At 33.1% G+C, this 57,671-nt stretch carries 48 protein-coding genes and 1 tRNA gene (1 of these 49 running past the window's edge); 21 read left to right on the forward strand and 28 right to left on the reverse strand.

Annotated features, from left to right (window positions below):
• From ATO12_RS06840 to ATO12_RS06870, 7 genes are all read right to left on the reverse strand, one after another.
• The coding region (locus ATO12_RS06840; protein ID WP_034240584.1) for a hypothetical protein at positions 1 to 2,067 on the reverse strand (2,067 nt) is incomplete at its 3' end.
• Between the two features lie 94 nt (positions 2,068 to 2,161).
• The gene (locus ATO12_RS06845) at positions 2,162 to 3,325 is read right to left on the reverse strand and encodes an ABC transporter substrate-binding protein (RefSeq protein ID WP_034240588.1); all 1,164 of its coding nucleotides are present in this window, start codon (positions 3,323 to 3,325) and stop codon (positions 2,162 to 2,164) included.
• An 89-nt stretch (positions 3,326 to 3,414) separates the two neighbouring features.
• Positions 3,415 to 4,008, reverse strand: coding sequence for a phage tail protein (locus ATO12_RS06850; RefSeq protein ID WP_034240591.1), 594 nt, complete (start codon positions 4,006 to 4,008; stop codon positions 3,415 to 3,417).
• Between the two features lie 487 nt (positions 4,009 to 4,495).
• On the reverse strand, positions 4,496 to 4,933 hold the full coding sequence (locus tag ATO12_RS06855) for a retropepsin-like aspartic protease (RefSeq protein ID WP_034240593.1): 438 nt from the start codon (positions 4,931 to 4,933) through the stop codon (positions 4,496 to 4,498).
• Positions 4,930 to 7,536, reverse strand: a complete 2,607-nt coding sequence (locus ATO12_RS06860) for a CHAT domain-containing protein (RefSeq protein ID WP_034240596.1) — start codon at positions 7,534 to 7,536, stop codon at positions 4,930 to 4,932. The genes ATO12_RS06855 and ATO12_RS06860 overlap by 4 nt, the downstream gene beginning before the upstream one ends.
• Positions 7,517 to 9,514 carry a PKD domain-containing protein gene (locus ATO12_RS06865; RefSeq protein ID WP_034240599.1) on the reverse strand — a complete coding sequence of 666 codons (1,998 nt, stop codon included), beginning with the start codon at positions 9,512 to 9,514 and terminating at the stop codon, positions 7,517 to 7,519. Before ATO12_RS06865 ends, ATO12_RS06860 begins: the two co-directional genes overlap by 20 nt.
• A 149-nt stretch (positions 9,515 to 9,663) precedes the next feature.
• Entirely contained in the window at positions 9,664 to 10,701 is a 1,038-nt protein-coding gene (locus ATO12_RS06870) for a hypothetical protein (protein WP_034240602.1), read from the reverse strand.
• Between the two features lie 105 nt (positions 10,702 to 10,806).
• On the opposite strand from ATO12_RS06870, the gene ATO12_RS06875 reads away from it, so the two are divergent.
• From ATO12_RS06875 to ATO12_RS06920, 10 genes are all read left to right on the forward strand, one after another.
• On the forward strand, positions 10,807 to 11,394 hold the full coding sequence (locus ATO12_RS06875; protein ID WP_034240605.1) for an RNA polymerase sigma factor: 588 nt from the start codon (positions 10,807 to 10,809) through the stop codon (positions 11,392 to 11,394).
• Positions 11,391 to 12,128 (forward strand): tetratricopeptide repeat protein, encoded by a 738-nt coding sequence (locus tag ATO12_RS06880; RefSeq protein ID WP_034240607.1) that lies wholly within the window; start codon positions 11,391 to 11,393, stop codon positions 12,126 to 12,128. The genes ATO12_RS06875 and ATO12_RS06880 overlap by 4 nt, the downstream gene beginning before the upstream one ends.
• Positions 12,129 to 12,306: 178 nt before the next feature.
• Entirely contained in the window at positions 12,307 to 13,095 is a 789-nt protein-coding gene (locus tag ATO12_RS06885; RefSeq protein ID WP_034240610.1) for a TatD family hydrolase, read from the forward strand.
• A 39-nt stretch (positions 13,096 to 13,134) separates the two neighbouring features.
• Positions 13,135 to 14,169 (forward strand): asparaginase, encoded by a 1,035-nt coding sequence (locus ATO12_RS06890; protein WP_034240613.1) that lies wholly within the window; start codon positions 13,135 to 13,137, stop codon positions 14,167 to 14,169.
• Positions 14,170 to 14,238: 69 nt separating this feature from the next.
• Positions 14,239 to 14,326, forward strand: a tRNA-Ser gene (locus tag ATO12_RS06895).
• Positions 14,327 to 14,408: 82 nt separating this feature from the next.
• On the forward strand, positions 14,409 to 15,215 hold the full coding sequence (locus ATO12_RS06900; RefSeq protein ID WP_034240615.1) for a MotA/TolQ/ExbB proton channel family protein: 807 nt from the start codon (positions 14,409 to 14,411) through the stop codon (positions 15,213 to 15,215).
• Between the two features lie 102 nt (positions 15,216 to 15,317).
• Positions 15,318 to 15,812: a hypothetical protein gene (locus ATO12_RS06905; protein WP_034240618.1), complete on the forward strand. Its 495-nt coding sequence runs from the start codon at positions 15,318 to 15,320 to the stop codon at positions 15,810 to 15,812.
• Between the two features lie 6 nt (positions 15,813 to 15,818).
• Complete coding sequence (locus ATO12_RS06910) at positions 15,819 to 16,427, forward strand: ExbD/TolR family protein (protein WP_034240621.1); 609 nt, start codon at positions 15,819 to 15,821, stop codon at positions 16,425 to 16,427.
• Positions 16,428 to 16,450: 23 nt separating this feature from the next.
• Positions 16,451 to 16,933 carry an ExbD/TolR family protein gene (locus tag ATO12_RS06915; RefSeq protein WP_034240623.1) on the forward strand — a complete coding sequence of 161 codons (483 nt, stop codon included), beginning with the start codon at positions 16,451 to 16,453 and terminating at the stop codon, positions 16,931 to 16,933.
• A gap of 286 nt (positions 16,934 to 17,219) precedes the next feature.
• On the forward strand, positions 17,220 to 17,927 hold the full coding sequence (locus tag ATO12_RS06920) for a porin family protein (protein ID WP_034240625.1): 708 nt from the start codon (positions 17,220 to 17,222) through the stop codon (positions 17,925 to 17,927).
• Here ATO12_RS06920 and ATO12_RS06925 read toward each other — a convergent pair.
• The 11 genes from ATO12_RS06925 to ATO12_RS06975 form a co-directional block, all read right to left on the reverse strand.
• Positions 17,922 to 18,527: a hypothetical protein gene (locus tag ATO12_RS06925; protein WP_024772278.1), complete on the reverse strand. Its 606-nt coding sequence runs from the start codon at positions 18,525 to 18,527 to the stop codon at positions 17,922 to 17,924. The two genes, ATO12_RS06920 and ATO12_RS06925, sit on opposite strands and share 6 nt — an antisense overlap.
• Positions 18,527 to 19,987: an RNA polymerase factor sigma-54 gene (gene rpoN, locus ATO12_RS06930; protein WP_034240631.1), complete on the reverse strand. Its 1,461-nt coding sequence runs from the start codon at positions 19,985 to 19,987 to the stop codon at positions 18,527 to 18,529. The genes ATO12_RS06925 and rpoN overlap by 1 nt, the downstream gene beginning before the upstream one ends.
• Positions 19,988 to 20,318: 331 nt before the next feature.
• A complete protein-coding gene (locus tag ATO12_RS06935) occupies positions 20,319 to 20,960 on the reverse strand; it encodes a response regulator transcription factor (RefSeq protein ID WP_025666916.1) in 642 nt (213 codons plus the stop codon).
• 42 nt (positions 20,961 to 21,002) lie between these two features.
• Positions 21,003 to 21,797 (reverse strand): sensor histidine kinase, encoded by a 795-nt coding sequence (locus tag ATO12_RS06940; RefSeq protein WP_034240635.1) that lies wholly within the window; start codon positions 21,795 to 21,797, stop codon positions 21,003 to 21,005.
• Positions 21,798 to 22,442: 645 nt separating this feature from the next.
• Entirely contained in the window at positions 22,443 to 23,162 is a 720-nt protein-coding gene (locus ATO12_RS06945; protein ID WP_034240638.1) for a hypothetical protein, read from the reverse strand.
• 506 nt (positions 23,163 to 23,668) lie between these two features.
• The gene (locus tag ATO12_RS06950) at positions 23,669 to 24,400 is read right to left on the reverse strand and encodes a hypothetical protein (protein ID WP_034240641.1); all 732 of its coding nucleotides are present in this window, start codon (positions 24,398 to 24,400) and stop codon (positions 23,669 to 23,671) included.
• A 309-nt stretch (positions 24,401 to 24,709) separates the two neighbouring features.
• Positions 24,710 to 25,177: a GNAT family N-acetyltransferase gene (locus ATO12_RS06955; protein ID WP_034240643.1), complete on the reverse strand. Its 468-nt coding sequence runs from the start codon at positions 25,175 to 25,177 to the stop codon at positions 24,710 to 24,712.
• Between the two features lie 15 nt (positions 25,178 to 25,192).
• Complete coding sequence (locus ATO12_RS06960) at positions 25,193 to 25,762, reverse strand: GNAT family N-acetyltransferase (protein WP_051575661.1); 570 nt, start codon at positions 25,760 to 25,762, stop codon at positions 25,193 to 25,195.
• Positions 25,762 to 26,244, reverse strand: coding sequence for a MarR family winged helix-turn-helix transcriptional regulator (locus ATO12_RS06965; protein ID WP_034240645.1), 483 nt, complete (start codon positions 26,242 to 26,244; stop codon positions 25,762 to 25,764). Before ATO12_RS06965 ends, ATO12_RS06960 begins: the two co-directional genes overlap by 1 nt.
• Positions 26,245 to 26,361: 117 nt before the next feature.
• Positions 26,362 to 26,955, reverse strand: a complete 594-nt coding sequence (locus ATO12_RS06970; RefSeq protein ID WP_034240647.1) for a hypothetical protein — start codon at positions 26,953 to 26,955, stop codon at positions 26,362 to 26,364.
• Positions 26,956 to 27,072: 117 nt separating this feature from the next.
• Positions 27,073 to 27,468, reverse strand: a complete 396-nt coding sequence (locus ATO12_RS06975) for a type III secretion system chaperone family protein (protein ID WP_034240648.1) — start codon at positions 27,466 to 27,468, stop codon at positions 27,073 to 27,075.
• 322 nt (positions 27,469 to 27,790) lie between these two features.
• On the opposite strand from ATO12_RS06975, the gene ATO12_RS06980 reads away from it, so the two are divergent.
• The 9 genes from ATO12_RS06980 to ATO12_RS07020 all read left to right on the forward strand — a co-directional run bounded on the left by ATO12_RS06980 (position 27,791) and on the right by ATO12_RS07020 (position 38,768).
• Positions 27,791 to 28,549, forward strand: coding sequence for a helix-turn-helix domain-containing protein (locus tag ATO12_RS06980; RefSeq protein ID WP_034240651.1), 759 nt, complete (start codon positions 27,791 to 27,793; stop codon positions 28,547 to 28,549).
• A 658-nt stretch (positions 28,550 to 29,207) separates the two neighbouring features.
• Complete coding sequence (gene katG, locus ATO12_RS06985; protein ID WP_034240655.1) at positions 29,208 to 31,451, forward strand: catalase/peroxidase HPI; 2,244 nt, start codon at positions 29,208 to 29,210, stop codon at positions 31,449 to 31,451.
• A gap of 192 nt (positions 31,452 to 31,643) precedes the next feature.
• Complete coding sequence (locus ATO12_RS06990) at positions 31,644 to 32,111, forward strand: ankyrin repeat domain-containing protein (RefSeq protein ID WP_034240657.1); 468 nt, start codon at positions 31,644 to 31,646, stop codon at positions 32,109 to 32,111.
• Positions 32,108 to 32,689 (forward strand): hypothetical protein, encoded by a 582-nt coding sequence (locus ATO12_RS06995; protein WP_034240660.1) that lies wholly within the window; start codon positions 32,108 to 32,110, stop codon positions 32,687 to 32,689. Before ATO12_RS06990 ends, ATO12_RS06995 begins: the two co-directional genes overlap by 4 nt.
• Positions 32,690 to 33,274: 585 nt before the next feature.
• The gene (locus tag ATO12_RS07000) at positions 33,275 to 34,027 is read left to right on the forward strand and encodes a matrixin family metalloprotease (RefSeq protein WP_034240663.1); all 753 of its coding nucleotides are present in this window, start codon (positions 33,275 to 33,277) and stop codon (positions 34,025 to 34,027) included.
• Positions 34,028 to 34,375: 348 nt separating this feature from the next.
• Positions 34,376 to 35,827 carry a hypothetical protein gene (locus ATO12_RS07005; RefSeq protein ID WP_051575662.1) on the forward strand — a complete coding sequence of 484 codons (1,452 nt, stop codon included), beginning with the start codon at positions 34,376 to 34,378 and terminating at the stop codon, positions 35,825 to 35,827.
• 108 nt (positions 35,828 to 35,935) lie between these two features.
• Positions 35,936 to 36,937: a sensor histidine kinase gene (locus ATO12_RS24670; protein ID WP_165583347.1), complete on the forward strand. Its 1,002-nt coding sequence runs from the start codon at positions 35,936 to 35,938 to the stop codon at positions 36,935 to 36,937.
• Positions 36,938 to 36,994: 57 nt separating this feature from the next.
• Positions 36,995 to 38,029, forward strand: a complete 1,035-nt coding sequence (locus tag ATO12_RS07015; protein WP_034240671.1) for a histidine kinase — start codon at positions 36,995 to 36,997, stop codon at positions 38,027 to 38,029.
• Entirely contained in the window at positions 38,010 to 38,768 is a 759-nt protein-coding gene (locus ATO12_RS07020; RefSeq protein WP_034240676.1) for a LytR/AlgR family response regulator transcription factor, read from the forward strand. Before ATO12_RS07015 ends, ATO12_RS07020 begins: the two co-directional genes overlap by 20 nt.
• 93 nt (positions 38,769 to 38,861) lie before the next feature.
• On the opposite strand, the gene asnS is transcribed toward ATO12_RS07020, so the two are convergent.
• The 9 genes from asnS to rplM form a co-directional block, all read right to left on the reverse strand.
• A complete protein-coding gene (asnS, locus tag ATO12_RS07025) occupies positions 38,862 to 40,304 on the reverse strand; it encodes an asparagine--tRNA ligase (protein WP_034240684.1) in 1,443 nt (480 codons plus the stop codon).
• Positions 40,305 to 40,911: 607 nt separating this feature from the next.
• On the reverse strand, positions 40,912 to 43,338 hold the full coding sequence (locus ATO12_RS07030) for an efflux RND transporter permease subunit (RefSeq protein WP_034240687.1): 2,427 nt from the start codon (positions 43,336 to 43,338) through the stop codon (positions 40,912 to 40,914).
• 84 nt (positions 43,339 to 43,422) lie between these two features.
• The gene (locus tag ATO12_RS07035; RefSeq protein ID WP_034240689.1) at positions 43,423 to 45,864 is read right to left on the reverse strand and encodes a DUF5686 family protein; all 2,442 of its coding nucleotides are present in this window, start codon (positions 45,862 to 45,864) and stop codon (positions 43,423 to 43,425) included.
• 91 nt (positions 45,865 to 45,955) lie between these two features.
• Positions 45,956 to 46,519 carry a ribosome recycling factor gene (gene frr, locus ATO12_RS07040; protein WP_034240692.1) on the reverse strand — a complete coding sequence of 188 codons (564 nt, stop codon included), beginning with the start codon at positions 46,517 to 46,519 and terminating at the stop codon, positions 45,956 to 45,958.
• A 46-nt stretch (positions 46,520 to 46,565) separates the two neighbouring features.
• Positions 46,566 to 47,273, reverse strand: coding sequence for a UMP kinase (gene pyrH / locus ATO12_RS07045; RefSeq protein WP_025666892.1), 708 nt, complete (start codon positions 47,271 to 47,273; stop codon positions 46,566 to 46,568).
• Positions 47,274 to 47,726: 453 nt separating this feature from the next.
• Positions 47,727 to 48,692, reverse strand: a complete 966-nt coding sequence (gene tsf, locus ATO12_RS07050) for a translation elongation factor Ts (protein ID WP_034240694.1) — start codon at positions 48,690 to 48,692, stop codon at positions 47,727 to 47,729.
• 170 nt (positions 48,693 to 48,862) lie between these two features.
• Positions 48,863 to 49,675, reverse strand: a complete 813-nt coding sequence (gene rpsB, locus ATO12_RS07055) for a 30S ribosomal protein S2 (RefSeq protein WP_034240695.1) — start codon at positions 49,673 to 49,675, stop codon at positions 48,863 to 48,865.
• Between the two features lie 129 nt (positions 49,676 to 49,804).
• Positions 49,805 to 50,191, reverse strand: coding sequence for a 30S ribosomal protein S9 (rpsI, locus tag ATO12_RS07060; RefSeq protein WP_034240698.1), 387 nt, complete (start codon positions 50,189 to 50,191; stop codon positions 49,805 to 49,807).
• Entirely contained in the window at positions 50,191 to 50,646 is a 456-nt protein-coding gene (gene rplM / locus ATO12_RS07065; RefSeq protein ID WP_034240701.1) for a 50S ribosomal protein L13, read from the reverse strand. Before rplM ends, rpsI begins: the two co-directional genes overlap by 1 nt.
• Before the next feature lie 282 nt (positions 50,647 to 50,928).
• Here rplM and ATO12_RS07070 point away from each other — a divergent pair, with 282 nt between their 5' ends.
• Together ATO12_RS07070 and ATO12_RS07075 are read left to right on the forward strand one after the other, a co-directional pair.
• Entirely contained in the window at positions 50,929 to 53,622 is a 2,694-nt protein-coding gene (locus ATO12_RS07070) for a DUF5916 domain-containing protein (protein ID WP_034240703.1), read from the forward strand.
• Between the two features lie 70 nt (positions 53,623 to 53,692).
• Entirely contained in the window at positions 53,693 to 54,898 is a 1,206-nt protein-coding gene (locus ATO12_RS07075; RefSeq protein ID WP_034240706.1) for a serine hydrolase domain-containing protein, read from the forward strand.
• A gap of 40 nt (positions 54,899 to 54,938) precedes the next feature.
• Here ATO12_RS07075 and polA read toward each other — a convergent pair whose 3' ends face one another.
• On the reverse strand, positions 54,939 to 57,671 hold the 3' portion of the coding sequence (gene polA, locus ATO12_RS07080; RefSeq protein WP_117590012.1) for a DNA polymerase I. It continues 99 nt past the right edge of the window; only the last 2,733 of its 2,832 coding nucleotides appear in the window; the start codon falls outside the window, past its right edge — the gene reads right to left on this strand; the stop codon is at positions 54,939 to 54,941.

Genomic DNA, 57,671 nt, shown 5'->3' on the forward strand with positions numbered 1-57,671 from the left:
ACTACTAAAAGTATAATTATAGGTTGCACCTACTTCTGCACTGCTAAATGTATAGCTTACGGCATTATCATTTCCGGCATTGATAGGACTCTGATCTATGGTAACCGAATACCCTGTTGGTGCAACGGTTTCTTTGGTTTCGGTATCTGTTGCGGCACTTCCTGTATTTCCATTTACATCGGTAAGTGTTACACTTAATGTAATGGTTCCATCTCCCAAACCACTTAGGTCTATTCCAGAGATCGTTGCTGTTGCAGAAGCCACAGTTCCTGATCCGGTTACATTGGTTCCTCCTCCAGAGCTACTAAAAGTATAATTATAGGTTGCACCTACTTCTGCACTGCTAAATGTATAGCTTACTGCATTATCGTTTCCGGCATTGATCGGACTTTGATCTATTGCAACCGAATACCCTGTTGGCGCATCGCGATCTACCGTATGGATCTCTCCTGTATTAAATGCTGCTGGTCCAGAATTGGCTAAGTCATCTGCAATGTTAGTAGACCCATTTAGATCTAGACGAATACCTCCTGTGCCGGTGATTGTATTTATAGTCACTGTAACACTTGTTCCTGACGAAGCACTTACGCTAGATACTGTTCCTGAGGCTGTTCCTGAAGTAGTAGTTAGAGAAAAATCATCTGTAGAAATATTATTAGCATTTTCATCAAATGTAACCGTATAAGTTATTGATGTAGCATTGGCTGCAGGAGAGCCATTTAAAGTTATAGATTGTACTACAGGAGGATCGGTATCAGGTACTGGTGCAGAAGTTTCGCCGTAAATTGCCGTACCAATACTACTGTTAGATTCATCTTGATAGATGTAGATTTGTTTTCCGTCATCAATTTTTAGTACTTCCATAGCTTGAATATCACTATTGCCACTATGAATGGTAGCTTGGGAACTTAGTGTGATATTGGTTCCTGTTACTTCTCCTTCTCTTGCATAAATTGGATCGGTACCGCTAGTAGGATTATACATAGCTATAAATTTATCAGAAGAGGAAGAGGCTAGTCGTACTCCTCCGACGGTTGTGATTAATTGCTGGCGTGTTCCATACCCTGTTATTGTTGTCCCGCTAACCGATCCTACCTGTACATAACCGTTTCCATCGTCGTCGTCGTCATAAGCAACTACAAACTTATTGGATGAAATAGCTACTACATCAACTTGTCTGCAATTAGTTTCGAAAATGTTTGCACTACCTAAAGTAATGGTTGATCCACTGACTGATCCTATAACAGCTCCTCCTTCGGAACCAGCAGTGGTTGCCTGATAAACAACTACAAAAGTACTACTAGACAATACATCCAAACCGGTCCAAATTGTTGCGTCTGTTAAAAAAGTTGCTGCTGTTCCAAAGGACAGTGTTGCCCCACTTACGGTAATTATTTTTGCTTTTCCGCGATTACCATCCTCGACATCTCGATAGACTACTATATGACTGGTTGAAGACAAAGCTTCCATCTCTATTGCATCTACATCTCCAGATGCAAAATCAAATGAGCTGCCAAAAGAAATAGAACTACCAGATACGGTACCTATTCTCATTTCTCCTACATCAGAGGCTCCACGTTCATCTTCAAAAGCAACAATAAATTGTGTAGCACTAATAGCTGAAATAGCAGTATGTGTTGCACCTACAGTACTGGCAAATTGTGTGCTACTTCCAAAGCTGATCGTATTTCCAGACAGTGTTCCTACCACAGCCTCTCCAGGTGTACCAGAAGCAGAAGATCTATACGCTATGACAAATTGGGTAGTGCTTAATGCTACTGCAGAGGGTTCTAGAAAAAAATTCGCTCCTGTAAATGTAGTAGCTGTACCGGGGGTAACAGGTGTTGTAGGAGCATAGTAACTTAGCTCGTTTATTTTTTTTGTGATAGCATATGCATCTATAGGGTCAGATCCTAAATTTAATTCTGAAAATAAGCTAGATATATGATGTATAACATAAGAGTCTCCTTCTATAGAGATATTTGGTTTTTTGTTATCTGTAGATGATTCCATAGCGATCCCAAAAAAGCTAAGAACCATCATAGATAAAAGTGTAATTTTTTTCATTATATAAGGGTTTTAAGAGGTGTATTCGAGTTTTCCTTTTTTACTATGTGTCTTTTTATAATTAAGTATGGTCAGTAATTAAAAAAATGACATTTTATATACATAAATATGGGTTCACCCAACCAGAGTCTAATTCTCCTACAATATGATTAGTAATAGGATTATTTTCATTCATTTTTTTGCCAATATCTACGATCGTATTGTAGATTCCAGAGGTATTGGTTTTTATTTTTACAATATCAATATCAGGAGTTATAAAACCTTCTTTAGAATAGAAGTTTTTAAGACCTCGCGGACTTTCAATACTTATTTTTTGTAGTTTTTCTTTTACAACATCCCATTGCCTTTTTTTAAGAGGCCGCAATAGCTCTTTAAATAAAAGTCCGGTTTCGTACCCTTGTAAAGCATAAAGATTAGGAGGTTGTCCAGTGTTTTGTTTGAATTTTTTTACGAATTGTTTATTGATTTTATGTTCTGAGTCTGGATTCCATAGCATGGCTCCATATAGATTTAGTTCGAGGTGTTTTACATCATCTAGCATATCTGGATATATCATGTTTTCTGCAACTAATAAAGGAATATCTTTTGTCCATGATTTTGATTTCCATAGATTTAAAAACTCATTTCCTTGTGGTCCTACAAATAAGGCGTGTACATATGCAGGAGCTTCTTTTCTGATTTTATCAAAGATCGATTCGATATCAAGGTGATGTGGATTATTGGTGTGGTATGGAATAACAGATTGTAAAACAGTATTTCCTCCTGCAGCACTAATACCAGCCTGAAAAGAGGTGTGTAGATGATACCCAGAATTATATATAGGTGTAATGATCAACCCTGGCTGGCGATATTCCTTTTGCGCCCAATATCCTAATGCATATTGACTTTGATATAATTGATGAGAATTAAAAAATACATTTGGACTGTGATAATCAAAACTAGGTAACATTTCTCCCATATCAAAAAAGAATCCCAGGGCATCTTTCCTATTGTCTATAAGCTGAACCAGATCAGGAAGGGAGCGGTAACTAATCATTCCCGAGACGATATCAACATTACTAAAGTTAAGTAATTTCTTTGCGGCTTCAATGACCGAGGATATTCCTCCTGAACCTGCAAATTCTGGAATAAGTTCGATATCCGATCTTCTTCCCGGTTTTTGACCAAGACCAAGGTAAAAACCTGTGGCAAGGTGTGGAAAAAAATTAGGATAAATACTCGAATAAGGGGTTAAAAAGCCAATTTTAATAGGAGTCATAATTCTTCAAGATAGAAGTATGTTGTTTGAAAAAATAGCCCAAACAACATACTTAAATTTATATACAAACTTGATGGTTGTAGTACTACTTAATTTCTAGACGGGAAAAGGCCTTGTATACAAATACAAGGATTTAAGGTTAGGAAAGGCATTCTGTTTTCGTGATATTGACTTCCTCCTGTATTTAAAGTGTCGGCATTACCAGTGATTGCACCTATAGCACCTGCTATGGGCACATTTGGAGCTTCTGAATTATATCCTGAAATTTCAGCTAAATTACTGCTGTCATAAGGAGCTGCTAATGATACGCCACTAGTAGGCGTGTGCGTATCTGCCTGACCACTATTTACGCTCATTTGTACTGTTATATTAAGACCAGAAGCGTCAATTATATGATTGTGCGATGGTATTTGTAATACATTTAAAGTCACTACTTCTTCACCCCCGCGTGACCCTAATCGATAATCAGATAAGCCAGGCCCATTACCAAAACCAATAGGTGCTCGCCCTCTTAAATCGGGTAAACCAAAAGTTGTACGACCATCTCCACCAAAAGTAGTTCCTAGTAATGAAAATAGCGCAGTGTTACTTGATATAGCTAATAAAGCACCAGAACAAAATGCCCAACTTCTGGGAGCAAAATTGCAAGCCCAATACACAATCTGTGAAAGATAAAATTCCATAATTTTAATTTTTTAAGTTAAAGATTCATTAAGATATAATACGATAGCCTCGCTTTTAGTCCTCTGTCTTTTCAAAGAAAACAGAAAGTTAAAAACCAGTCAATACGTATAATTACTTGATTTTGACAGATGTGTTAGCTTAAAATAGCTTAGAAATGATTATTTAAAGTTTGTAATAAATGGGGTAACTCATAAGATTTTTGAGATATAAACTTTTTACCATAAAAGTTTATTTAGGGGTAATTGGGTAATTAATGAGCGTATTTTGCAATTTAGAATATCTAAGTATAAGTTTTGTATACTAAGATGTTGATGTAATAATTACTGAAGGAAACATTTGTATGATGGTAGAATCCGTACCATTGATTAAAAAAATCGATTAATATTAATGTTCAGAACTTAAATTTAGTTAAAAAAAAATAACAAATCTTACTTTTTAGCTGTTTTTTTAGCTGCTGTATCCTAATACTATAGTGGGTAGTTAAACTTATTTCAAATACATACATTTTTTTTCGTAGTCAATAATTGCTTTTCCTTTTTTAAGAATGTCAGCTCCAATAATGCCATCTACAGGTTCTGCATGATGTGCTATTAGTGCTGTATTTACATGGTTAAGATCAAATAAAACAAGGGATATTCTTTTTCTAGACCAGTTTCCGATTTGTATGGTGTTTTTTTGCGAAAGTTGTGTTAGCATATCGGTAGCACCTGCTCCTGCAGCTTTTACATCGCTATCCTGGGCAAAAAGAGAAAATTTATCTACAGCTTCAAATCCAACACAGGAGTTAGAAGCACCTGTATCGACTATAAAATTACCCTCTATACCGTTTAATATTGCTTTAACTTCAAAATGATTTGTCTTTGTAAAAACTAATTTAATTCTGTGATATTCCTTTTGGTTTAAAAATTTTCGAAGTGTACTCATGTTTTATGTTGAAGAAACTTGGGTAAAAGTAGTATAATTAAAATAAATAAGACAATACCTATTTTATACCAAAAATAGCTTAAGGAATAAGAATGTCCGATCTCGCCATAATATACAAATGCCGCCCAATAATAAGGTGATTTCTGAACATTAGAGATGCTTTCTGTATCCAGATAGTCTAGCTTGGCACGATGTATCGCTGTTGCCTTGGGAATAGAAAGATTAAGATTTTGATAAAAGTTTTTCATTACTGTGGCGGTAGTTTTGTCGTTTACTTTCCATAATGAAAAAAGTATGTTTTCTACCCCGGCATAATGAAAACCCCTGCCAATGCTAATAGGACCTTCTCCTTTTGCTAGTCTGCCAACACCGGTTTCGCAAGCACTTAACACTACCAGATTTGCATTAAGTTGTGTTCCATATAATTGATTAACCAAAATATCCTGATCCCAAAATTGTATAGAGGCTGGTCTAGAAAAACTTCCTGATTCTGCATGTGTAGACAAATGAATGATATCATGTTCTTTTGCTAATTCAATAAACCGTTGATAGGACGCCTGTTCGTTTTCTAAAAAATCACCATTAAAATAATGTTGTATAGATTTGCTTTCGATTTTTGAAAATGAAAGTTCTTTATCTGTATTTTCAAAAACAGGAAATACTCCTAAAACCGTTTTTTTCTGAAGATTTTTAGGATTGGATCTCAAATATTTACCAGCTGAAATTTCATAGCTTATTTCAGCAGATCGTATTAAAAAAGACATTTTACTAAAATTCATTGAATTTGTCTTTTTTAATAATAAGGTCTCAAAAGGAATAAAACAAAGAAGACCATCGGGGATGATTAATAATTTTTTAGAGTATCTGGGGATTTTTAATACGTTATAAAGTTCAGCAGCATTTTTTGTGAATTCAGGAATGTTACTAATGATTATTGAAGCGTTGTCGAAATAATGAATATATTTTTTGACAATGCTTTTAAAATATTCAGGATTTTCTATTTTTTTGATTTCAAAAGAATCTTGAGTGATTATAAACTGATATACGTTTCGATTTCCATAAAAATATTCAATCAAAGTGGTGCGATCTTTTTTTAATTTTTTCTGAAGAGCAGGAATAGAAATATTGTTTTGATACCTAAGTAGTTTGGGATATGTATGACGAAGCTTTTTGAGGGTTTCTTTAAGAACAATAGATGTAGTGTCATGAGCTGTAGTCCATTTTTGAATTTGAGCAATATTGGCGCCTTTGCCTTTTAATTTTTCTTTTAAAATTAGAGTCTCATAGGATGTTAATGCTGCATTAAGTCGATTTTTTTTTGAAACCAAAGAGTCACTTTTGTATTGAGATAGTGTTTTTTTAGATATCAGCGCTTCATTTACAATAGGAGATTTAGAATACTCTGCTGCCCGAAATGCTAGTGTATCGTATTGTTCCTCTTTTTTGGTTTGGTGAATAGTAAAAAGAAGATCAATATAAGCTTCTGTTCTGTTCCTGTTTTGGCTATGTTGAATGATGCGAGTGTCCTGAAGCGGATATACGATATTTAATTTTGAATTTACGTCAAAAGCCAAATCAAAGGCAGCTATCGCTAGAAGAGGTTTTTGGGTTTGTTGATACATATAAGCATGAATGTCTAGTGCTTTTAACAGAAGCCTATCTGCAATAAGATGTTCTTTAGACGGTAAATCAGTATTTACAGAATATCCAGGTAGGAGAGAGGTGTATATTTCTTTTAGGTTTTTTTGAATTTCTCCAAACTTGGATTTGGATAATAAAATATCGATATATGCTAATTGCCATTTGACAATAGTTCTTGCCGATGTATTTTTGTTTTTGAGCAATTGAAACCTAGCCTGTGTAATATAATCCTGAGCTTTTTTAAATTCTTTCTTTTCTAAAGCAGTGGCCGCTAGAATTTGATACGCATTTATTTGATTAATATCTATGGAAATTACTTTGTTTGCATAAGTCTTTGCTTTCTCGTAATCACCAGAATCCAGATGGTTTGTGGCTGTATTTGTTAGTAAATTGATGTTGTTGGGGTCAATATTTAACCCTTTTTTGAGTATTTCGAGAGCTTTTGAATAATTTCCTTGATTGTGGTATACAATAGAAAGATTAGTAATTCCCGAGATAATTTTTGAAGTGTTCTTAGCTTGTTCAGCTTGATATAAATAGCTTTTTATAGTGGTTTCTGCCTTGGGTAGGTCTCCAATCTCTGTGTAGATATTACCAAGTGGTTGTAGGCAATTTTCAATGATGTCATAGTCGCTTAATTCATTTTCATAATATGTTTTCCAGGCAGTTTCGTAATGTAAAATAGCTGTTGGTTTGTGGTTGAATTGATTGAGATAATACCCCAAATTGCAGTTTACGATTATCCAGGCCAACTGATCTGCTTTGGTATAAAGCTGATCTTTTTTGGGAGCAATCATTTTACTTAATTGTAGTGCTTCAGAATTCGATGGTTTTTGTAGAAAATGATCTAACTGATTATATAAAAACGTTGAGGTTTTTGTTTTTTGCTGAGCCTGTAGTATTGGGTTTCCAAACCAAAGAGCAGCGATACATAGCAATATTCTAAAACTTCCAAATTCCATAGAATTGAATTTGAGAGTTTGGGCCATCAAAATTATGAACATATCTAACTCCTATACTTGGCCCTATTCGTACCGCTCCAAAATTCATTCCAACAAAAACACCGGTTTGTATATTGGTAAAATCATCTTTGATTTCTTGTGTTTCAGCAACATCAAGTTCGATGTTTCGAATAATTTCTGGGGGAGTTGGGCCATTATTTCTAATAATGGTAAACCCTTCTCCTGTGGTTTCCTGATCATTTTTGCTTGTGATATCCATTTTTAATTGGATTCCTGCTCCCATGGCAAAAAAGTTATTGAAATTATAGCGAAATGATCCGGGAACGACATAAATAGAAATGTTATTAAATGTATTCGCTTCTGAGAATTGAATTAGGCTTTCGGTACCATTTGCATCTATAGAAGTGGTTTCAAAGTTTCGTAGTTCATCATAAGAAGATGCAGATGCCATTAATTCTGCCTGATAGTATCCTCTGTAGGATTTAAAAGGAGATAATGTTGCTCCAACAAAATACTCTTTTTGATTATCTAGTTCGGGAACCATGATATATCCGGCTTTTGCACCAATAGAAATACCGGGCATAAACCGGGTGGTTGCATAGTTAGTAATAATAGGTTCGTTTTTATCAAAATATATAGCGGTACGACTTTTGGTCTTTTTTTTATGAAAGTCTTTGCCAAATTTCATAGAATATTTTACGAACCCTTTGGTCGAGTCTATTTCGGATACATTCTTTTGTTGACTTCCGGGAAGATATATGCGATTAAATTGAAAAATGATCTTGTCTTTTTTTAAAATAGTATCGAGACAGCTGTAATTAACCTCTCTTTCTTTAGGACAAATTGGGCATTCGGGATACATACCATCAATTTTTAATGTAGATTTATCAAACATTTCTGGAGTATCTACGGCTAGTTTTATAGTATTAGCCGGACCTTCTCCGTTGTTTTGAAAACGCACTTTAAATTTGAGGCGTTTAAATCGTACTAACCGATAATTCATTAGCCAACCATTAGAAGACATCTTATTGGGATCATGAGAAGTAACAATTTCCATTTCTGTATCCTTCACGGTGTGATTGTCAAAATTGTCATCAGGAACATAGATACTTCTTAGTGTAACAATAGCACTGGTATCTTTGATCATTTCGGGTGTTGTTTTTAGAGTCCTGAAAATGTTGCGTTCTTCACCAGGTTGCATATCATTAAATGCAATTACCTGATAGTTGCGATACAATGATTTGGACTCTTCTAATGTAAGTGGTAAGTTTTTTCTTTTAGTGGTATCCTGAACAAATAATGTTCTGTTTTGTAGTGTGGTATGGGTTGAAGAAGCTAATAAAGTATGATCATCATTATGAGAGAGCGTTTCAGAAATAATAGGTAGTGGAATAATTTTTTCCCCATGATGTAATCTGGTGTCTTCCAGAATAAAGTTGTCATTTTTAAATTGATTATCATTATAAAACAAGTATAATTTACCACTAGAAACGTAATTATTGGTGTTTTTATAACTTGTTATAAATATCATTTCCTGGTCAGGAATAGGCTCACGATTTCGTTTCAGGATTAAATCATCATCTTCAATAAAAAGGGAGTTTGAGTCTAAAGAAGCCTCATCAGATGTATCATTTACAGTTATTGATTTTGGTCTACTTGTAGGTGGTTTTCCATTATCATAATTATTAGTTGCCCAAAGGTTAGTTTCGTATGTTCCCGAAGCAGCATACCGATGTACGGGCTTTTCTTTAAAACTATAATTGCCATCACCAAACTCCCAATAGTAGGTATAAAAAGCTTTGGGAGCACCAGCAATTTGATTTAAAGGCGGCATTTCTGCTCCATAAACTACTTGATTTCCATTAATTTCATAGGATATAGGTGCGATTCTTGGAATGGTATCGTTAGTTAGTATTATTTGTCCAATACACAGCAATGGAAATAATATAGTGCAGTATAAAATGATGTGGCCCCTCATGATTTGTTATTAGTAGTTACTAAAGATAAGTAAAAAGTTAAATTAGAAATATTAATAAAAATATTCCGAGAGGTTACCTCCCGGAATATATACTGAAATGTGCCGTAACCCCCGCTAACTAATTTACATATTTCAGTATGATTTTTGATTTATGGTAACCCATTTATTAGTGCTATTAATTCGGCTTCGGAAGCAGTAGTGGTAGATCCAATTACTTCTACATGATCTTCGGTTATGGTTGCACCCTGGATAGCATATGTATACTCACCATCCTGAATAGATACAAATATGAAATGTACTTCTAATCCAATAGGGATTAGCCCATAATGTTCAGAGAATAATTCGGTTTCTTCAATATAAGTGTCTAATAATGCCAATGCTGTTGGTTCACCATCATAAGATACATATACGTTACAATTTGTGTTGTCATATCCTTCGGGAACATCTACATAAATAACAGTTTTTGGTCTTGGATCGTTATACCAACGATCAATATTAGTCCATCCAAAATTATTGATAAAACTAGAATATCCTGTAACTCCTGTTCCGTTAGGACCTTCTCCCTGGCCAAGGTCTATATTCCCTTCTCGGTTTTCTTCCCAAACGACATCACAATCGATAATGTCGTTGTCACAACCATTGTCTGCAGCTTTAAATAACCTCATTTCAGGATCAAAATCTTCGTTTGGCGAAAAAATCTCAAATGCATTTGCAAGTTGTAGTTGATTTCCATTCTGATTTGCATTTACAAAAAATTCTCCAGCAGATTTTAAAGTCTCGATATCTCCATTTGGTCGTTTACCATTGGTCGGCATTTTGGTGAGTAGCATTTTGGCTTTATCATAGATTTCTACTAATTCGATAGTAACGCTTCCGCTAATCGGATCACCATTTTGATCTAAAAAACTGTTTGGAAGAAAATGTAGTTGTGTACCTTCTTCTCCATACATATACCCTCCGGTTTCGGCATTCATTACAAAAGTTTGCATTGCTTCTTCGCGGTTATCGTTAATCGCTTTTTGTAGTTCTATACCATTTATGATTCTTTCGATAATGATATCGTTATCATCATTTTTACAGCTTCCGAATAAAAGAATAGCTACGTTTAAAAGTAAAAAAATCATCATTCCTTTTTTTGCATTCCTACTATTATTTGGTACTGCAATCGTTCTATTTGATGTTTTCATGATTTTCGAAATTTTATTGTTTACGACATCATATCAATAGCTTAGAATTTTTGTTACCCTTATCTTGATAACTTTTTTTAAATTAGTCGCTTATATTCACTATTTATGGGAAATACCAAATTTCATTCTGATCAGAAATACATTGAAGCTCTTTTGAAGAATGATACTGTAGTCTTAACCGAGATTTATGATAAATTTGCTCCGAAAGTAGTTGGGTATATAAAAAATAATAGTGGAGATGAGTCCAGAGCTCAGGACATTATCCAGGAAACTTTAATAACGATCTATAAACAGGCAAAAGAGAAAGGACTACAACTTACCTGTCCATTTGATGCCTATTTTTTTCTGTTGTGCAAACGTAAATGGTTGAATGAATTAAAAAAGCATTCTAATAATCAGGTAACAATTAATGAAGAGATTGTATCTATAGATGACGAGAGTGTTCGTTTTGCAGAAGAAACCGAAATTTTTAATGCAAAACATGAACTTTTTAAAGAGATGTTTGACCAATTAGGTAAAGCTTGTAAAGAACTATTAAAGGTAACTTTTACTACAAAATCTATGGAAGAAGTAGCTTTAAAACTAGGGCAGTCCTATGGATATGTTCGTAAGAAAAAGTCTTTATGTATTGGTCAGTTAACAAAACTTGTTCAAAACACTCCTAAGTTTAATAAAATAAAGAATTTGTTATGACCCCAGAAGAAAAATTTGAGCTGTTTGATCGGTTCTGTAGCAACGAACTCTCTGCTGCCGAAGAAAAAATGCTAACAAAACTAATTAGTGAAGATGTAGCTGTTGCAGAGGAGTTTAAACTATATCAAGAGTTAAATTCACATCTAGATACACGTTTTACTTCAGAAAAAGAGGAAGAAGCATTAGGAGATGCTTTGAAAGTGATTGGAGATGCACACTTTAATAAAAAAGCAACTACAAAAGAAACCAAAGTGATAAGAATGCCTGTTTGGGCCTATGCCGCTGCAGCAAGTGTAGCAATAATTTTTGGTGTATACTTTTTTGGTCAAAGCAACCCTGTGTATAATGATTTTGCAAATATTCCCGAATTATCAATTACAGAAAGAGGAAATATAGAAAAGAATAGTAAGAACGCAGAACATGCGTTTAACTCAAAAAATTATGCCGGAGCAGAAAAATACCTCTTGATATTATTGTCAAAAGATGAAAATAATGCAGAATATCAATTCTATTATGGATTATCCTTATTAGAACAAGATAAATATGTAGAAACTACTCAGGTTTTAGAGAAACTATATCAAGGAAATTCGGGATATAAATATAAAGCATTATGGTTTGAAGCACTAAACCAGCTAAAGCAAAAAAAATATGATCAATGCGCTACATTGTTAGAGAATATACCCGAAGATGCTGAAGATTATACTCGAGCTCAAGAATTATTGAAGAAAATGTGATGTTTTGTCATCTGTTAATTTGTTTCCTGTATAGCGAATCTTGAAATAGTTTTAGCAAAAAACTTATATCTGGAAGTGAAAACATACAGTTCTATAGCTTAGAATTAAATGCTGAAAAGAGTTTAATAATAAAAGCAAATTCCTGCGAGGATTAACTCTAATTTGATACTTTTGCGGCATGATACTAACCGATACCCATACTCATATTTATAGTGAAGCCTTTGATGAAGATCAGGATGAAATGATGCAGCGTGCTATAAAAAATGGCGTGACACGTTTTTTTGTTCCTGCTATTGATTCTACATATACCAATGCTATGTATGCAATAGAAGCTAAGTATCCAGAACATGTTTTTTTGATGATGGGATTGCACCCTACCCATGTAAAAGAGAATTACAAAGAGGAACTTGTATTTGTAGAGAATGAACTCAAAAAACGTTCGAATAAAGAGAATAATAAAAGCTTTTATGCGATAGGAGAGATAGGTATAGATTTATATTGGGATAAAACTTTTTTGAAGGCCCAACAAGAAGCTTTTAAGTATCAAATCCAATTGGCAAAAAAATACAAATTACCTATAGTAATACATTGTCGCGAAGCTTTTGAAGAAATTTTTGAAGTATTAGAATCCGAAAAAAGTGATGATCTATTTGGGATTTTTCATTGTTTTACAGGAACCATAGACGATGCCAATCGAGCTATAGGGTACAATATGAAATTAGGAATAGGAGGAGTAGTTACTTTTAAAAATGGTAAAATAGATCAGTTTTTGAATCAGATTTCATTAGATCATATTGTTCTGGAAACAGATGCACCTTATTTGGCACCAACCCCTTATCGAGGTAAACGTAACGAAAGTTCTTATTTGCTTAATATCCTAGAAAAGCTATCAGATATATATCAAAAGCCTATAGAGGAAATAGCTGCGATTACCACCAAAAACTCTAGCGATATATTCGGTATCTAGACCAAATAAAATATAATTTAATTTTCGTTCATTTGTTATATGAATACTTCGCCAAACATATTACTTATTTATACTGGAGGAACCATAGGAATGGTCAAAGATTTTAATACAGGTGCTCTGGTTGCTTTCGATTTTGATGAGTTGTTATTAAACATCCCAGAACTCAAGCAATTAGATTGCAATATCAATACCATTAGTTTTGAGAAGCCTATTGATTCTTCTGATATGAATGTTGATCGATGGAAAGAGTTAGGAGATATAATTAATACTAATTATAAAAAATACGATGGGTTTGTTGTCTTGCATGGGAGCGATACGATGTCTTATACCGCATCTGCGATTAGCTTTATGTTTGAAAACCTGGCTAAACCTATTATTTTTACAGGTTCTCAATTACCGATAGGAGATTTGCGAACCGATGCAAAAGAGAATTTGATTACCGCAGTTCAGATTTCGGCATTACAAGAAAAAGGCAAGCCTGTAATTACAGAGGTAGGGCTCTATTTTGAATATAAATTACTTAGAGCTAATAGGACTACCAAGATTAATGCAGAACATTTTGAAGCATTTCAATCTCTTAACTATCCATCTTTGGTAGAATCTGGAGTGCATCTTAAGATCAATACCTCTTTTTTACTAACATGTAATCGAAGAAAAAAGATGGTATATCATACACATTTTGATAATAATGTTGTTATCGTAAAGATGTTTCCGGGGATTAATGAGAATATTTTGAAGAGTATTTTCTCTTTAGAAGCTATAAAAGGAGTGGTTTTAGAAACGTATGGAGCAGGAAATACAACTACAAAAAAATGGTTTACCACTATAATTTCTGATCTCATTAAAAAAGGAATACCGGTAGTTAATGTTACACAATGTATAGGTGGAAGTGTAGAAATGGGCAAGTATGACACTAGTGTTGCACTAAAAAAAGCGGGTGTTATTTCGGGAAAAGACATTACTACAGAGGCTGCAGTAGCAAAATTGATGTATTTACTAGGGGAAAAATTACCACTTAAAGTCCTCAAAACCATTTATGAAACCTCTATTCGTGGTGAAATGTCAGAAAATTAACGCCTCAAATTTCAATAGTTAACATTTTTTTTGTTATTTGCCCATCCTTATTTTTTTAGGGGAAAACCAAGAGAGGTGGCCGAGTGGTCGAAGGCGCACGCCTGGAAAGTGTGTATACGTCAAAAGCGTATCGAGGGTTCGAATCCCTTCCTCTCTGCATTATTATCAATTTTTTAATAGATTTTATATTATTTTTATATCTTTAACCCTTTAACTAATTAAAATTAAGAATCAGCGCAATGAAAAGATTATTTTCTATTCTGGCAATCGCAGCAGTAATGACTTTTGGAAACTTACAAGCTTCTACTGCACCTGCCCAGTTATTAACGGCAAACGTGCAATTATTAATTGCTCCTATAACTACGACAACGACTCAAGATGAAGCAGTATCCGAGGCTACTACAGAAGAATTATCCTTCCATCAAAACCTTAAAAGACGTTTTATAGAAGGAGGCCCTGTATTTATGGGTATCGTACTTTTATGTTTGATCTTAGGTCTTGCGATAGCAATTGAAAGAATTATCTTTTTAAGTCTTTCTACGACAAACACTAAGAAATTACAACAAAATGTAGAAGATGCACTAAATAGTGGTGGTATCGATGCGGCAAAAGAGGTATGTAGAAATACAAAAGGACCTGTTGCATCTATTTATTATCAAGGTCTTGATAGAGCAGACGAAAGTATAGATGCAGCAGAGAAATCAGTTGTAGCATACGGTGGTGTTCAAATGGGACAATTAGAGAAAAATGTATCGTGGATATCATTATTTATCGCTCTTGCTCCAATGCTTGGGTTTATGGGAACGGTAATTGGTATGATTACAGCGTTTGATAAAATTGCAGCGGCAGATGATATGCAACCTTCTCTTGTAGCAGGTGGTATTAAAGTGGCACTTCTTACTACGGTATTTGGACTTATTGTTGCAATTATTCTTCAAATATTCTATAACTATATCGTTGCAAAAATTGATAGAATTGTAAATGATATGGAAGATGCTTCGATTACTTTAATCGATATTTTGGTAGATTACAAGAAAAAGAAATAATTGATGTTTCTAATAAAAATCTAATCTAGAAGATTTTTAATTTACACTTTTATTTAATTACGGATTACTTATCTGTGATCCAAACAAAAAATTATTAGTAACATGAAAATTTCAAAAATATTATCATATATCGTACTGGCTATAGGCGCTATAGGAGCTATTTTACTGTTCTTAATGAGCAATAATTTTGATGGCCTTATGGAAAAATATGGTATTACAGAAACCAAAGACTTTGTTAGAGAAGGAGGATCAATGGATCTTTTAAAAGAAGCGACATCTTTGGTGAATCCATTATATATTCTTACAGTTATTGTCATTGTTGGTATAATAGCCGTTACTTTAATGGCTGTTTTCTCTTCATTAGCCAAAAACCCAGGAGGACTTAAAAATACCGCAATAGGTATTGTGGCTTTCCTTATTGTTGCGGTTATAGGTTATGTTTTTGCAGAAGGAGTAGAAGCACCATTAAATGATGGAGAAGTACTTTCTGCAAGTGGCTCTAGATGGGTAGGAACAGGATTGTATACATTTTACTTTTTAGCTGCTATTGCAGTTGGATTAATGTTCCTTTCTGGTATTAAGAAACTAATTAAGTAAATAATTATGGCAAGAAGAGCAGCACCAGAAGTTAATGCAGGGTCTATGGCAGATATTGCATTCTTACTTCTTATATTTTTCTTGGTTACTACCACGATCGAAACCGATACGGGTATTAGCCGTAAACTTCCTCCTCCTCAGGAGGAAGAAATAGAGCCGCCAGTTCTTAAGCAAAAAAATATTTTTGTTGTAGAATTGAATAAAAACAACGATTTATTGGTAGAAGAAGCTCCTATGGAATTGAAAGATCTTCGGGAAGCTGCTATTAAGTTCTTAGATAATGGTGGTGGAAGAGGAGAAGAAGCTTGTAGTTACTGTCAAGGAGATAGAGATCCTTCTTCTTCAGATAATCCTACTAAAGCGGTAATCTCTCTAAACAACAATAGAGAGACAAATTATGCTGCATATATAGCGGTTCAAAATGAATTGGTAGCAGCGTATACTACATTGCGTAATAGAGAAGCACAACGTCTTTTTGGTAAGACATTCGAACAAATGGAAGCCGATTTTAAAGATGTGAATTATTCTGGAAGTAAGACTAAACTAAAAGAAGATATCAAAAAGATACAATTTTTGTTTCCTGAAAAACTTTCAGAAGCCGAGCCTAAAAAATAGAAATAACATAAAACAGAATTCTTATGTCTAAATTTAAAAAGAAAAAGAGTGGTGAATTACCTCCCGTTTCTACGGCATCATTACCGGATATTGTATTTATGTTATTGTTCTTCTTTATGGTTGCAACGGTGATGCGTAAAAATACGCTAATGATAGAAAATAAATTACCATCTGCAGACCAGATAGAAAAACTAGACAAAAAAAATCTAGTAATGTATATCTATGCAGGAAAACCTAGTTCAAGATATCGTGCAAGTGCAGGTAGCCAGGCTAGAATCCAGCTTAATGATAAATTTGCTGATGTAAGCGAAGTAAAAGCCTTTGTATTGGCCGAGAGAGCAGCAAAAAGAGAGGAAGAAGTTCCTTTTTTGATTACAGCTCTTAAGATAGATGGAAACACCAACATGGGTCTTGTAGGAGATATCAAAAAAGAATTAAGAGAAGTTCAGGCGTTAAAGATTAATTATACTACCAAATCTGGTAAAGCTTCAGATAATTTTAAGTAACATATTGTTATGTATTATTGTCGTAGCATAAATGTCTAAATGATATTGTAAATCCTGCCCTTGGGCAGGATTTTTTTATACTATCCGTTCTGCTATTCCCTAAAATGGCATAACAATTGTTGCTAATTTTATAGTAGCTGTGATCTATCTTTTATAGCATCAATGTCTAATCTTCCAAAGTGATATTGAATATATAGATAAAATGAAATAGTTATTATATGATTTCGTTTTGTTTTTATAAACTTTCTCTTATTTCTAAAGAAATAGATTTATTTTAGTGATCTATATGAAAAAATTGTTTGTATTTATAGTATGTTATTTGTTTGTGTTTCTTTCCTCAGCACAGGAAACCAAGCAAGGTTCTACTCAAGAAATAGAGATAGATTCTTTATATCGAGAAGATCAGTTTTACGTAGGTGTAACATTTAATCTACTGCTAAATAAACCAACAGGTGTAAGTCAATCTGGTTTTTCTGGAGGACTGCATTTAGGGTTTATACGAGATATGCCAATTAATAAAAGGCGCAATATTGCTATAGGTTTGGGGCTAGGATATTCGCTAAACGTGTATAATCAGAATTTGTTTATAGGAGAGGAAGAAAACACCGAGCAGAGTATATTTAGTAGTTTAGAAGGTGTTGATTATAGTACTAATAGATTTACCACACATTTGGTAGAAGCTCCTTTAGAGTTTAGATGGCGTACATCTACTCCTGAAACTCACAAGTTCTATAGGATTTATACGGGTGTTAGAATGGGGTATTTGTATTCTTTTAATTCTAATTTTAAACAACCAGGAAACAGGGTGAGACAAACAAAATTAGATGAATTAAATAGATGGAGGATAGGAGCAACGTTTACTTTTGGGTGGAACACCTTTAATTTTCATTTCTACTATAGTTTGAATACTCTATTTAATAGTGATGCTACAATTCAGGGAGAATCTGTAGGATTGAATACAGCAAAAATTGGATTGATGTTTTACATTTTATAACCAGAAATTTGCTAAAGTAAGCTGCGGTATTATCCCTATTAGAAATCCCAGGATCAATTCTAGATTGCTATGTGCCTTGCAATGTAATCGAGACGTGGCGACCAGTCCGTTAAAAATCATCAGCATGGCTATTAAAATGGTTAAATTAAGTCCAAAGTGAATACTTAGTGCCACAGTAAACATTGTGATTCCGCTAATCCCGATCATATGTAAGCTTGCTTTTATGTTAAACAATACCATAAAAATTGCACTTAATGACGAAAACAGGATCCCTAAAAAGAAAAAATATAATTCTGGATAGTGATATACATCAATAACCATTTTGATGACCACTATAAGTAGGATAGATTGTAGTAATAACGGGATTTTACGTTGTTTTACGTTTTCTAGATGTATCGAGGTAATGGTTCCGGTACTTTTTAACAAAAAGAATAGTACAATAGGTATTAGGATGGTAAGAATAATTAACCCAAATACTTTAGCTCTAATAATTTCGATAGGAATAAATCTTGGAGCTGTACTAAAATAAATTATGGCACCCAAAAGTGGCATCAATAATGGATGTAAGATATAAGAAACACTTCTAAGAAAAAAATTCATTAAATTTTCTTTCGTAGTCTGGCAACAGGAATATCTAATTGCTCCCTGTATTTGGCTACAGTTCTTCTGGCTATAGGGTATCCTTTTTCTTTAAGGATTTTGGCAAGCTTTTCATCCGTAAGGGGTTTTTTCTTGTCTTCTTCACCTATAGTTATTTCCAGTATTTTTTTAATTTCTCTGGTAGAGACTTCTTCACCTTGATCATTGGTCATTGACTCAGAAAAGAACTCTTTAATAAGTTTTGTTCCATAAGGAGTATCTACATATTTACTATTTGCGACTCTTGAAACGGTACTTACATCCATAGAAATCTCATCAGCAATATCTTTTAAGATCATTGGTTTAAGATTTCTTTCGTCTCCACTAAGGAAATAACTTTTTTGATAGTGCATTATTGCACTCATAGTAATAAAAAGTGTCTGCTGTCTTTGTTTTACAGCTTCGATAAACCATTTTGCAGCATCTAATTTTTGTTTGATGAATAAAACAGCATCCTTTTGGGATTTAGATTTTTCTTTACTGGCTTTATACCCCTGAAGCATATTATTGTATTCTCTGGAAACATGAAGCTCTGGAGCATTACGACCATTTAGCGTTAACTCTAGTTCTCCATCTACAATTCTGATTGTAAAGTCGGGAACCACATGTTCGATCATACGATTGTTTCCTGCATAAGCCCCTCCTGGTTTAGGGTTAAGATGCTCAATTTCATCAATGGCTTCTTTTAACTGTTCTTCAGTAATGTCAAATTTTACTAAAAGTTTGTCATAATGCTTTTTGCTAAAATGATCAAATGCTTTTTTTAGGATTTCTGAAGCTAATTTTATAGGGATAGTCGTTTCTTTTCTATCCAGTTGAATCCAAAGACATTCTTGCAAATTACGAGCGCCAACACCTGCCGGGTCTAATTGATGAACAACTTGTAAGATACTTTCTATTTTTTCTTCAGTAGTATATACGTTTTGAGTAAAGGCCAAATCGTCTAAAATATCAGACAAAGATCGTCTTATATAACCGCTTTCATCAACACTACCAACGAGAAACTCAGCTATTTCTCTTTCTTCATCATTAAATCGATACGTATTTAACTGATTAACCAAATGTTGATGAAATGATGTTCCAGAGGCATAGGGAACACTTTTTTCTTCATCATCGGCACTATAATTGTTAGAACTTAGTCTGTAACTAGGAATTTCATCATCACTAAGATATTCATCAACATTGATATCTGCTTCTATCTTTTCGGTTCCATAATCCTCTTCTGCAGAGTTTTCATTACTAAACGTATCTTCAAATTCATCTGCTTTATCTTTTCCACTATCAAGAGCAGGGTTTTCTTCCATTTCTTGCTTCAAACGTTGTTCAAATGCTTGCGTAGGGAGTTGAATCAACTTCATGAGTTGAATCTGCTGTGGAGAAAGTTTTTGAGAAAGCTTAAAATTTAATTGTTGTTTTAGCATAAAAAATATCAATGTTCTTCTACTCACAAAAATAAACAAAAAACACTGTTTTTAAAGAAGTATAAGAAGGTTAGTTTATTTGCAAAAAATGCGATAAAACCATAATTGTAATGATTTTATTTTTCGCTGTAATCAATAAACGGGCCAAAAGTAGTTATAATATGTAATAAACGAGTTTTTTTTAAGACATAAACCAAACAATGTCGTTTGTTTAAAGGTAAGATATAAAATGATTTTGCCTTATTGAGATAGATAAAATATGTACGTCTCTTTTAAATGTTCTATTTAGATATACAGAAATCCAATACAAAGGACGTACATAGAGCAAACATTAAGGAACGAATAACTTGCTTTTAATAGCATAAATAACCAAACCTGTTCTGTTTTTAAGATTCAGTTTTTCAAAAATAGAATCTCTGTATCCTTCGATCGTTTTTGGACTTAAACACATGTCGTTTGCAATTTCTTTATATGTTTTTTCTGTACAGGCATGTTTAATAAACTCTACTTCTCGATCTTTGAGCACTACATTATTTTCTTCTTTAGGATTTAGAGAGCCCAGTAGTAAATTGGTAACATCTTTTGTGTGATAAAAACCAGTTTCCTGTACCTGGATAAGCGCATTTTCTAAAATGCTTTTTTCGGTATCTTTTAAAAGATATCCTTTTGCACCTGCTCTAAGCATTTTAAGAATTGTATTTTCATCTTCTTCTACAGACAATGCTAACACCTTAACTTGCGGGTATTGTTCTTTTAATGCTGCTGTGGTTTCAATCCCATTCATGATTGGCATGTTGATATCCATAAGCACAATATCCGGGATGTTTTTAGGATCTTTAAATCGGGTAAGTAATTCTTTACCGTTTTTACAGATATATAGAATTTTAAATTTGGCAAACCCATTAACCAATCCAGATAATGCCTGGGATAGTAAAATATGGTCTTCTACAATTACTACTGAGTATTTCATGATTGACAATACTTATTATTTGTGTGAATAGTTTTCTATACAAAGTTAGTTAACTTCATTGTCTAATGCCATCGAACTTTCTTTTTTATAAGGATAAGTTAGTGTTATTGCTGTTCCTGTTCCTTTTTGTGATGTTATTTGTACAACGGCATCGATTAATTTCCCTCTGTTTTGCATGTTGCTTAATCCTATCCCTCTTTTGGTTGGACATTCTATTTGATCAAAACCAACACCATTATCTTTTGCATGGATTACCAATTTATCGGTACCATAATGCACATCAACATCTAGATTTGAAGCTTTAGAATGTTTGATGGTATTGGTAAAGAATTCTTGTAATATCCTAAAGATAATAATCTCAGCCTTATCATCCAGCACATCTATTTCTTCATTACTGGTAATTGCAGCTTTAATAAACTGCATTCGGTTAAATCGTTCTATTTCTAATGTTATAGCTTCTGTAAGGCTTAAGCTTTTTATAGTATCTGGGTTGATCAATTTTGATAACGATCGCAGTTCTGTAAGACTTTTGGTTATGGTCTCGGTAACTTCTTCTAGTTTCTTAGGATCATCCTGAGCCACATTCACCTGTATTTTGGCCAGCGTGAGTAGCTGGCCAATATTATCGTGTAACTCCCAGCTAATGTTGCGCAATGTCTCTTCTCTGATCTCGATCTGGGTCTCTGCAATAGCTTTTTCAAACTTTTTCTCCGCTTCTTTTTGTTGTAACAAAAGACTGTTCTTCCTTTTTTGAAAAATTAAAAAGAGAGAAATCATTAAAATGATGATTACTACAAGAATCATGCTTGCAATTAATATTGCTGCCTGCTGTCGCTCCATATAAAACCTATGATAAAACAAAGATTCATTATAATAGTTAAGATAATGTTTATTAAGAAAAGAATTGTAATGCCTTCTAAATCAGTGTAGTAATTTCTTACTATTCTAAACGGAATATTACCTACAAAGAATATTAGTAGTCCAACACTTATCCAAAATAAAAGATTTTTATTAGTGTTCAATACTTTCTCTGAGTTAAGTAGTTCTGAAAAATATAAAATAATAGTCGTTATCATTAAACTTGCTGCAATTATATATGGGATTGATTGAAATTCTTTAAGATAATTCTCATAAAATCCGTTAATAATAAATGACATGATATATATTAGAATGAAAAACATTATAGATTTCTTTAGTCTATTACTATTTATAAACTCTCTGTATATAAGAAATAAGAAAAAGAAATTTATGACATGGTATATGTTGTAAATAATGGCATTAAATCTTGAATAATAATCTACAATTAATATTCCGACAATTTCATTGATAAATGTATACCATAATATAAATGAAAAATATTTTAATATTGTATTATTGTATTTTTTAAAGTATATAGTACTTATTAATGCAGTTACGAATTGTATAAAAGTTCCAATATTTAAAAAGTCAATAAGAAATTCTCTACTTATTTCCACGTTTCAATGTTTATTGTTCATCACCTCTAGGAGGAGACCCATTAAGTTCATTAGCAATCGTGCTATTTTCACCAAACAGATTTGTATTTATGCTAAAATTAAAAAGACTTGCCTTTTGCATAGAGCTACCATTTGCTGATTGCCCTCTAGAATCTGTCCCAATTTTATCTTTTAGAAGTTCAACTTTAAGGTCATTACTAAGAGTATATCCTAGATGCATCGTTTCTTTACCCACCTGTTTTGAGACCGTGGGAGCAATAAAAATAGTTTGTCTATGTGCGTATGCTGTATTACCATCATCCCGCTTATAATCATTGGCATATGCGCCAAAATAAAATCGTAAACCAGAGGGCTTAACATTAGCTTCTTTAGAAATTCGTTTGATATATGCCAGGTAATTGTATAAGTCGTCTAGGTTATAATATAATGATCGGGTGGCCTTAAATTTTTCTTGACCCGAATGTTTTTGAATATAATCATTTGTCCATTTTATACGGGTAGTATCATAATTGTGATACAATTGTGAAGCAAATTCCAAATCAATAATGTTACTTGGTTTTCTGTCATTGATTGTACCTAATTGCTCTTTTAGTTCTGCTATTTCTTGTTTTAGTTCTTTAATCTGTTTTAGATACTTGTCATTGTCGTTTTTCTTGTTACAAGAATTTAAACTCACTAGAAACAATACTGCTATTGCTACTGCCTTAGTTAGATTGATTAGTTTGTCCATTTTTTTGGTTTATTAAGATGTTTGTTAATATTTCGGCCCCCTGCCGAAAATAGATTAGTTAAATCTTTTGATTTGCATTAATGTGTTTCCCAGAATTAAAAATACTATTATTCTGTAGTTTTAAAAAAGTAAAGGCAGGTTTTGTTAAAATAAAATCACGATAAACCTTTGATAATAAGTGTTTTTTGGATTATTGTCGAGGTGTTGGATCGTATGTGAATATTAAAAAAAAGGGGGGTTTACCCCTTTTTAAAAAAGGGATTTGACTGTTGCATAGGCTGTTTATAAAAAAAATGGAAAAATATTTTCAAAAAGAAGGAAAATCAACTGTTTTTAATTTTAATTGAAATAATCTCTGTCCTTATTTCTGCTTAATAAAGTTTTGTAATGCCCAATAAACCCTAAAATTACGCTTAAATATTCTTACTGTAAAAAGCTTCTGTAGTTATTGCTACACAAAGATTTTATTATCTCAAATGAGGACAACAACTTTAGATTTTTAGAGTTCATTTGGTGTAATTCCCTCTTGGGGGAGACCCATTAAGTTCATTGGCAATAAGACTAAATCTATCATTATCATTTCTTTTCTCTAAGGATGTATGATCTGTCTCACTACGATTTCGTCTAAAATGACTAAATCCATTGTTTTTGTCTAATAATTCTACTTTACCATCATTGTTAAGAGTGTATCCTATGTGTAAAATATGATTGTCATATTTTTTTTCTAAAGTAGGGGCAATGAAGATAGTTTGATGTCTTGCATTTCTGTCATTTCCTGTAGAGGAGATATATGTATCGGGATATAATGCAAAATAGAAACGTAACCCGGTTGTTTTTACGCCAGCTTTTTGTGATAACTCATCGACATAGGATAAATAATTACGTAACTCAGAAATTTCATAAAACATCGACCTTGTAGGATTAAAAGAACCATCGTTTGTAGCTGAATTAACAATTTCGCTAATTAGATCGGCTCTATCATCATAGGCTTTATATATTCTACGAGCTTGCTCAAAACTGATAATATTTTTTGGTCTGCTTTGATTCGATTTTTCTTGGCCTAGTTTTTCTTCTAAATCTTTAACTTTTGTTTCTAAAGTTTCAATTTTTCTTAGATATTCTTCTTCTTCAAGAACTTCTATAGTTGAGTCCTGTTGGCAGGAATGTAAAAAGAATAGGCTAGTAGTTAATGTTAAGAATGAGGCATACCATGTACTGCCGTGTGTTGGTTTTTTCATGACGATTACTTTTGGTTAAAAATTATTATTTTCCAATGTAAGAGTCTTCATGTTTGGTTTTAAGAATACTCATGATATTGAAAGCACATTTTTAGGTATTGTGTTGATATATAGGGAAATATCTAAAAATGGGCCTTCAAAAATACAACTATTATCTGATTATGAAATTATTCTGTGCAATGTGTAGAAAAATAAATTGCTTTGTATAGAACTCGTTTAAACTTTTTGGTTTTAAGTGAAAACAGCAATTTTTTAGCAAATCGAAAAAGTTTAAACGAGTTCATCGAGGAGAGAAGAAAATAACAAGCTTTATTTTTGCAATATAAGTTCCATTTTGATATTACTGCGTTGATAAGGAGGGTGATCTTCCATAGGAATTTCTTCAAAACCATATTTGCTATAAATGTAGATTGCATTTTCTAAAATTCTATTGGAGTATAGAAGTAATTTTTTCCAACCTTGATTTGCGGAAAATTCAATACAAAACTCTAGTAATTGCTGCCCTATTTTTTGGCCTTGAAATTTTGGGGAAACAGCCATTTTCCCTAATTCATAAATGCCATCTTCGATTTTGATTAGTGAAAAAGTACCGGCTATAGTATTGTCTGCTTTTGCAAAAAAAATAAATCCACCTTGATTGATAATGGTATCCTCACATTGCTCTAGTAGCTCTGCGTCATGTGGTTCTACTACAAAATATTTTTCCAGCCATTCTATATTAAGAGCTGCGAAATCTTTTGCATATTTTGGATCAAAAGGAATGATAGAAGTGTTCATTTCGATATTAATACTTTAAGAATTATGATTTGCCTTACGATTTAAATCTTGATGAGTAAGGTTGTTGTTATATTTTGGGTTAAACCAAGCCATATGAATTGGGGTTTCTATACTATGATCGAGATTCTTAATTTTTTGATAGTGTTTTGCTTCACTTATAAACCCTAGTTTTTTATAAAATTGAACAGTATTTGTATTCTTCTCTCGTACAAATAGTTCTACACGAAGAATATGGGGGTACGATTTTTTGATTTTGTTTAAAAAGCTGGTGAAAAGTAATTTTCCGAGACCTTGCCCCTGAAACTCTGGATTAACGACAATGGTAAGATCTGTTAAGATATGCCTGAATGCAGAAATAGGAATACGGTATGCATGAATTTCTGCGATGATTTGATGCTCATGTTCAGGATGTGGAATTGCCAATATCAAACCATCAGATATGCTTTTGTGTACAAAATCTTGTATGTAATCTAGAGTGATTTCGCTAGATACTCGTATAATCCCGCCAGGGTGTTCACCAATTTTTTTGTAAAGCTGATAAATATTCTGAATATCTGATATCTGTACTGGTCTTACTATATGCATTATGAGGTGTATTTTTCGAGTATTTGTTGATGTAATGGTTTTTCTCTGAGTTTACTTTCGAAATGAGTAATATGATCTGCTAGATTAGAAGATGAGAAGGTTGTTAATGTTGTAACTTCCTGATCAATTACTTTCCATAGCGGAATCATAATTTGATAGGTCTCATTACCTTTTTTTGTTAACTGAAATAGTTTTTTTCTTTTGTCGGATGTATCGATTTTATATTCAACCAGCCCTTTTTCCATTAGTTTTTTTAGTGCTTGGGTAATTGCAGGTTGTGTATACAATAGTTTTTCCTGTATGTCGGTAGTTGTGGTGTGACCTTGATCTATTATGATTTTAAAAATAGGAAATAGATAAGGATCAAAATCAATATTACAAGAAGTATATACAATTTGAATTTCTTTCATCACAAATTCGCTTAGTCGTTTTAATCTGGATCCTAAACCCAGTTCTGCATATTCTTGTAATTTATCTTTCATAAGTATTTATATAAGTACTTATGCAATAATATAAAATATTTTTTAATTATTAAAATAGTAGAGATGCAGTAAGATATTTATAGATCCCGAAAAATTATATTTTGATACATCGGTTCTTTAACTTTTAAACATCTCATCAGATGGTAACGGGCATTCTGGAGTATCTAATTTTTGTATTACAGTGGTACCATTTAGTCCTTCCTTGCGAAATAACCAATAGTCGTTAAAGACAGATTTATAACAGATTTCGATGGTTATTTTTTCTTTTTTTTCATAAACCCAATGTCTTAATCTTGGATCGTTTTCAAGCTGCATCCAATAAAAACTTTCATTAGCAGAGATTACAGAGTTGTAAATCCCTCTATTAGAAATCCCAGTATTTATAGAGTCAGGAACTTTGACTTTCCTAAAAAGATCCCACCAGTCTTTTGTGACCTCCCCATTGTATGTAATTCTAACTCCCTCGATTATAGCAGGTCCAGTACCTTTATTATGTACAGGGATTTTTAAATATTCTAAGGTTTTATCAGACCAACTTTGATCAAAACCAACTGATAATCTGGGCCAGGCACTTGATTTGGTTTGTTCTAATAGAATATCGGTTTGTTTATTCATGATAGAGGCTTGCCGCATAGAGACGATAAGAGCAGCACCACTTATTATTAATACGGCAATTGCCAGAAGCATTTGCGAATCAAACTTTTTTTTCATTTTCAATAAGACTTATTGTATACCTGGAGCAATATAAGAAATTCGCAATACTTCATTAACTCCAGGATATAAGATGTCTTTATTGTTAAAGAACTCTAGAAATGTGTAGTACGGCATTTAGTACTTAGAGAAATTGATAATTTGTTCAGAATATTCGCCTAATAAGAGTCCGATAGAATTTAATGATCCTTCGAGTTCATTAAGATCCAGATTGGCTATCTGTAATGTATCCCTAAAGATTACTTTGTCCCCAGTTTCGTCTAGTACAAAAGCGCCGTGTATAATATCTCTATTTTTTTGTAATAAACTACGATATACGACTTCGTTTTTATTTTTGATAGTGCAGATGTGCTGTTCCATTATTAAAATGGGTGGTACAACCCCAAGAATCATATTTTTAATTCCTTCGGCTTCTTTGCTGATCATAATAATACCTTCCCTGTCGTTTTCATGGGTAATATCATATTTAAGCTGTAGTAAATATTTCTTTACTACCTGATAATGATCTTGCATTAGATGGTTTTTTGATAAATGAATAATTATGTATGACTGACTTTGTTTAGTATATCAATATTACAAAAAGTAGCACAAATTTTCTGCAATATCTTTGGCTAAATTAACGAGATAAAAAATAAGAGTGATCATGGGTATGAATGATTTAAGTTAATAATTAGATGTTGTGCTAAAATTTTTAGTATAACCCTCAATGTTTCTTAGGAAAAGAATAAAATTGTGAAGTATTTCTACTAAAATTAGCTTTTTAATGGAATATTAGCTAATATTGTTAGTGTAAATGTACAATTATTTTTTGTAATTGCAAATAAAATTAGCAAAAATGTCTTTTTTCGGAAAAAACATAAAAAAAATACGTGGAGTAAAAGGTTTAAGCCAACAGGCCTTTGCTGAGCTTTTTGACCTAAAAAGGGGCACACTAGGCGCATATGAAGAAGGTAGAAGTGAACCAAAAATAGAAACAATTATTAAAATTGCTAATTATTTTAGCATAGTCATAGATGATTTATTAACGAATGAACTTACTGTAAATCAACTTCTGAAGTTTAAAGGAGATCTTACTACCTATGCAGAAGATGTAAAACGAGAGAAATTTGCAATCATTCCGTGTATAACAGAAAGTACGGCAAATGACTATGTTACTTTATATAATACAGAGAGTTTTATTAAAGAATTGCCAACCATGCAATTACCAGTAAATCCTACTAAAGAGTTTAGAGGATATACTGTAAGTAATCTCGAGATGACATCGCATGATAAAGGTTTTTATCCAAAGGATGTTGTAGTAGGAGAAAAAGTTCCTCCAACGGTAATTAAAAAATTAAATAATGGTACACTGGTTTTGGTAGTTGTTGAGAATAAGTTAATCTTTAGAAGGTTGTATGTTCTAAAAGGTAATGCCGTATTACGTGCCGATCATAAAAATATTGAAGACTCATCGTTTCCTATATCAGATATTAAAGAACTGTGGAGAGTGCGGTATGCATTTTTTAGACGTATACCAGAATTTGGCGATCTGGTTGAAGATAAATTGCTATTGATAGAGAAGGAGCTGTTACGAATGAAAGAGAAGCTTAGGTAGTTAGTCCTATTAATTTGTTTGAATCTGAAAAACCTCTTTGAATATTTTTTTATCTTTTTTTAATCAATACCCGCCACTATGTTTTAATGCATAAGAGGAATATTTTGATTTACTTTGAAATTTGCCAAGTATACCATTAATTAATTGATTATCAATTAAATTATGTGTTGTATTTGATGTTTAAATTTGGTATCTTGATCTATCCCATGTTATGATGAGCGATAAAACAATCTCTTATCTTAATACCTATCCTACAAAAATAACTAACAATGTTAGTGTTGTTTGTTATTTTATGCGCTGCATTAACAATACTTTTTATATTTAAATTAATCCGACTACTGTTATTTCTATTGATGATGCTATTTAGACAGTATATATAATATGGTTATGGTTGAGAAGTGTAGGTGAGTTTTTTTCAAACATAAAATTGAGGATTAGTTGGCTACGACATACCAGATGTGACAAGAATTTCGAATACATTTTATAGAGAAATACAGTATTTCTTGAATAAGTACAACAAATCCATTTGGTAGTTTTATAAGAGGATGCAATAGCTTAATAGATTTTATATATTAAATATTTAAAATCAATAATATTTTTTTATCATAAATTTGAAAGAGCATAAGAACAAATAATCATCTAATAAAATCTACAGCAAATGGAAAATAAAAACCTCAAGAGCACAGAGTCTCACGGTTCAAATCATCATGGTAATGGTGTGAGTGAGTGTCCTTTTATGAATGGTACACTTAAGCAAGGCGCTGGCACAGGAACTTCTAATCGCGATTGGTGGCCAAACCAATTGAACTTAAATATTCTTCGTCAACATTCTTTATTATCCAATCCTATGGGTGAAGAATTTGATTACAGTAAAGAGTTTAAAACTCTTGATCTTAAAGCCGTAAAGAAAGATCTTTTTAAACTTATGACCGATTCTCAGGATTGGTGGCCTGCCGATTATGGTCATTACGGTCCTCTTTTTATTCGTATGGCATGGCATAGTGCTGGTACTTATCGAATTGCTGATGGTCGGGGAGGTGCAGGTTCAGGAACTCAACGTTTTGCACCATTAAACAGTTGGCCCGATAATGCTAACCTGGATAAAGCCCGTTTGTTATTATGGCCTATTAAACAGAAATATGGTAAGAAAATCTCATGGGCAGATCTTATGATTCTTGCCGGGAATTGTGCTTTAGAATCTATGGGATTCAAAACTTTTGGTTTTGGAGGAGGGCGCGAAGATGTTTGGGAGCCTGAACAAGATATTTATTGGGGTGCCGAGACCGAATGGTTAGGTGATAAACGTTACACAGGTGACCGAGAGTTAGAGAATCCTCTGGGGGCAGTTCAGATGGGATTGATCTATGTAAATCCCGAAGGACCAAACGGAAATCCCGATCCAATTGCCGCAGCTCGTGACATTCGAGAAACTTTTGGCCGTATGGCGATGAATGACGAAGAAACAGTTGCTCTTATTGCTGGTGGACATACGTTTGGTAAAACCCATGGCGCTGCTGATCCAGATAAATATGTAGAGAGAGAACCGGCAGCTGCAGGTATCGAGGAACAAAATTTAGGATGGAAAAATAATTTTGGGAGTGGTAATGCAGGAGATACTATTACGAGTGGATTAGAAGGAGCATGGACCAGTACTCCTACAAAATGGAGTAATAACTTCTTCTGGAATTTATTTGGTTACGAATGGGAGCTAACTAAGAGCCCTGCAGGAGCGCACCAATGGATACCAAAACACGGAGCTGGTGCCGATAGTGTACCCGATGCACATGACCCTTCTAAACGACATGCGCCAATTATGCTCACAACAGATCTTTCTTTACGAATGGATCCTGCTTATGAGAAAATTTCAAGACGTTTTTATGAAAACCCTGATGAATTTGCAGATGCATTTGCACGTGCATGGTATAAATTAACACATCGTGATATGGGGCCTATTGCAAGATATCTTGGTCCAGAGGTACCTAAAGAAGAATTGATTTGGCAAGACCCGATCCCAAAAGCTACCAATGCACTAATAGATGATCAGGATATTGCCAGTCTAAAAAACAAAATACTTTCTTCGGGGCTATCTGTTTCCCAATTAGTATCCACAGCTTGGGCTTCAGCATCTACATTCCGCGGTTCTGATAAACGTGGAGGCGCAAACGGTGCACGTATTCGCCTTACACCACAAAAGAATTGGGAAGTGAATAATCCGACTCAATTAGCCAATGTATTAACAACTTTAGAAAATATTCAACAAGAATTTAATAGTTCAGCATCTGGAGACAAGAAGGTTTCATTAGCAGATTTGATTGTTCTGGGCGGAGCTGCAGGAGTAGAGGAGGCAGCAAAGAATGCAGGACATAAGGTTACTGTACCTTTTTCACCAGGAAGAGCCGATGCATCACAAGAGCAAACTGATATAGAATCTTTCTCTGTTCTGGAGCCTGTTGCCGATGGATTTCGTAACTATAAGAAAACGAAGTCGTCTATATCTGCAGAAGAAATGTTGATAGACAGAGCTCAGCTACTAACATTAACCGTACCCGAGATGACGATACTTGTTGGGGGTCTTCGAGTGTTGAATACAAATTTTGATCTATCTCAACATGGGGTCTTTACTCAGCGTCCCGAAGTGCTTACCAATGATTTCTTTGTTAACTTACTTGATTTAAGTACTACCTGGAAAGCAACCTCTGATGCTCAAGAAGTATTTGAAGGATGTGACCGTGCTACAGGAGAAGTAAAATGGACAGGTACCCGAGCCGACCTCATATTTGGTTCTAATTCTGAATTACGTGCTCTTGCCGAGGTCTATGCTAGCAAAGATTCTGAAAAGAAATTTGTAGATCAATTTGTTGCCGCTTGGTGTAAAGTCATGAACCTTGATCGATTCGATTAAACATACAAAATTGTAAAAAGAGTAAAACAACAGGTGGTTTGTTGTAAAGCCACCTGTTTGATTTTATAGTTTTAGCTGACAAAAAAATATAGAGTTGTACAGGTCACTACTATTTTTGAAATTTTTTGATACCATAAAGATGGATTTCGATACTCTATATTTTAATCATAATTAACAGATATGTAATACATTATGAAAGATATTTTTAATTTCATTCGATCAGAAGAATTAGGAGAGGTAAAAGCACTTTTAAGTAATAACCCCGAAGTTGCGAACTCAAAAGACTCAAGAGGTTCTACTCCATTGCTGCTGGCATCTTATTACGGTTTTGAAGATATAACCAAAGAAATTCTGAAATACTCTCCAGATATTGATATAAAAGATGGGGCTGGAAATACGGCACTAATGGGAGTTTGTTTTAAAGGGCATTACAATATTGCAAAATTACTTATAGCATCTGGAGCAGATGTAAATCAAAAAAATGTTAATGAAGCTACTGCATTAATTTACGCAGCGACTTTTGGTCAAAAAGAAATCATTAAATTATTAGTAGAAAACGGAGCAGATATTTCTGCCAGAGATAACCGTGGATTTACAGCAGAAATGCATGCAAGAAACCAAGGTTTAGAGGTTTCCGAATTATTTAAGCTTGCGCAGTGAAGAGAAACAACGATATAAAAAGTATAAAATCGGTAAATATTAGATCTATTGATTTTAAAAGACAATTGTTAATGTCCTCTGCTATGGTAGCTGTTTTTGAGTCTTTTTTAAAAGAAAGTATCGGAAACGAAGTATTAGTAATAAACACTAATATAGGAATGGAGGTATATTATTTTTCTAATAATGACTATAGTACATTTATTAAAGAAAGTATCTTATTATATACACTTACTCAGATAGATCACAAAAGGCTTAAATTTAAAAATCATCAAAACAGGGAAGAAGTATATCAAAGTTTTTGCCAGGCATTAATTACATTTTCTCAATATCCTCAAATCTTTTTGGCGTATGCCAAAAAGTTTATTCACTTAAAAGAAAAAAACAAATCGAGCAGATTTGTGATTCCTATTTTAAACAGTTTTTTTGAAGAAGTACTTAAAGTACTTTTAAAGACAGGTAAAATACCGCATTACGAAAAGATAAAAAAAGCAAAAAACAAATCTCATAAATCCGATCTGGATAAAAGTATTATTGAAAATTTAATTTCTGAAATTTTATTAAAGAAGCATTCGAATTAATTCTGTTTTAAAATTGAAGTTATCTTGATTGTATATTTCGTAAATACCAATACTATACATATGTCTGCAATTGGTAAAAATCATACGCCTTCTATTTTCCTATTTCTATGCCTAAATTGATGGTTGTATCTCATGTTTTGAGATTTAGTAGTAAGAAAATGTTGTTTTAATGAGATAATGTTTTGAATATTAAGCTGTAAACAGGGGAAAAACCCCCTTAAAATCACCTGTTTAACGTTAACATTTGTAGTATTAAACTTTCATTTTTAGGTGAAAAAATGTTAAAATTTCAGTAAAAACACCTATTTATCGCCGAAATACATAGTGTTTTGGTGATTACGTAAATATATTACGTTTTTCCCGTATTCGAATATTGAGAATCTGTACTACCTTTATAATGAATTGATTACGAAAAATTATATCAGTTCAAAAATCAAAGTAAATTCGTCAAAATGTAAAATAATCTTCTATTGCCCCAGAAGAATGTTTAACACGGTTTAAAAAGATTAAAGATCAAAGAAAAGATCTCTCTTTTAAAATGCCAATACTTCTATTACCCCAGAAGTATCCCAAATCTTAAAAACAATGACGAAAACTACTAAACCTACACCAAACAGTACTATATTTAATAGTATACTTCAGCTTAAAAACTTTTTTAATAATTTCTTCTCTAAGATTTTAGTTAACGAAAATAATACTAAGGGTACCCTTAAAATAATATACCTGCGATTACTTTTTACAGTATCAATCCCACTTTTATTATCTTGTAGTACTGGTGATGATCATGATTCTATAGGTATAGAATCAGAGTTTCCGGCAATAGAGAAAATCGTAAAAATTAATATCATTTATGTAGAATCTTCAGAAACTTTGGATAAATCATCATATTCTCTTAACGAGACAGAGTTTATAAACTATTTGAATGGAGAATATTTTAACAGATTTGGGATAGGATTAGAATTAGGTGAGTCTAAAAGCTTGGTTAATGAAGAGCTTTATGATCTTAGAGACAATGAGGGTTCAGAACCTAGCACATTTTTGATGCAGTCTCGAGAATCTTATGATAAAAGTAAAGTAAACATATATATTGTTAAAAGATGTAATATCCGAGCTATTGCCGGCATTGGAAGAGATCAAAGAGTATTGATAACCGATGAAAACCTATTTACTTCGACTACCCCACACGAAATAGGTCATGCGTTAGGTTTATTTCATACTCACGAAGCAGAAAATATTATGAATACCGTAGATAAGGGTTCTAGACATAACTTTAATAAAGATCAGGAAAGGAAAATCAAGAAACGAATAGATGAAATTAACTCGAATAATTTAAACTAAGCAATTCTCATAGTTTGATTATGATGAATTATACAATATATTGTCGATAGTAATAAATTCGAATACCGACCATACATAAATAAACCCATAATTTTTACTGGTAACTTCTTTCGGGTCATATATAGAAAGGATTTCTTCCTTAAACAATAACTGTTTTTTAATAGCAGCTAGCACTAGTGATGAAATTAATTAAGGAAAAACAAAATTTTTAAAAATAAAAAAACGCTAATGTACAGTTCAGTACATTAGCGGTACAGTTCAATTCATTTAGTTTTTTATATAGAACATAGTGTTCCACCTTTGTATTAATAAAATCAATCAATCAAATTAATCAAAAAACGAACAGTTATGAATCTAGTATCAAGAATTATTGTCGCAAACCTGTTTAAGGTAATACTGTTAATTCTTTCTCTACTTTTTATATCGAATATTAATGCCCAGTCTTATGCCGTAAATTATAATAAAGGTAAAACCACTATTAAGGTTCAGAATGGCATGTTTGATAATTTCTCGATTAATTATGAAGGAGAAATTACATTATCAAATGATGATAGAGATGTTATTGGTATTTCTGATGGTGGCTACCTCGAAATAAAAAAATCTGCTTTTGGTAGTAAACGCAGGATTGTAATCGAATCCGAAGGTAATGGAAAACTCAATAAAAAGTATTTTGTTGGTTCTTCTAAAAAAGATTTTAATTCTGAAGGTAGAAAATGGCTTGGTGAGATTTTGCCAGAAATTGTAAAAACAACCACTTTAGGAGCAAAAGGTAGAGTAGATCGGTTCTACAATCAAGGGGGTGCCAATAGGGTGTTTAATGAAATAAGAACATTTGAAAGCGATCATGTAAAATCTACATATTTAAAATTAATATTAGAAAAAAACCTATCTCCTAAAGAGATGGAGTCGTTGTTAAGATTAGCAGGAGAAGAAATAAAATCAGATCATTACCTCGCAGAATTGTTAAGGTACAAACAGCAAAACTTTTTTGCTTCAGACGCTTTAATATCTGCTTATATAGAAGCAACAAAAAGTATTGGATCTGATCACTATGCTACCGTAGTATTAAATACTGCTATCGAAGATGGTAACCTCTCTGATGACCAGATAGGTAAACTATTTAAAATAACGGCAGAAATTGATTCTGATCATTATATGTCTCAGGTGCTTATCAATGTAATGAAGAAACGAGAATTAAATGAAGCTAATCTTAATCTTTTAATCGAAAACTCTAAGCAAATTGCATCAGATCACTACAAAGCACAGGTACTAAATAAAGCTTTAGAGCTTCCGGGGCTTTCTCAAGGGAATTACAATTCTTTTTTATCTACATTAGAAGATATTCAATCTGATCATTACATCACTACAGTTCTTTCTAGATTGTTAGATAAGAAATTAGATAGTAGTGAATTAGGAGAATTACTTTCACTGGCAGGAAAATCAGTTGGATCTGATCACTATTTGGTACAAGTCCTGACCAAGGCTATTAATAAACAAGGTCTTGATGGTGAGAATATGGATGTCTTTATCCAGGCGTTATCCAGTGTTAGTTCTGATCATTATGCCTCTGTAGCTTTAATAAAATTATCAAGGAAAAACCTGAGTAGTAGACAACTTCTGGAAATCCTTAACAATGCGACTTCTCAAATAAGTTCGGATCATTATTTGTCAGAAATTTTAATAGCTTTTGCTCCGTCGGTTAATAAATCCGGAGATAATGTAAAAGAAGCATATCGCAATGCCTGTAAGAATATTTCGTCAGAAACCTATTTCGGAAGAGCCCTTCGTGCACTAAAATAACAATACATATTTCATCCTGCCATTAGTCTTTTATATATCTGTATTATTGACTATTTTGGTAGGATGAAGTCTAGTATAGATCATTATATATACCAACCATCATCAATCGTGAAAAAGTATTTTACTATCATTTTAGTAGGGTTCGTTCTTGGGTTACTTACGTATAGTTTTTTGGGATTTACCCAAGAACAAGATAATACGAAACTACTATGGCTATCAGGATTTCTGGGAGTTATTATTATCTATATCAATACGATCTTCAATGAAATATTTAACAGGCTTATTTCCTGGAAAAAATATACGGGACTTCGCCTTTTAACAGGAGTGTTATCCAATACGATCATTTCCTTTCTATTCATAAGTCTTGTATTGTATGCATATGTTTTTATAAAAGGAGCACAAGTTTCTTTTATTGAAGATTACAGCGAAATATTACTAAAATTGATTATCCTGATATTTTTTGCTTCTCTGGTCTATACTGTTATCTATTTTGCAATACACTCTTATTATCAATATGCAAAAGGTCAAATAATAGCATTACAATTAGAACGAAAACAAACCGAATTACAATTAACAGCTTTAAAATCACAATTAAGCCCTCACTTTTTGTTCAATAGTGTAAACACAATATCATCTTTATTGTTTAGTGATATAAAAAAAGCAGAATTGTTTATTCGGGAACTAGCTAAATCCTACCAATATATTTTAAACAAATACGAAAGTAAATGGTTAACAGTCGAAGAAGAATTACAATTTGTGAATTCTTATCACTTCTTATTACGTACACGATTTAATGATCGAATTAATTTAGAAATTACATTACCAGATTGGGTGTTAAAAAGTAAAATACCGCCACTAGCGCTTCAAATGCTGATAGAAAATGCTGTAAAACATAATCAAATGACTTCTTCTCAAGTATTAAAAATAGTGATTACCAGTGATAATCATAATATTAATGTGTCAAATAATAAGACCATAAAACCTAAAGGAGTAGATTCTTTTAAAATAGGATTAGGCAATATTAGATTAAGGTATGACCTCATTTTTAATAAAACTATCGAGGTAGTAGATGATGAGCAGTTTACAGTAAAACTACCCATAATTTTGTAAAGTAATTTTACCTAAAAACACTAATGTGAATTCAAATAAATACTAAAGTACAAACGAGTGAATAAGTTATTTATACATCATCCGATATTTAGAATCATTAGCCCACTTTGTAGTGGTGCTTTGGTGTATCTTCTTATTTTACTGGTCAATAATAATGTAACCCAGTTACAGGAAGAATTTCTTGGGCAGGAATTATATGTATGTATTGGTTTAGCCTATCTTATCCAGGAATATTCCAGAATTTCTTTATTCCTTTTTGAAAAGCTAAAATTTCCAAATTCGTTGGGAGGCAAAATTATGTTACAGATCATAATTTCGGTAATTACTTCTATACTTTTAGTTTCTGGATCGATGTTTCTGTATTTTGATTTAGTGCTTGGATTTACGCCTAATAGTTCAGAACTGATTGTTTTCAATAGTATCTTTTCGGTGATTACAATAATATATCTTTCGTTATACCTAAGTCATCAGTTTTTACACAAAATAAATACAGAAATAATGACAAAAGAACTATCTCTGAAAGAGGGGGTAGAACAGGACTTTATTCAATTTAAAAAAGGAATAAACCCTACATTAATGTTTGAAACTTTAGAGGCATTAATACTCGTCATGAAAAAAGATACTGATAAAGCAGAATTTTTGGTAGATCATTTTTCGGCAGTATATCGATATATTCTTTCTAAAACAATAAAAGAGTTAGTGCCTATTGATGAAGAACTCGATGCTTTGGATCAATTGTTACTTTTGTTTGAGTACTTACCATACAGAAAAACGAAATTTATTAAAGAAGAATCAATACATACTTTGGTAGTTCCCGGTAGTGTTTTATCCTGTGCAGAACAGATTATAAGAAGTACAATAGTTTCTAGAGAAACAGAACTTATTGTGACAATGACTCAGGATTCGAAGTATGTGTTGTTAAAATATCCACATCAGGAAAAGATTAGTTATACTATGGATTGCAATAGTATCAAAGATATTCTGGATATGTATCGATTTTACACAGACATACCAATTGCTGTTACCAAAGATGATATGTATACTATAATTTATATACCAAAACTTACTATTAATGAAAGTAGCAATAATTGAAGATGAACCTTTAGCAGCAGAAAAATTAGAACGTTACTTGTTAAAATATGATTCTGATATCCAGATAATAAGTAAACTGGCTTCAATAGAAGAAGCAGTATTTTGGATAGAGTTGCATCAAGAAGAAGTAGATCTCTTTTTTATGGATGTTCAGCTTATAGACGGACTTAGTTTTGAGATTTTTAATAAAGTTAAGGTAAATAAGCCTGTAATTTTTACTACTGCCTTTGATGAGTTTGCAATTGATGCTTTTAAGGTAAATAGTATAGACTATCTTCTAAAACCAATATTGTTTACAGATCTTTCAAAGGCATTAAAAAAACTAGAAACATTACGATCTCAGTTTTTGGGAGAGATTAATGTTAGCCATGCGGTTAAGAATATGACCGGTACGGCGTATAAGAATAGATTCTTAGTTCGCTTAGGAAATCATATCCATTCTGTAAAGAGCGAGGATATTTCCTTTTTCTTTGCAGAGGGACGAGATGCTTACCTTGTTGCAGAAAACCGAAAAAAATACATGATAGAATATAAATTGGAAACCCTCGAAGAATTACTAGAACCCAAAAGTTTTTTTAGAGTAAATCGCACTTTTATTGTCAATATCAATACGATACAGGATGTATTGGTTTATTCTAACAGACGTTTAAAACTTACCTTAAACCAAAATATAGATAAAGAAATTATTGTTAGCCGTGAGAAAGTTGCAGATTTTAAACAGTGGTTTGAGGGGAATTAAAACCCAAAAGAAGAATAAAACTTCCTCAAAAATGAATCTATGCCATCATTGAGGAAGTAATTTAATATTTTGAACCTTTTGATAATAAAAGGATTAAAACTCTGCATTAAGAGGTGTTCTTGGATAAGGAATCACATCACGAATATTACCCATTCCTGTTACAAAAAGAACAAGACGCTCAAACCCAAGTCCAAAACCACTATGGGTACACGTACCAAAACGACGAGTATCTAAATACCACCATAGCTCTTCTTCAGGAATATTAAGAGCAGCCATCTTTTCTTTAAGTACATCCAAACGCTCTTCACGTTGAGAACCACCTACTATTTCTCCGATACCAGGAAATAAAATATCCATAGCTCTTACCGTTTTTCCATCTTCATTAAGTCGCATATAGAACGATTTAATATCTGCCGGATAATCAAATAAAATCACTGGACATTTAAAATGTTTTTCAACAAGAAATCTTTCATGTTCACTTTGTAAGTCAGCACCCCATCCATCAATAGGAAATTTAAATTTCTTCTTTTTATTGGGCTTAGAATTTTTAAGAATATCAATGGCTTCGGTATAGCTTACACGTTTAAAATTGTTCTCTAATATAAACTTTAGTTTATCTCGCAATAACATTTCGGCACGTTCTGCCTGAGGTTTTTGTTTATCCTCTTGTACCAGACGGTTTTCTAAAAACTCAAGATCATCCTGGCAGTTGTCTAAAACAAACTGTATTACGTATTTAATAAAGTCTTCTGCCAAATCCATATTGCCATCCAGATCACAGAATGCTACTTCTGGTTCAACCATCCAGAATTCTGCAAGATGCCTTGATGTATTTGAGTTTTCTGCCCTAAAAGTAGGTCCAAAGGTATATACCTGGCCTAATCCCATAGCATAAGTCTCTGCTTCTAATTGACCAGAAACAGTTAGGTTGGTTTCACCGCCAAAAAAATCTTCTTTATAATCAACCTCACCATTCTCGTTTTTCGGAATGTTATTAAGATCTAAATTAGTCACTTTAAATGCTTCTCCAGCACCCTCGGCATCACTTTTTGTAATTACAGGTGTGTGTACATAGTAAAAATCGTTCTTTTGAAAATATTCATGTATTGCAAAAGATAATTTTGAACGCACTCTCATGATAGCCCCAAAAGTATTGGTGCGAACTCTTAAGTGGGCTTGCTCACGCAATTTTTCTAATGTATGTCGTTTCGGAGATAAAATAGTAAGTTTTAACTCTTCGGGATCAGCATCTCCTTCGATTTCTACATTAGATACCTGGATCTCTACACGTTGTCCTTTTCCCTGGCTTTCTATAAGGGTACCTTCTATCGCAACTGCTGCACCGACATTTATTCTGCTTTGTATAGCAGCATCGATTGTATTATCTTCTAAAACACACTGAATATTATTAATAGTTGATCCATCATTAACCGCTATAAAACGATCATTTCTAAAAGAACGAACCCAACCTTTAACAAGTACAGGCTGTAATAATTTATCACTTTGTAGTACCTCTATTACTTTAGTATGTTTCATCTGTTTTTTTAATATTATTTGTTTTTGGTTTTATAGCCTTTAATACAATTGAGTGAGTATAAAACCAAGGATGTTTGAATTTTGAGGTAGCAAAGATAATTTTTTAATCCGATTGAAGCATAATCTTATGAATTCAAAAAAGGTGTAGTAATTAAAATATATTTTGATACTCTTTTAGATACTGGTGAGTTTATACCGTCAAAATACCAAAATCTGACGTTTTTTCGAATTATGATTCTACGTAAAAACCGTAATTAGACGTGTTTTTGATTAAAAAATAGACGTATTTGAGAGTTTTTTTGAATAATTATGGTAAAAAAAACAATTTTTTAACAATACTTAAAATACTGAAAACCAGTAATTTGAATACTGTTTTGTTGAGTTTTACTTGTTTAAATAGTGTTAAAGTTTAAGCTGTTTAAGTAAAAAGGGGATTTTTCCCCCCTGTTAGGTATTTCAAAATATAAAAAGGGGCAGTATCTTGCATATGCAATTATGACGATTGTGTTTACGTTAAGTTTAGTTCGATAGGTTTTGGGGTAATCTATCTTACAGAAGTCCCGCTAGTTTCTAGCGGGGCTTTTTTTATAAAGATATTAGGTGTTTTTTATGTCTTATTTTCTTTATTCTTCCTCGCGCCTTGAGGCTCTTCAAGTTCTTCATCATTAGGAATAATTTTTAGGGTAGGTTCTTTAAGAGTTTTCTTATTTGCAATACTTCGTTCTAAGGAAAGCAATAAGGAAGGCAGTAGTAAAAGATTTGCCAGCATAGCAAATAGTAAAGTTGTTGATACTAGGCCTCCGAGTGCCTTAGTTCCTCCAAAGCTGGATATCATGAATACCGAAAAACCAAAAAATAAAACAGTTGATGTATAAAACATACTCACTCCTGTCTCTCGTAGTGAAGCTAGAACGGATTTTCTAATCCTCCAATGATTTGATTTTAATTCTTGCCTGTATTTTGCAAGAAAATGTATAGTGTCATCTACAGAAATACCAAATGCAATACTAAAAACTAATATGGTAGAAGGTTTTATCGGTACACCAAGATACCCCATAAGACCCGCAGTCATGAGTAACGGTAATAAATTTGGGATAAGTGATATGACAATCATTTTCCAGGATCGAAACATCCAGGCCATAAAAAGAGCAATCAAGATCACTGCAAGACCTAGAGAGAAAGATAAATTCCATACCAGATATTTGGTCCCTTTCTGAAAAATAAGGGCTTTACCAGTAAAAGAAACGTCATATCTGTCTTTTGGAAAAATTTTCTCTAATTGTGGTTTTAGAGTCGCTTCTATACGCTCCATTTCTTCTGTACCTACATCTTTCATGAAGGTAGTGATTCTTGCGTATTGTCCGGTAGAATCCACATAGCTATTCATTACTCCTGCTTTAGATTCAAAACTTTTGGCATATGGTAAAATAAAGTTTCGTTCCTGGCTAGTAGGTATTTGATAATATTTTGGATTTCCATTATAAAAAGCTTGCTTAGAATATTTAACCAGATTAACAATAGAAATAGGTTTAGACAATTCAGGAGTTTCTTCGAGAAGCTCCTGTAGTTTTTCCATACGTTTTAGTGTAGGTAATTTTAATACTCCTTGTTTTCTTTTGGTATCAATTAATATTTCTAATGGCATAACACCATCAAATTCTTCTTCAAAAAACTCTATATCTTTATAAAATCCAGCAGATTTGGGCATGTCTTCTAATAGGCTTCCCGAAACTTTTATCGTATAAATACCAATAATGCTAACAATTAGGATAATGACAGAAGAAAAGTAGATTGTTACTCGTCTGGTTTTTACCATCTTTTCCATCCAATCCATTAACTTCTCTATCCACTCTTTACCCAGATGTTTTAAGTGTCTTTCTTTAGGTTGTGGCATATAACTATAAATTATAGTGATAACCAGAAGACAAAGTATAAATAGAGCGATTATATTTAAAGAGGCAACAATACCAAATTCTTTAAGTAGCTTACTTTCGGTTAGAGCAAAGGTTGCAAATCCTGAAGCAGTAGTTACATTAGTCATTAGTGTAGCATTACCCACTTTGGTGATTACCCGTTGAAGAGATTTTGCTTTATTACCATGTTTTTTTATTTCTTGTTGGTATTTATTAATTAAGAAAATACAATTAGGAATACCAATTACAATTACTAATGGAGGAATAATAGCTGTAAGCACAGTTATTTCATATTCTAAAAGCCCTAAAATTCCGAAAGCCCACATTACCCCAATAATTACAGCAGTCATGGATATAAAAGTGGCTCTTAATGATCTAAAAAAGAAAAAGAAAATTAACGAAGTAACCAGTAGAGCTGCAAGAATGAAAATTTCTATTTCATCCATTATGTTTTGAGAATTTAAAGTTCTGATATATGGCATACCAGATACTTTTACATCCATCTTATGCTCCTTCTCAAAAGCTAAAACTGCAGGAAGCAAGACTTTTTCAATAAACTTTTTTCGTTTCTTAGTGTTTACAATATCCTTTTTTAGATACAGTGCACTTTGAATCGTTTTAGATTTTTTACTATAAACAAGTCCTTCGTAAAAAGGTAACTTGTTAAAAAGCTCATGTTCATATTCAGATACCTGTTTTTCAGTATAACTAGAATCTTTAATAAAAGGTACTAACTCAAATCGTGCTGGATTATCTTCTTTTTTTAAAGTTTTAAGATCGGCTATAGAGACAACGAGGTCAATCTCTTCATATTTTTTAAACGAATTATTAAAATCATTCCATGCTTTTAGCTTTTCAGAAGTAAAAAGTGTACTATCTTTAACAGCCATTACAATTAGATTGCCTTCTTCGCCAAATTTTTGAAGAAATTTTTGATATAATATATTTACCTCGTGATCATCGGGGAGTAGATTTGCCTCTGAGTGAGAAAACCTCATGTTTTTCCACTGAAAACCTAAAAAAACCGTAATTCCTATTATTGCCAGAAATATTACCGCCCTGTTGCGAAGTATAATTCCAGCCAGTGCATTCCAAAACCCGAAACTGAATAATTTTGCCATCCTTTATTTTCCTGCTGCAAATGTAAGGATTGGGGAATTATTATTCAGGTATTTCTGAAAAGAAAATGATTTATTGTATAAAGACTATAGTTTTAGGTAAAAAGTAAACTTACCCGAAATATTATCCTCAAAACGAGGAAGATGATAGGCGCCATAACGATAGGCAAAACTAAGCCCGAAACCAGCAAATAATTTGTTGATTTCAAATCCTGATTCTTGATAACCATGTTGTAAAGACGAAAAATTTACCCCTTGATGGTTTTCAAGATTGCTAACATCTCCGATTGCATATCGCGTTATAAAAACGAGTTCTGGTTTAAACCAATTCGTAATTTTTACAGGTTTAATTCTATGTTTGACCTGTAATGTTGCTAGTCTGTCATTAAAAAATTCACCAAAATACATAGTTTCAAAAGTCCTTCTACCGGCTACAGAAAATCGTTGAAGCACTGTTTCTTTGGTGGGGGCATTAGGATAAGCGTGATACAAATGCGTGAGTGGGATATCTCCATAAGCGATATCTGCTTCGAATAAAATACTTGTTTTAGATTGATTAATACGGTTAATAATATGTTCTGCTTTTAAACCTATTTTACTATAAGAGAAATTGCTATCGAACATACCCTTGAAACCTTGTGTATATTGCGCTGTAATTTTGGGATATCCATCATGAATTTCTTTATATTGATTAGGTGTTTTTAGAAATTTACTAAACGGACTCCACCTTAAGGCTATTGTAGCTTCTGCTGTTTTATATCCCGAAAATAAATTTCCATCATTAAAGTATTGATATCCTACGGTTTGATTTATATTACTTATAGAAAATTGAGTTTCTGAGAGTAGTTTAGGAAATATCTGTTGCTGTAAACCAACACTCCAGGTTCTGTGCTTGTAATAGAAATCTATATTTACCAAACGCGGTTCGAATAAAGAATAAACTCTTCTGTCGGTAAGGTAGAGAAAACTACCTACTTCTCTAATATCATCGGTATAATTTATATTAAACCATGAGTTTGATTTTTTATTAACTAATAAACCTCCTCCTATACCAAATTTGGATTTTGAATCTCTAAATCCGTAAACAAAATATCCTTCTAATCTTAATTTATTAGAGAATTTTGTGTTTGTTAAGCCACCTATTCCTAGTCGCAACCCTTCATAATTATTGTATTTTATAGGGTAAGTAAGATCAAAATTGAAAAACCCTACAGGGTAATATCCAATATTAAAACTTTGAATAACATCAATTCTGCGTTCTATGTTTTGTGCTTTTACAATGCTATCTATAATCTGAAATGAGTTTAGATCTTTTTCTGTAATTGCACTGGTGCGATATTTATTCCAATAAGATTCAGGCCTATTATTGGCTTCGGGATCTATACTTATTGTAGCTTGATTTTGTTTAATATTTTGACTGGTATCTAATTTGATATCAAATAAATCTGTTGTAGAAACTAAAAAATCATTATTTCCCGAAGAACTTTTTTTGTCATTCCCTAATCTTCCTACAGAGATTCTCCCTCCAAATAAACTTACTTTTTGTCTTCCGTTTCCTGGTCTTATAGTAATTTCCTGTTTGATTGGGAACCAGCTTTTTTGTTCAGAAAAATATTTAAAACTATGAGTTGCCATCACATTAAGTTCGCCTCGTAGTTCTATGATAGCTTTCTGAATTGCTAATGATTTTGTGTCTAGATATAATACACCTTCTAAACTTGCATAATTTTTAGATTTACGGGGTTGAAAAAGAATGACATAAGCTGGATTTTTACCTTGTACAGTATCGAGAACCTTGTAATAATAACTCCTAAGGGCTCTGTTTGATAATGGTCCTATGTATTTATTGTTAAAAATGGTGTAATCTTCATCATAAAGAGAATTAGATTGTATTTTGATTCCCAGTACATTATAGATAGGTTCTTTAAAACCACTCATCCGAGTTGCCAAAACGGTCTCTTTTTCGCCGGCATTTTTTCTAAACTGGTGTAAACTTATTTTCTCAGAAAGAAAGGAATGAGCTTTGTTAAAGAGATGTTCCATATCGACACTAGTAGTGTCCAGGGTATTTAATTGCGCCTGATTATCTTCTGTGATCTTTAGTTTGTTGTAGCTTTTATAACTAAAATCATGTAATATTTTTTTTGGATTATTTTTATTTTTCCTATTTATGGCTTCAACAATAAGTTGAGTTGCAATGTTTTCGGGGGTATCTAACTTTACTGTCTCGAGATTCTCCTCTTTAGCACTGAGTTGTACTTCTATTTTTTCTGATTTTTTGGATGTAATTAAAATGGTCTTTGTTTGATACCCTAGATAGCTTATAGTAAGATTGACAGGGTAGGTATTACATCGTATAACAAACTCACCCTTAACAGAAGTTAAGGCGTATGAAGAATTATTGGTTTTTACAGTGGCAAATGGCAAGGGTTGATTAGAACTTTCATCAATAACAATACCGTTAATACTAACTTGAGAAATTAAGACAAAGTGTACAAAAAATAATAAACAAAAAAATTTGTTCTGCATTATACCAAATAGGTTCAAAAAGGCGAAGATACAAAAAAAGCGTTTCTAATGAGAAAACGCTTTATTTATAATTTCTATACATTAAGAAATGTTAAACTGTCATAATTTCTTTTTCTTTATGACTAAGCATTTCATCAATTTTTTTAATGTATGTATCGGTTAATGTTTGAATATCTACTTCAGTATTTTTTGCCAAATCTTCTGACAGCCCTTCTTTTTCTAATTTTTTAATCTCATTATTGGCATTTTTACGGTCATTACGTATACCTACTTTAGAATCTTCTGCTTCAGCTTTTGCTTGTTTCGCAAGATCTTTACGACGTTCTTCTGTGAGAGGAGGAACACTAATGATAACGCTTTCACCATTATTCATCGGGTTGAACCCTAAATTAGCTATCTGAATACCTTTCTCAATCTCGGGAATTACAGATTTATCAAAAGGTTGAATTGTAATGGTTCTTGCATCAGGAGTAGTTACATTTCCGACCTGGTTTAATGGAGTAGGAGAGCCATAGTACTCTACCATTACACTACCTAACATAGCAGGAGATGCTTTACCTGCTCTGATATTAAGTAATTTTTTTTCTAAATGAGCAATTGCTGCTTGCATTGACTCTTTGGTCGAATCTAAAATAAAATCTATTTCTTCGTTCATGTTTTAGTTCTTTTCTTCTGACAAATCAAAAAATAAGCCAATATGATTAAAGGTTTACTTGAGTACCTATAGATTCGCCAGAAACTACTTTTAGTAAATTTCCGGCTTTATTCATGTCAAAGACTATTATAGGTAATTCATTTTCCTGACTTAATGTAAATGCTGTTGTATCCATTACTTTCAGACCTTTGCGTAATACATCATCAAATGATATGAAATCAAATTTTGTGGCATCAGCATTTTTTTCTGGATCAGAGGTGTATATTCCATCAACTCTTGTGCCTTTTAGAATAACATCTGCATTAATTTCTATTGCTCTTAGTACTGCGGCAGAATCAGTTGTGAAATATGGATTTCCTGTCCCTCCACCAAATATGACAACTCTTCCTTTTTCGAGATGACGCATTGCTCTTCGACGTATAAAGGGTTCTGCAACTTCATTAATCTTTACCGCAGATTGTAATCGAGTAGGTATTTCTGCATCTTCAAGAGCACTCTGTAAGGCCAGTCCATTAATAACGGTTGCAAGCATGCCCATATGATCTGCTTGAACTCTATCCATTCCTTTACTGGCACCTGCAACACCTCTAAAAATATTACCTCCACCTATCACAATAGCAACTTGTACGCCTTTTTCTGTAATTTGTTTGATTTCGTGGGCATACTCTGCCAATCTTTTAGGATCAATTCCATATTGACGATCACCCATTAGAGCTTCGCCAGATAATTTAAGTAATATTCTTTTATATTCCATTATGAGATTTAACTGTGGTGCAAATATAATGATATTCTTAATTTAGAAAATAGTTTGGATTATAAAGGTGAATTTTTAAATTAAATAGTTAAATGTTAAAGTTTAAAAACTATTAAAAAAAGGGTGGTTTTCCCCTATAAAGGGTATTGGTTCGTGTTGAATTATGTTATAGGTTTGCATCAGGGAAAACAAAAAAGGTGTTGGGGATGATAAATGTTTTTAGAAAGGAAATTAACGTTTGTAATATATAAATACAATGTAGGTGTTTATATGGTATGAGCTAATTGGGGAGTTAGTTTATATTGGGGGATAAGTTTTGAAAGAAATTCTAAACTTGTAAACGTTGGAAACCAGAAAGAAAATATTTTGAAAATGATGAATAAAAAACCGCTTCTATAACAGAAGCGGTTTTTATTTTTTTCAGATATGTCTGAATACTATATGATTTTTGGATTAACCTAAAGTTACTCTTTCAAAAGCAACTACAGATACATCACCAAGTGTTTTTATATAATCAGCAACACTTTTCTTTTCATCTTTAATGAAATTTTGATCAAGAAGACATTGTTCCTGATCTAAAGTAGTATTATCAGAAATAAATCTTTCTAATTTTCCTGGAAGAATTCTATCCCAAATTTGCTCAGGTTTACCTTCTGCTTTAAGCTCTTCTTTCAACTTTTCTTCTGCTTGTGCAATTACATCATCTGTCAATTGAGATCTTGAAATAAATTGAGGAACGTTTTTCAATGTTTTTCCTAATCGTCCAAGTTCAATATTCTCTTTTTCAATTGCTGCAATTCTTGCTTGAGTTTCTGAAGCAACATATTCTGGATCAAAATCTTTGTAAGATAATGTGGTTGCTCCCATAGAAGCTACTTGCATTGAGATGTCTTTGGCAAGTGTCTCTGCATTATCTATTTCATTTGATAAGCCGGTTAGAGCACCGATTTTGTTTCCGTGTATATATGATCCTACAAAAGGAGCTTCCAGTACTTTAAAATCTCCGATTTCGATTTTTTCTCCAATAACACCAGTTTGTTCAGTAAGTTTTTCCTGAACAGTCATACCATTAAAATCTGAAGCCAAAAATTCTTCTTTAGAAGAAGTGTTAAGAGCTAATTCTGCTAGTTCTTTTGCTAAAGAAACGAAAGATTCGTTTTTTCCTACGAAATCAGTTTCACAATTAAGAGAAACGATTACTCCTTTGTTTTTCGAATCATTAACTTTTGCAATAACTGCACCTTCAGAAGATTCTCTATCAGCTCTTTTATCAGCAATTTTTTGTCCTTTTTCTCTAAGGATCTTGATAGCTTTGTCAAAATCTCCTTCGGCCTCAACAAGGGCTTTTTTGCAGTCCATCATTCCGGCACCTGTAGCCTTACGCAATTTGCTTACATCGGCTGCTGTAATATTTGCCATATCTTTAAATATTTAATGTGTAAAATGTATTGTTTGTATAAAAAACAAGTCGTTTAGTTAGTACTGCAAAAGTAAAGAACCAAACGACTTATCGATTTTATATTAAAGTTAAGTTTTATCGCAGAGATATAAACTTAGCTTCGAATTTTAATAGATATACATCTATTTGATTATTCTTCCTCTTGCTTTGCAGCTTCGGTTACAGGAGCTTCTACTGTAGCTTCTACCTTTGCAGGTGCATCAGCTTTTGCTTCCTTTTTAGGAGCCTCTTTTTTAGGAGCTTCTTTGCTTGCTTTTCTTTCGCTTAATCCTTCTATAACAGCATCACTAACATAAGTCATAACTTTGTCTATAGATTTAGAAGCGTCATCATTTGCAGGGATTACATACTGCACCTGACGTGGGTCAGAGTTTGTATCTACCATTGCAAAAATAGGAATGTTTAATTTTTGAGCTTCTTTTACCGCAATGTGTTCGCGAGTAATATCTACAACAAATAATGCTCCAGGTAGACGAGTCATATCAGAAATAGAACCTAAGTTCTTTTCTAATTTTGCTCTTAAACGATCTACTTGTAAACGTTCTTTTTTAGATAGTGTATTAAAGGTACCGTCTTTCTTCATTCTATCGATAGAAGCCATTTTTTTGACTGCTTTACGAATAGTAACAAAGTTGGTAAGCATACCACCAGGCCATCTTTCTGTAATGTATGGTTGATTGGCTTTACTTGCTTTTTCGGCTACGATTTCTTTAGCTTGTTTTTTAGTCGCAACAAAAAGGATTTTTCTGCCGGACGCTGCTATTTTTTTCAAAGCTTCACTAGCTTCATCAATTTTTGCAGCAGTTTTATATAAGTTAATGATGTGAATACCATTACGCTCCATATAAATATATGGTGCCATATTGGGATCCCATCTTCTTGTAAGGTGACCAAAGTGTACACCTGCATCAAGTAATTCTTTTACTTCGATATTGTTTGCCATTTTTGTAATAGTTTACGTTCTGTTGAATTAGCAATGCTCAAGTGGCTACGTTGCAGTATGGCCTTGTGCATTTAGATGCTAAACTAACCCCTCATGAATTGAGGTAACAACAAATACTGTTTTAATAAATTAACGTTTAGAGAACTGGAATTTCTTACGAGCTTTCTTCTGACCGAATTTCTTACGCTCTACCATTCTTGGATCTCTGGTTAACAAACCTTCTGGTTTTAGGATTGATCTGTTTTCTTCGTCTAATTCACATACCGCTCTTGATATTGCTAAACGAACAGCTTCTGCCTGTCCAGTAATCCCTCCACCATATACATTTACGTTTACATCGTACTTGTCCTCATTACTTGTTAAAGTTAAAGGCTGATTTACTTTGTATTGTAAAGTAGCAGTAGAGAAATACTCATTAAGGTCTTTTTTATTAACCGTAATTTTTCCAGAACCATCCTTAAGATATACTCTGGCTACAGCCGTTTTTCTACGACCAATTTTGTGAATAACTTCCATTACTTAAATTCGTTTAAGTTAACAGTTTTAGGTTGCTGAGCTTCCTGATTGTGATCTGCTCCTGCATATACCTTTAAATTACGGAATAAAGCTGCACCTAATTTGTTTTTAGGTAACATTCCTTTTACCGCTTTTTCGATTAAACGCTCTGGATTCTTGTCATACAATTCCTGAGCAGTAAGACTTCTTTGCCCTCCAGGGTATCCAGTGTGACGGATATACGATTTATCAGTCCACTTTTTTCCTGTTAAGTTGATTTTCTCGGCATTGGTAATGATAACATTATCACCGCAATCAACGTGTGGGGTAAAGTTGGGTTTATGCTTACCTCTAAGTAGTACTGCAACTACAGAAGAAAGACGCCCTAAAGTCTGTCCTTCAGCATCTACATGCAACCATTCTTTTGTAACGGTAGCCTTGTTGGCAGATACTGTTTTGTAACTTAATGTGTCCACACTAATTATTTTTTACTTAATTAAACATTCCTTTTCCTATGTAAAATAGGGGTGCAAATGTACAATTATATATTTATATAGCAAACAGGTAATAGATATTATTTTTAAAGTATGATGCATTGGTTTTCAGTGATATTGATGTAATTAGGAGTTGTTTTGTTTGTTTTATGTTACATAACCCCCTTTTCCTGTTAATTTTTTACTAAAAAATGGCATAAAGTGTGACAAACTAAAATAATTTCTGTCATCTTAGTTATATCAATCATCAAACTTCTAATCATCATGAAATGTTATACCTGTCTGTTGGTACTCTTTTTGTTTCCTACTATTTTTATTGCACAAGATTCTACTAGTACAGTTAAAAAACGAATTTATACTACAAAATTACTTAATACTACCGAAACATTAACAATTGATGGCCTAATTGATGAGTCTGGTTGGGACGTGGTAGAATGGACTGGCGATTTTGTTGAAAATCAACCTGATGAAAATACACCACCAAGTCAAAAGACCAAATTCAAAATTGTATATGATCAGAAATATCTATACGTAGCATATCGATGTTATGATACCGAACCAGATAAAATTGAAAAAAGATTATCGAGAAGAGATGGTTTTGCTGGGGATTGGGTAGAGATTAATTTGGATACGTATCACGATAAAAGAACTGGTTTTTCATTTAACATTACAGCCGCTGGGGTAAAAGGAGATGAGTTTATCTCACGAAATGGAAATAATTGGGATGGTAGCTGGAATCCTATATGGTATGCTGCAAGTAATATAGATGAAGATGGGTGGACTGCCGAAATTAAAATTCCGCTTAGTCAATTAAAATTTGGTAAAAGTAAAGAGCAGGTATGGGGACTTCAAGTAAACCGAAGGTTGTTTAGAGAAGAAGAAAGATCAGTGTGGCAACGTATACCACAAGATGCTCCTGGGTGGGTAAGTGAGTTCGGAGAATTACATGGTCTTATAGATATCGAACCTCAAAAACAACTAGAAATCCAACCATTTGCAGTAACACAATTTGATACGTATCCCGAGGAAAAAGGAAATCCATTTAGAGATGGTGAAGATTTTAAACTGAATGGAGGGTTAGATGCAAAAATAGGAATCACAAATGATCTAACTTTGGATCTAACGGTAAATCCTGATTTTGGCCAGGTCGAAGCTGATCCTGCCGCTATTGCATTAGATGGGTTTCAGATTTTCTTTAGAGAACAACGACCTTTTTTCGTAGAGAATAAAAATATTTTTGATTACCGTTTTGCCAATAACCAGGATAATCTATTTTATTCCCGTAGAATTGGAAGAAGCCCGCAAGGATCAATTTCAGGACTTGACAATGAATTTGTCGATAAACCTTCCAATACTACAATTCTTGGAGCAGCAAAATTTAGCGGAAAAACCAAAGATGGGTGGTCTATTGGTGTTTTAGAGAGTGTGACTTCGAGAGAAATAGCCAAAATTGAAGATGAAAATGGCAATAAGAGAGAGGCTATTGTAGAACCTCTAACGAATTATATGGTCGGTAGAGTACAAAAGGATTTTAATCAACGTAACTCTTTTATTGGGGGGATTATAACGGCAACCAACCGAAATCTTGGGGACACCTTTGATATTGATGAGGATGACCCAAATACTGATGAGACATCAGAAGTAGCAGGGACAAGAGAAAATAATCTTAATCTTCTTCGTAAATCAGCATATACTGCAGGATTAGATTTTAGACATAACTGGAAAGATAGAAAGTATTTTATCGAAGGTAATATTGTGGCCAGTCACGTAGAGGGTTCTAAAGAATCTATCGAAAAAACCCAGAATTCACTTACACATCTTTTTCAGAGGGTGGATGCAGATCATGTAGAATTAGATCCCAATAGAACTTCACTAACCGGAACTGGGGGTAAACTTACAGGAGGGAAATCCGGAGGTGGGAATTGGAGGTATGGAGCAGGAGTTTTCTGGCGTTCTCCAGAATTAGAGCTAAATGATATCGGGTTTTTACGTCAGGCAGATGATATCAGGCAATTTGCAAATCTTCGTTATTTATTCTTAAAACCTACCAAATTTTATAGAAGAGCAAATGTTAGATTTAGTCAATCATCTGCATTTGATTTTGAAGGTAATTATAATCGTATTCAATATGTGTTGGGAGGTAATATAGATTATCAAAACAATTGGTGGACAGAAGTTGAGATGATTCATAAACCTCGTATATTCACAAATACTGTTTTGCGTGGAGGTCCTAGGTGGAGATTTTCTCAAGAAAATATAGGAGTGTTGTTTTTTGGATCTGATCGAAGAAAGAAATTTAATTTTACTGTTGGTCATGTGAATTCCTGGACAACCGACAATAACTTCTCTTTTAGGCGATATGTATTGAGGCTTAGATATCAGCCATTTAATGCATTTAGTATGTCTTTAAACCCAGAGTTTGTAGAGAATCCAAATAAAACACAGTATGTTACAGATGTTGATTTTAATGGTACTCCAAGATATATAACTGCTAAAATCGATCAGCAAACTTTAAGTGCGAGTATACGGTTAAATTATAGTATTAACCCTAATCTTACTATTCAGTATTATGGACAACCGTTTATATCTCGAGGAAGATATACCGATTTTAACTATGTTGCTAATGCAGTAGCCAAAAACCTGGATGAGAGAGTAACATTATATGATCAGGATCAGATTTCGTTTGCAGATGATGAGTACTCTGTAGATGAGGATAGAGATGGTACCGTGGATTATACTATTAGTAATCCGGATTTCGCATTTGTTCAGTTTCGTTCTAACCTGGTGCTACGCTGGGAATATATTCCTGGTTCTGAAATATTTTTGGTTTGGTCGCAAGGTATTACCGGAGATGGAAACCCTTCTGATGACCTCTTTAGAAGTTTAGACAATCAAATTCTGAACCAACAGCCAGAGAATACATTTTTAATCAAAGCAACGTATCGATTTGTATTATAAAGTTTCTGAAAAAGTTTTTATACAATAAACAATATTAAACGTATTTTGCGACCCTATAGAATGTCGTAATATGAAATATTTTTATGTTGTATTTACTTTGGTTTTTTTGGTAGCATGCACTACATCAAAACCTAAAGAAAGAGTTGTTGTAATAGATGAGAAACCAGAAATATCAAAAAAGGATTCTTTATCTTTTTTCTTAGAGCATTACGAGAAGTTTTTTGCTACTAATTTTAATGTTTCAGAATGTCCAGGAGCAGCTGTTGTTGTGGTTAAAGGTGATGCTGTTATTTATAAAAAAGGCTTTGGAGTAAAAGAAATTCATACACAAGATTCTGTAGATGTAAATACAGTCTTTAGAATTGCAAGCTTATCAAAAGGTGTAACGGCAGTTTTGGCAGGAAATTTAGTAGATCGAGATGAATTGCAATGGGATCAAAATGTTAGAGAATCGGTAAAAACATTTAGTTTAAGAGATAGTGAACAGGCAGATCGGCTTAAAGTAAATCATTTATTATCACATACAACAGGACTTTATCCTTATACCTATACTAAGCTTATACAAAAAGGATGGTCTTTAGAACAAATTATCAGAAGTTTTAAAAGAAAAGGAGTTGTTTCTAAAGAAGGAGTAGATTATGAATATCAAAATGCGATATTTTCGGTTATTGAAAAAATAATGGAAAACCAAACCGAGAAATCATTTGAAATCCTTCTTAAAGAAAGAGTATTTGCTCCGGCAGGGATGCATACAGCATCAAGTACATATACAGCAATAAGAGAGAATGATAATGTAGCTCTTCCACATAAATATAATCATTATTCAAAAAAATATAAGGTTACAGAGATCCATAAAAACTATTATAATGTAGCTGCTGCAGGAGGGATTAATGCATCAATCTCTGATATGGGAGAGTATTTAAAAGTATTACTAGGATATCATCCTGATATTATTTCAAAAGAAAGTCTTAGCGATATTTTTAACCCTATTATTTGTACCAGCGATGAAGATACGTATGTTAATTTATGGGATGGGGTAACAGATTCGTATTATGCAATGGGTTGGCGAGTTTTGGATTACAGAGGTAGAAGAGTATTATATCATGGGGGTAATGTAAATCAATACAAAACCCAGTTATTAATTGATCCTGATAATGATATTGGTGTTTGTGTATTATTTAACGGTCCCAATCCATTTAATGGCCCAGTGATTCCTACTTTTTTAAATTATTATGACTTTTATAAAGAAATAAGCCAAAATCAGTACGTGAAATGATTTTGACTTTTAAGTTTTCTTAACTGTTTGATTACTATCTTTAGTGAGCCTCTAACCAGTCTTTACCAAGTCCAAGATCTACATCTAACGGAACTTCTAAAGTATATGCGTTTTCCATTTCGGTTTTGATTAAGATTTTGACCTCTTCTAGTTCTGGTTTAAAAACATCAAAGACCAATTCATCATGCACCTGTAGTAGCATTTTGGTCTTATAGTTTCCTTCCTTTAGTTTTTTGTGAATATTGATCATTGCAATCTTGATAATATCGGCAGCACTTCCTTGAATGGGTGCATTTACTGCATTTCGTTCAGCTGCACCGCGAACAATTGCATTTGCAGAGTTAATGTTTTTTAAATATCGACGTCTTCCTAAAACCGTTTGTACATAACCATTTTCTCTCGCAAAATCTACCTGTTCACTCATGTAATTACGAAGCTTAGGGTATGTTTTGTAATACGTATCTATTAATTCTTTAGCTTCACCTCGTGAAAGATTGGTTTGATTACTTAATCCAAAAGCCGAAACTCCATAAATGATCCCAAAGTTTACTGTTTTGGCATTACTACGTTGCTCTCGAGTTACTTCGTTGAGAGGTACATCAAATACTTTTGCAGCGGTTGAAGCATGAATATCTTCACCATTTTTAAAAGCTTCGATCATGGTCTCTTCTTTGCTTAAAGCAGCAATGATCCTTAATTCTATTTGAGAATAATCTGCCGCCAGTAGTGTGTGTTCTTCATCTCTGGGGATAAATGCTTTTCTTACCTGTCTTCCTCTTTCTGTACGAATAGGAATGTTCTGTAAATTAGGATTATTAGAACTTAAACGCCCTGTAGCAGCTACCGTTTGCATATAATCTGTATGAACACGTCCGGTATTTTCGTCGACCTGTGTTGGTAGTGCATCAACGTAAGTGCTTTTTAGTTTAGACAATCCTCTGAAATCCAATATATTTTGAATAATCTCATGATCTTTGGCAAGATAGGATAATACATCTTCGGCAGTAGAATATTGACCTGTCTTTGTCTTTTTGGGTTTGTCTACCAATTTCATTTTTTCAAATAATATAACACCCAATTGCTTTGGTGATGCAATGTTGAATTCTTCACCAGCTTCTGTGTAGATTTTTTGCTCTAATGTTTTGATATCGCTATCTAATTCTTCAGAAAGAGATTGTAAAAAACCTTTATCCAGATTAATTCCTTCGATTTCCATATCGGCTAGAACTCTTAGTAACGGAATTTCAATATCCTTAAATAAAGAAACTGTTTTTGCTTCGGTAAGCTCTGGTGTAAAATGTTCTTTTAACTGAAAAGTAATATCTGCATCCTCTACAGCGTATTCGGTTTGTTGATCTATTGGTACTTGTCTGAAAGATAGCTGGTTTTTGCCTTTTTTTCCAATTAATTCAGTGATAGAAACCGGAGTATAATTAAGGTAAGTTTCAGCAAGTACATCCATATTGTGTCTCATATCCGGGTTGATGAGATAATGGGCTAGCATTGTATCAAATAGAGTTCCTCTGACTTCGATATTATATTTTGCCAAAACTTTGATGTCATATTTTAAATTTTGACCAATTTTTGTGATATGTTCGGCTTCAAAGAAAGGTCGTAGTTGTTCGATTAATTCCTGTGCTTCGATACGATCTTCTGGAAAAGGAATGTAAAAACCTTTTCCCGCTTCCCAGGAAAAAGCAATTCCTACCAATTCTGCAATTAATGGATTAAGACCTGTGGTTTCGGTGTCAAAACAAACATTTTCTTGCTTTAATAAATTTTGTAGGAATAATTTCATTGCCATTCCCGGAGCAACGCTTTGATAAAAATGTTCGGTATTTGCAATTGTTTTTCTGCTAGAAAAAGAAGTAGCTTCGCCAGATTCCTCGGTTTCACCAAATAATGAAAATTGACCTACTCCAGCTTGTGTTGTTTTTTTCTTTGCGGTAGAGCTATCTGTGTTTTGGGAAGATGTATTAGTTCCTTCTTCTGAAAAAATCTTAGTAAATTGATCTGTAAGCCTTCTAAACTCTAATTCTTCAAAAATCTTATGTACTTTTTGTGCATCGGGTTTTGTAAATTCGTAATCACTGGCATTAAAGGTTACATCGCAATCTAAAATAATGGTTGCAAGTTTTTTAGAAAGAAGGCCTAATTCTGCATTTGCTTCTACTTTTTCTTTCATTTTACCTTTTAGCTTATCGGTATTAGCTAATAGACCTTCCATAGAACCGTATTCTGCAAGAAATTTTTTGGCTGTCTTGTCGCCAACTCCCGGTAATCCGGGAATATTATCCACAGCATCACCCATCATACCTAGATAATCAATAACCTGCTCTGGTCGCTCTACCTCAAATCTTTTTTGTACCTCTGGTATTCCCCAGATTTCGATTCCATTTCCCATTCTGGCAGGTCGATACATAAAAATGTTTTCAGAAACTAATTGCGCATAATCCTTATCGGGAGTAACCATGTATGTTTGATATCCTTCTTTTTCGGCTTGTTTGGCAATAGTACCAATTAAATCATCTGCTTCGACACCTGCTTTTTCTATGATAGGAATGTGCATGGCTTTTAATATTTCCTGAATTATAGGTACAGCAATTTTAATGGCCTCGGGAGTTTCATCGCGATTAGCCTTGTACTCAGGAAAAATTTCTAATCGATCTTTACTCCCTTGCTTGTCAAATGCAACAGCCAAATGATCGGGCTTCTCTCTCTTAATAACATCGAATAAAGAATTTACAAAACCTAAAATTGCAGATGTGTCCTG

Origin of the sequence: Aquimarina atlantica (genome assembly GCF_000626715.1) — a bacterium.
Classification (GTDB): Bacteria; Bacteroidota; Bacteroidia; order Flavobacteriales; family Flavobacteriaceae; genus Aquimarina; species Aquimarina atlantica.

What these genes read in the sequence shown, in the direction of transcription:
- ATO12_RS06915 (WP_034240623.1), top strand. Translation starts at nt 16,451, where the DNA reads ATGTCTAAATTTAAAAAGAAAAAGAGTGGTGAATTACCTCCCGTTTCT.
- ATO12_RS06845 (WP_034240588.1), bottom strand. Translation starts at nt 3,325, where the DNA reads ATGACTCCTATTAAAATTGGCTTTTTAACCCCTTATTCGAGTATTTAT.
- ATO12_RS06855 (WP_034240593.1), bottom strand. Translation starts at nt 4,933, where the DNA reads ATGAGTACACTTCGAAAATTTTTAAACCAAAAGGAATATCACAGAATT.
- tsf (WP_034240694.1), bottom strand. Translation starts at nt 48,692, where the DNA reads ATGGCAAATATTACAGCAGCCGATGTAAGCAAATTGCGTAAGGCTACA.
- ATO12_RS06870 (WP_034240602.1), bottom strand. Translation starts at nt 10,701, where the DNA reads ATGAAAACATCAAATAGAACGATTGCAGTACCAAATAATAGTAGGAAT.
- ATO12_RS06900 (WP_034240615.1), top strand. Translation starts at nt 14,409, where the DNA reads ATGAAAAGATTATTTTCTATTCTGGCAATCGCAGCAGTAATGACTTTT.
- ATO12_RS06880 (WP_034240607.1), top strand. Translation starts at nt 11,391, where the DNA reads ATGACCCCAGAAGAAAAATTTGAGCTGTTTGATCGGTTCTGTAGCAAC.
- ATO12_RS06955 (WP_034240643.1), bottom strand. Translation starts at nt 25,177, where the DNA reads ATGAACACTTCTATCATTCCTTTTGATCCAAAATATGCAAAAGATTTC.
- ATO12_RS06865 (WP_034240599.1), bottom strand. Translation starts at nt 9,514, where the DNA reads ATGAGGGGCCACATCATTTTATACTGCACTATATTATTTCCATTGCTG.
- ATO12_RS06970 (WP_034240647.1), bottom strand. Translation starts at nt 26,955, where the DNA reads ATGAAAAAAAAGTTTGATTCGCAAATGCTTCTGGCAATTGCCGTATTA.
- ATO12_RS06975 (WP_034240648.1), bottom strand. Translation starts at nt 27,468, where the DNA reads ATGCAAGATCATTATCAGGTAGTAAAGAAATATTTACTACAGCTTAAA.
- rpoN (WP_034240631.1), bottom strand. Translation starts at nt 19,987, where the DNA reads ATGCTAAAACAACAATTAAATTTTAAGCTTTCTCAAAAACTTTCTCCA.
- ATO12_RS07075 (WP_034240706.1), top strand. Translation starts at nt 53,693, where the DNA reads ATGAAATATTTTTATGTTGTATTTACTTTGGTTTTTTTGGTAGCATGC.
- ATO12_RS06860 (WP_034240596.1), bottom strand. Translation starts at nt 7,536, where the DNA reads ATGGAATTTGGAAGTTTTAGAATATTGCTATGTATCGCTGCTCTTTGG.
- ATO12_RS07005 (WP_051575662.1), top strand. Translation starts at nt 34,376, where the DNA reads ATGAATCTAGTATCAAGAATTATTGTCGCAAACCTGTTTAAGGTAATA.
- ATO12_RS07000 (WP_034240663.1), top strand. Translation starts at nt 33,275, where the DNA reads ATGACGAAAACTACTAAACCTACACCAAACAGTACTATATTTAATAGT.
- ATO12_RS07070 (WP_034240703.1), top strand. Translation starts at nt 50,929, where the DNA reads ATGAAATGTTATACCTGTCTGTTGGTACTCTTTTTGTTTCCTACTATT.
- ATO12_RS06990 (WP_034240657.1), top strand. Translation starts at nt 31,644, where the DNA reads ATGAAAGATATTTTTAATTTCATTCGATCAGAAGAATTAGGAGAGGTA.
- ATO12_RS07035 (WP_034240689.1), bottom strand. Translation starts at nt 45,864, where the DNA reads ATGCAGAACAAATTTTTTTGTTTATTATTTTTTGTACACTTTGTCTTA.
- ATO12_RS07020 (WP_034240676.1), top strand. Translation starts at nt 38,010, where the DNA reads ATGAAAGTAGCAATAATTGAAGATGAACCTTTAGCAGCAGAAAAATTA.
- ATO12_RS06965 (WP_034240645.1), bottom strand. Translation starts at nt 26,244, where the DNA reads ATGAAAGATAAATTACAAGAATATGCAGAACTGGGTTTAGGATCCAGA.
- ATO12_RS06905 (WP_034240618.1), top strand. Translation starts at nt 15,318, where the DNA reads ATGAAAATTTCAAAAATATTATCATATATCGTACTGGCTATAGGCGCT.
- ATO12_RS06950 (WP_034240641.1), bottom strand. Translation starts at nt 24,400, where the DNA reads ATGAAAAAACCAACACACGGCAGTACATGGTATGCCTCATTCTTAACA.
- katG (WP_034240655.1), top strand. Translation starts at nt 29,208, where the DNA reads ATGGAAAATAAAAACCTCAAGAGCACAGAGTCTCACGGTTCAAATCAT.
- ATO12_RS06910 (WP_034240621.1), top strand. Translation starts at nt 15,819, where the DNA reads ATGGCAAGAAGAGCAGCACCAGAAGTTAATGCAGGGTCTATGGCAGAT.
- ATO12_RS06850 (WP_034240591.1), bottom strand. Translation starts at nt 4,008, where the DNA reads ATGGAATTTTATCTTTCACAGATTGTGTATTGGGCTTGCAATTTTGCT.
- ATO12_RS06885 (WP_034240610.1), top strand. Translation starts at nt 12,307, where the DNA reads ATGATACTAACCGATACCCATACTCATATTTATAGTGAAGCCTTTGAT.
- rpsI (WP_034240698.1), bottom strand. Translation starts at nt 50,191, where the DNA reads ATGGAAGTTATTCACAAAATTGGTCGTAGAAAAACGGCTGTAGCCAGA.
- ATO12_RS06920 (WP_034240625.1), top strand. Translation starts at nt 17,220, where the DNA reads ATGAAAAAATTGTTTGTATTTATAGTATGTTATTTGTTTGTGTTTCTT.
- ATO12_RS06890 (WP_034240613.1), top strand. Translation starts at nt 13,135, where the DNA reads ATGAATACTTCGCCAAACATATTACTTATTTATACTGGAGGAACCATA.
- ATO12_RS06875 (WP_034240605.1), top strand. Translation starts at nt 10,807, where the DNA reads ATGGGAAATACCAAATTTCATTCTGATCAGAAATACATTGAAGCTCTT.
- ATO12_RS06925 (WP_024772278.1), bottom strand. Translation starts at nt 18,527, where the DNA reads ATGAATTTTTTTCTTAGAAGTGTTTCTTATATCTTACATCCATTATTG.
- ATO12_RS06945 (WP_034240638.1), bottom strand. Translation starts at nt 23,162, where the DNA reads ATGGACAAACTAATCAATCTAACTAAGGCAGTAGCAATAGCAGTATTG.
- ATO12_RS06960 (WP_051575661.1), bottom strand. Translation starts at nt 25,762, where the DNA reads ATGCATATAGTAAGACCAGTACAGATATCAGATATTCAGAATATTTAT.
- ATO12_RS06940 (WP_034240635.1), bottom strand. Translation starts at nt 21,797, where the DNA reads ATGGAGCGACAGCAGGCAGCAATATTAATTGCAAGCATGATTCTTGTA.
- asnS (WP_034240684.1), bottom strand. Translation starts at nt 40,304, where the DNA reads ATGAAACATACTAAAGTAATAGAGGTACTACAAAGTGATAAATTATTA.
- frr (WP_034240692.1), bottom strand. Translation starts at nt 46,519, where the DNA reads ATGAACGAAGAAATAGATTTTATTTTAGATTCGACCAAAGAGTCAATG.
- ATO12_RS06980 (WP_034240651.1), top strand. Translation starts at nt 27,791, where the DNA reads ATGTCTTTTTTCGGAAAAAACATAAAAAAAATACGTGGAGTAAAAGGT.
- rpsB (WP_034240695.1), bottom strand. Translation starts at nt 49,675, where the DNA reads ATGGCAAACAATATCGAAGTAAAAGAATTACTTGATGCAGGTGTACAC.
- ATO12_RS07030 (WP_034240687.1), bottom strand. Translation starts at nt 43,338, where the DNA reads ATGGCAAAATTATTCAGTTTCGGGTTTTGGAATGCACTGGCTGGAATT.
- pyrH (WP_025666892.1), bottom strand. Translation starts at nt 47,273, where the DNA reads ATGGAATATAAAAGAATATTACTTAAATTATCTGGCGAAGCTCTAATG.